Below are 57,671 nucleotides of genomic sequence, written 5' to 3' on the forward strand. Positions count from 1 at the left end.
TCGCCGAACGCGCCGGAGTGGCCACCTCCGCGCTGCGCTACTACGAGCGCGAGGGGCTGATCCACAGCCGCCGCACCCCGGGCAACCAGCGCCGCTACAGCCGTGACACCCTGCGCCGGGTCGCCTTCATCCGCGCCTCCCAGCGCCTGGGCATGCCGCTCGCGGCCATCCGTGACGCGCTCGCGCTGCTGCCGGACAACCGCACACCGACCCGCGAGGACTGGGCGAGGGTCTCGGAGTGCTGGCGGGAGGACCTCAACCAGCGCATCAAACTGATGACGCAGCTGCGGGACCACCTCACCGAGTGCATCGGCTGCGGCTGCCTCTCCCTGGAGCACTGCGCGCTGGCCAATCCGTACGACAAGCTCGGCGAGGAAGGCCCGGGCCCGCGCTCCCTCGCGGGCTGCGCCTCGGACGAGTGCGGCTGAACCGGAAGACGGAGGCGGGAGCAGGGCATGCGCAGTGAGGAGAGCGTCTTCGTCGGGGGGCCGCTGGACGGCCGCGTGCTGCCCGTGCTCACCGGGGCCAACGGCCGTCCGCCGAAGAGCTACGAGGTCCCCGTCCCGCCCGCGGAGGACGACGGCCCCACGGTGGTTCACGTCTACCGGCTGGAACCCGCCGCCTTCACACGCCGGCTCGGCATCCCCCGCGGCTGGCGCTACGTGTACGAGCCGGAGGGACGCCCTCGCGGAAGGCTCCGCTGGCCCTGGAGCCGCGGCTGAGCCCCGGCCCCGCACGGACCGCACACGGCATCCGGCCGTGCCGCACCCCGGGACGCCGGCGGCACGGGGCGCGGGATACCCCTAGCACATCCGTGACGTTTTCTGAGCCTGACGTGAAGTTTGCGAAGAACTGCGACGGTTCTGTTCGCCCCGTCCCCTTGCACACTCTGTGCGCCTAGGCTGCCGAGCGTGATCCAAGGGATGGCTGGCCTCGGTAGCACAGACCCCCGGCAGGTGGGCCCGTACCGCCTTCACGGCGTACTCGGCGACGGCCGTATGGGCACCGTCTACCTCGGTCGGGGGGCACCGCGGCGGGGCGCGCGCAAGCAGCTCGTCGCCGTGCGCGCCCTGCGCCCGTACCTGCTCCGCGACCGGCCGCTGCGCGCACGCCTGCGGCAGGAGATGGAGGCGGCTGCGAGCGGCGTGCGCAGCGAGTACGTCGCCGACGCGGCGGGCTGCGAACTCGACGGCGCCCAGCCCTGGATAGCCAACGCCTTCGTGCCCGGCGTCTCCCTCGAAGCCCTGATCTCGAAGTACGGCCCCATGCCGGAGTCGTCGGTGCGCGCTCTGGGCGGCGCGCTCGCGCGGTCTTTGACGGCCCTTCACGCGGCCCGCATAACGCACCGCGACCTGGGCCCCCACAACGTGCTGCTCGCCCTCGACTCGCCCCGCGTCGTCGACTACGGCCTGGCGCTGGGCAACATGAGCGGGCCGGCCACCGACGAAATGGCCGACGACGTCTTCGACCTGGGTGCGACCCTCGTCTACGCCGCCAGCGCCCATCAGCCCTTCGCCGGGAACATGCTGCCCATGGCACGCGAGGACCCGGACCTGACGGGCGTTCCGGACGGGCTGTGCCCCGCGCTCTTCGCATGCCTGCACAAGACCCCGGAGTCCCGTCCGCCCCCCAGCGTCCTCACGCACGCACTCGACCTCGCCGACACGGCCGAACTTCCCGCCACGGACTGGCTGCCCGAGTCGTTCGTGCACGAGATCGGGCACGCGACCGAAGCGGCCCGCCGCCTGACGGGACGACGTCTCTTCGGCCGTTGACGCAGCTCCGGCCGCGCCCCGTACTGCGCGCCGCCGCACGGGCGACGCCCCGGGCACCCTTCGGGTGAGCGGCCCGGGACGGGAGCGGGGGAACCCCGCCGGTAACAAGCGCCGCCGTGCACGATCGCTCGGGTAGCGAGTCGGATCGGAGGCGAGCAGGTGTCGCATCTACGAGCAGCACATTCCGTCACGGCCGGGGCACTGGTCACGGTGGTGGCGGCAGCGCTCGCCCTCCAGCCCCTTCCGGCGGCGGCCGACCCGGGCGACAGGCCCGTCAGCGAGCTGCTGCGCGAGCTGCGGCAGATGTACGAGAAGACCGAGTCGGCCTCGGACGCGTACAACCGGACCGCCGAGAAGCTGAAGCGGCAGCGCAAGCGCACGGACGACGCGGAGAAGGCGCTCTCTTCGGTGCGTGCGGCACTCGCCGAGTCACGCCGGGAGGCCGGACGCCTCGCCCGTCAGCAGTACCGGCGCGGCGACGTCGGGCTTCCGCCGGTCGTGCAGCTGCTGCTGGCCGAGAACCCGCGGGCCCCCATGGACGGACTGCACCTGCTCACCCGTGCGGCGGGCCGCCAGGCTCTGACCGTGCAGCGGCTCCGAGCGGGCGAGAAGAGGCAGCGTCAGCTCACGGCACGCGCACGCAAGGCGCTGGCGAAGCAGCAGCGGCTCGCGGACCGCAAGGAGAAGCAGCGGGATACCGTGCGCACGCGGCTGCGCCGGGTCGAACGCACCCTGGCCTCCCTCTCCGACGACCGGCTGACGCGGCTGCGCGCCCTGGAGAACTCGCAACAGGCAAACACCCAGCGCACGTTGATGTCCTATAGGGGACTGCAGGGCCCGAAGGTGCAGAGCCGACCCTCACGCACCGGAGCGGAAGCGGTGCGGTTCGCGCTGCGGCAGATCGGCAAGCCCTACCGGTCCGGGGCCGCGGGTCCGGCGGCGTACGACTGCTCGGGGCTCACCTCGAAGGCGTGGGGCCAGGCCGGCCGCTCCATTCCGCGCACCAGCCAGGGCCAGTGGCGGAGGCTGCGGCACGTGCCGCTGAACAAGCTGCGCCCGGGCGACCTCGTCGTCTACTACAAGAGCGCCTCGCACGTCGCCATGTATGCCGGACGCGGCAAGGTCGTGCACGCGCCGCGGCCGGGTTCGCAGATCCGGCTCTCCCCGGTCGGCGCCATCCCGTCCGTGCGGGGCGCGGTGCGGCCCGACGCGGGGAAGCGTCCGCCGTCCGACCATGGCCGCACGCAGACGCCGCTGCGCTGAGGGCACTCGAGCCGGGCGGCACCGGCGTCCACCGACCGCGGGCGGGTTCCCCTTCCCCGCCCGTGACGGGCCGCCGCGCCGGATGGCCGGCGCGGCGGCCGGACCGTGCCAGGGGCGGTGCTCCCGGGCCGCGACGAGCGAACCGGGACCGCGGGCCCGGGCCGGGGCACGCGCGGGCGTCAGCCTCCCGCGACGCTGCCCAGGTAGGCCTCGGCCTTCGCCGGGTCGTAGAGGTACTCCTCGAAGTCCGCCGGGTTGTTGAAGCCGTTGGCGAACCGGTCGGCGACGGGCTGGAGCTGCCCGGCCGCGCCGATCACATTGAGCACGTGCTCGGGCGGCGGGGCCAGCATCGCGTTCGTCCACTTGGTGGTGTGCTGGACGTCGGCCCAGAAGCGGTCGAACGTCTGCTGCATCCACTCCTCGTCGAAGGGCTTGTCGCCGCGCTCCAGGATGGACGCGAGATAGGCGGCAGCGCACTTGGAGGCGGAGTTCGAACCCTGGCCCGTGATCGGGTCGTTGGCGACGACGACGTCCGCGACGCCCAGCACGGCGCCGCCGTCCGGCAGCCGCCCCACCGGCTTGCGCACCGTCGGCGCGTACCGCCCGGAGAGCGTGCCGTTGGCGTCGGTCAGCTCGACCTTCGTGGCCCTCGCGTACTCCCAGGGCGTGAACTGCTCCATGAGCTCCAGGGTCTTGGCGAGCTGCTCGTTCGGGTCCTTGATGCCCTGGAAGACATCGAGGGGCCCGCCGGGGATGCCTTCCCAGAAGAGGATGTCGCAGCGGCCGGACGTCGTCAGGCAGGGCATGACGAACAGTTCGCCGACGCCCGGCACCAGGTTGCAGCGCACCGCCTCGGTGTCCGGGTGCTCGGGACGCGGGCCGAGTCCGTTGACGTAGCTGACGGCGAGGGCGCGCTGTGGTGTGTCGTACGGGGAGCGCTCCGCGTCCCGCTCGAACATCGAGACCAGTTCGCCCTTGCCGGCCGCGACGAGCACCAGGTCGTACTTCTTCGCGAAGAAGTTGAGGTCGGAGACGGCAGCTCCGTGGATGACGAGCTGGCCGCCGCGCTGCGCGAAGGTCTCCATCCAGCCGGACATCTTCACGCGCTGGTCGACGGACTGCGCGTAACCGTCCAGAATTCCGAGCCAGTTGATGGCGCGCTGGGTCTCACCGGGACCGTGCACGGACTCCGGGTCGGCCACGGAGACGCCCAGGCCCTCGACCTTCGGGGCCTGGTTCTCCCAGAAGTTGACCTCGATGTCGCGCTCGTTCTGCAGCGCTGTGTGGAACTGCATCTGCGTCGACATGACGCGTCCGCCGCGTATCTCGTCCGCCGTGCGGTTCGACATAACGGTGACCTCGTAGCCCTGGGCCTGCAGGCCCAGGGCCAGCTGGAGGCCTGCCTGGCCGGCTCCGACAATGAGTATCTTCCGCATGGCGGTCTCTCTTCTCCGTTACGTAGTGCAGTTCCGCGCCGCGCCGGATCAGGCGGGCGTGACGTCCAGTGCGTGACTGACCAGCGCGAGCAGGGACTTCAGTACCGTGGCCCGCTCACGCGCATCCATGATCACAACTGGCACGTGCTTGGGGACGGACAGGGCCTCCCGCACGTCCTCGGCCTCGTACGCGGTGGTGCCCTCGAAGTGGTTCACCGCGACGACGTACGGATACCCGCAGCTCTCGAAATAGTCCAGCGCGGGGAAACAGTCCTCCAGGCGGCGCGTGTCCGCCATCACGACGGCACCGATGGCGCCGCGCACGAGGTCGTCCCACATGAACCAGAAGCGCTGCTGCCCCGGCGTGCCGAACAGGTAGAGCACCAGGTCCGATTCGAGGGTGATGCGCCCGAAGTCCATGGCCACCGTGGTGGTGGTCTTCTCCGGGGTCGAGGTGATGTCGTCCTCGTCCTCGCTGGCCTGCGTCATCAACGCCTCGGTCGTCAGCGGCTCGATCTCGGAGATCGAACCGACGAACGTCGTCTTGCCGACGCCGAAGCCGCCCGCCACCACGATCTTGGTGGATATGGGGGCGTGCGAGAGATCCTCCTGCCAGTCCTTCACTCCGGGTGCGGTACCTTCCGCATTCCTCACTTCTTCCACGACCGGCTCAGAGCCTGCGAAGTCCACCGAGCACCCTTTCCAACAGCGCACGGTCGGGCCGGTCGCTGCCGTGCCCGGTGCCGTGAACGCGCACCCGTCCCTGGTCGGCGAGGTCGCTGAGCAGAACCCGTACCACACCCAGAGGCATCTTCAACAGTGCTGCGATCTCCGCCACCGAACGCATGCGGCGGCAGAGTTCGACGATCGCCCGCATCTCGGGCATGACCCGGTCACGCAGGCCGCCGGAGGTCAACTCCGGCCGCTCCTCCGGGGCTTCGATCGCCGCGACGATCGTCTCGACCAGCAGCACATGGCCGAACCGGGTACGTCCTCCAGTGAGGGTGTACGGGCGGACTCTCTTGGACTTGCCGCTCTCACGTCGAACGGGCAAGGGGGGCGGGGAAGAAGCAGGTGTCACTGGTCCAGCTCCATCGACGAGCGCAGTTCGGTACGGAGTTCGGGGGTGAGGACATGGCCGGCGCGGCCCACGAAGAGCGCCATGTGGTAAGCGATGACGCTCATGTCACAGTCCGGCGTGGCGTGTACGCCGAGCAGGGAACCGTCGCTGATCGACATCACGAAGAGCGAGCCCTCGTCCATGGCGACCACGGTCTGCTTGATCTCCCCGCCGTCCATCAGCTTGGCGGCACCGAGAGTCAGGGAGCCCAGGCCGGAGACGATGGTGGCCAGATCGGCGCTCGTGCCCTTCGGGCTGCGCACGCCTCCCTTGCGGGACGGAACGTCTCTGCCGTCCGGACCGTCCGTACGGCCGCCGGCGCCCTCGGACGCGGAGCCCGCGGCGGCAGCGGCTTCCGTCTTGAGGTCGGAGGACAGCAGCAGCAGCCCGTCGGACGAGACGACGGCGACGGACAGGACGCCCGGCACCTCTTCGACAAGGTTCTCCAACAGCCAGCGCAGATTGCGCGCTTGGGCGCTGCCGGTCGTGCGCGTGGTGGACGCGTTCACCTGCGAGCCTCCTCGGCGGTACCACTATCGGACTGCGTCCCCGGTTGATCAGAGACATTCCCATCAGCGTCGGTCTCCGCGGCCGCGTCACGGCGGCCGTGTTCCGCTCCGCGCTGGAATCCGCCGAGGCGGCGGCGCATCTCCTCGGCGTTCGGGCCCTGCTTGCGCGGCTGCACGGGGTCTCTCTGCGCCTCCACATGATGCGGAGTCCGCTTGGGCAGTCCCTTTTCGGTGATCCTGGGCTGTTCCGGGATTCCGGCTTCGGGGCCGGTTCCGGTCCCGAAGGCGGTACCGGTCCCGGAGGCGGTACCGGTCCCGGAAACCGCCCCGGCCCCGGCCCCGGCAGCGTCGTCCTGCTGTGCGGTCTCCGCCAGGGGCGCGGCCTGCGGCCCGGCATCCGGTGCGGGCTCCGGGTCGTCGGGGCCCGGCTCGTGCCCCGCGCGGGTGCCGGCGTCTCCCGGCGCCAACGCGTGTTCCTCGGACTCCGGCCTCTGCCCGAGCGGTTCCGGGGCCTCCTGCACCGGTACGGCGCCCGACTCCCGGACCGCCCGCTCCGCGGCGGACACCAGCGGGTCGTCGCCGCTTCGACGGCTGGGCAGCGCATTGGAGTTGGCCTCCGCGGCCGAGCCGGGGAACGCCGACGCCGGAGCAGCGGGGACACGTCCCGCCCCCGCTTCGCCTGCGGCGGCCGCGACGGGGACCGGCCGTGCGGGAAGCAGCTGGCTCGGCACCGCCACGACGGCCGCTATGCCGCCGCCGTGCCTGCGCTCACGCAGCTGCACGCGCAGCCCGTGCCGGGCCGCGAGCCTGGCGACGACGTACAGGCCCATGCCGAGGCCGGCCTCGGAGCTGCGGTGCCCGGTCTGCGAGGCGGCCGCCTCCATCTCGGGGGGCTCCTGTCCGTCGGGCACGCTGAGCCTCGCGTTGAGCGCGGCGAGTCTTCTGCCCGTGACCCCTATGCCCTCGTCCTCGACCGAGAGCATCACCTCGCCGCTCTCCAGCAGCCAGCCGGACAGCTGCACCTGGGCGTCCGGCGGGGAGAAGGTGGCAGCGTTGTCGAGGAGTTCGGAGATGAGGTGGCTGACGTCGTCGGCCGCGTACCCGGAGACCTGCACGTGCGGCGGAAGCGTGCCGAGCTCGACGCGCTCGTACCGCTCGATCTCACTGATCGCGGCGCGCAGCACGTCCAGCAGCGGCACGGGACCCGAGTGGTGCGCGGTGACGTGTTCGGCGCCGGCGAGCAGCAGCAGGTTCTCGCTGTAGCGCCGCATCCGGGTGGCCAGGTGGTCGAGCTTGAAGAGCGTGCTCAGCCGGGACGGGTCGCTCTCCCGGTCCTCCAGGTCCTCGATGACGCCGAGTTGGCGCTCGATGAGACCCAGGGTGCGCAGCGCGAGATTGACGAACGTGCCGTGGACGGCGCCCGACATCGCGTCGAGGCGCTCCTTCAGCTCGGCGTACTCACCGCGCACACGGTCCCGTTCGGCGGTGAGCGCGTCCTTGTGGCGCACCAGGTAGTTGTTGTCCGCCTCGGCCTCCGCGGCGCGTTCGTGCACGCCGACGACGGTCTGGTGGAGCGTGTTGAGGGAGCGCACCACCTCGGCGAACTCGTCGTTCCTGCCGTTGAAGACGACCGGCTCCTCGCCCACCGGGTTGCCGGCGAGCCTCCGCGAACCGCGCTTGAGCACGGACAGCGGACGGGCCATGGAGCGCGCCGTCTGCACACTGATCCCGGCCGCGAGGAGCAGGCAGGCCCCCACGAGGGCGATGCGCCACTCCAGCGCGGTGACGTCGTCGTCGCGGAGCCCTTCCAGGTGCTTCAACTGCTCGGCCGCGAAGGACGACTGGACTCCGCGCATGCTGTCGATGCGCGCGGAGAGCGTGGCGTCGATGCGGTCGTGGTTCATCGCGCGGTCGCCGGGCGTCAGGTACGGCTGGTCGGTGAGCCGCTCCAAATACCGCTGTGCGACGGTGACGTCGGCGCCGGTGACGGTGTTCGTGAAGGAGTCACGGGCCCGGCTGCCGGCGCCGTCCCCGAAGTCCTCGAGCGCGGCCTGCTCCCGTACCTCCGCGCGCTGTGCCTCGGCGGTCAGGGAGCGCTGCGGCCCTCCGGCGGCGAGCGCGCCGCGCAGCAGTCCGCGCACCGCCGACGCCTGTTCGACGGCATGGCCGAGGTCGGGCAGGGCGTGGGCCGCGCCGGGGCCGGCGGCGGAGCCTGCCGACCCGTTTGCGCGCGCGGGCAGGGACCGGGCGACGTCGGTGCCGACGTCCTGCAGCGTCCTGATGGTGCCGGTGTAGGCCTTGTGGATGTCGAGAGCGCCGCTGTCGCCCGCCTGCGCTTCCTGGCGGATGCCGGACAGCTTGCCCAGCGCCTTGCGCACGGACGCGGGCGCCGTCTCCCGGATCTCGGAGACCTGCCGGTCGACGCGCCGGCGCTGCTCCTCGGTGACTCCCGCGCCGTCGCGGCTGGTGCGGCCCGCGGCGACGTACTCGACCATGCCGTCGCGTTCGTCCGCGAGGGCGTGGCCGAGGGCGATGGCACGCTTGTCGAGTTCCGCGCGTTCCACCAGCTGCTGGGACTCGGTGAGGTCGTCGTAGGCGGTGAGCACCGCGGGCGTGCCTGCTCCGATCACCGCGAGGGAGCACAGGGCGACGGAGACCAGCAACCGGTTCCGGACCCGCGCGCGGCGGGGGCCGGGCGCCTGCGAGGGGCCGCCCTGTGCCGTCGTCCGGTTTCCGGGCCTGATCCGCAGTCCGCCCGTTCCGTCCGGCTTCCGCAGTAGCTTCGTCCGCACCCGTGCTCGCAATCTCGTCGGGGCCTGCCCCAGGGACGGCCCGGCGCAGTCCAACCTTGTGTTGCAGGAGCGGACTTGAGCCCGTCGTCCCTTTCCCTTGCATCCACCGGACATCATCCGACCTTTCAGCACGGACGACAGGGGAGGTGACAATCTCCTGCGGGGCCACCCGAAGGAGTGAACCGTAACCGGGAGTCGGCGAACAACTCCGCCCGCACACCCCAACCACCCTGATACGGGCACCGGTTGGAATTCCCGCTCAGGTCCTGGCAGGATGCGCGTTCGCATACTTGCGGACGCACCTATTCCGGTCAACTCCCGCCCTGCCGCGAGGTCTGACCTGGACGTCCTTCCGAATCGCAGGGCCTTGACACGCACTGAGCGCATCCTCTTCCGGGACGGCCCGAGTGCAGACTGAACCGCATGCGCATCGACATGACCGGTGAGGCCGGAGATCCCGGTCGCCCCAATGAGGACTACGCCTCGGCGGCTCTCCCCTCCGCAGGAGAGGGCGGCGCACTGGTGGTGCTGGACGGTGTGACGCCCCCGCAGGACGGGACCGGATGCACGCACGGAGTGCCCTGGTTCACGGCCCGGCTCGGCGGTGCGCTGCTCGAACTGGCCACCTCAAGGCGCGAATTGACGCTCCGCCGGTGCCTCTCGGAGGCCATTTCTCGTACCGCTGCCGAGCACTCCTCAACCTGTGACCTTTCTCACAGGCGTACTCCGCAGGCCACCGTCGTCACGGCCAGATGGGACGAGCGGAGCGTCGAGTACCTGGTTCTCTCGGACTCCGTGCTGGTCATGGAGCATCCCCACGGCTCCGTGACTCCCGTGCTCGACTCCCGGCTGCACCAACTGCCCCCGCACATCGGCTCGTTGCGTCGCCGAGTACGTGAACTGCCGGAGGACAGCGCCGAGCGCGGCGCGGCGAGGGCCGAGTACGCGAACGCGGTCGAGGCGCTGCGCAACGCCCCCGGGGGCGAGGGTTTCTACACCGCCGCCGCCGACCCCGCCGTCGCCTCGCTCGCGGTCACCGGCAGCGCACCGCGGGCGGAGGTACGGGCACTGCTCGCGCTCACCGACGGCGCCGCGCGCTGGAGCGAGGTGTTCCGGCTCGGCGACTGGACCGCGCTCCTCGGGCTCGTACGCGAGGAGGGCAGCGAGGCGCTGGTGGCCCGGGTACGGGAGGCGGAGCGGGCCGATCCGCACGGCGCGGCGCACCCGCGCGGGAAGACGCACGACGACGCCTCGGTGGTCTTCGCCGAGCTCGGAACGGGCGCACAGGCGACCCGTCCGACGACCCGCCGGCCGGTCAGGAGTCCACGTCCGACAGGGAGTTGAGCTGGTGCATCAGCCGCGCCAGTTCGGCGATCTCTGCGGGGTCCCAGGTGGCCAGCTTGCGCACCCACTCGTCCCGCCGTGCCTCCCGCACCGCCCGGAAGCGGTCGCGGCCCTGCGGGGTCAGGTGCACCAGTGAGGCCCGTCCGTCGTCGGGATCGGGGGCCCGGGTGATCAGGCCGAGGTTCTCCAGCACCCTCAACTGCCGGCTGATGGTGGCCTTGCCGACTCCGAAGTAGGCGGCGAGGGCGGTGGCCCGCTGCGCGCCTCCTTCGTCGAGCCGGACGAACAACCCGTATGCGGCGGGCTCCAGTTCGGGGTGGACCTCGCGGGCCAGTTCGCCGGAGAAGGCGCGTGCACGGCGCATGAACACCGTCAGTTCCCGTTCCAGATCCAGCAGTTCGGGCGCATGCTGCCGCATGGATTCATCCACCTGTGCGCTCTCTTCCGTCATTCTCGCGGAAAGTTCCCGTCGCGGACCGCCGATCGTCCCAGCTCCGGCGGAGTTTCGCAGGTGTGGACCACCGACGGGAGAGCTGTCCGTCTTCCCCGGCTATGTCTACGCGCGTACCGTAAAAGACATGACATGCCCACACCAGATCGGGCATGGCACAGCCCCCCGCACCGCACCCCGCTCCAACCCCCACATCCGTCCCCCCACGGTTTCGGAGGCAGCGATGCCAGGTCACGGACCACGCAAGGCCCGCCGCAGGCGAGGAATCCTCTACGCGGCCGCGCTGTTCACATCCGCACTCGCCCTGCTCGTCACCGCACCCGGTGCGGCGAGCGCGGCCCCCGGCGACACCGTCCCTCCCAAGCCCGGCGAAGCCTCGATGGGGGTGGGCGTGCGGATGCACGAGGGCGGCGACCCCACCGACGGCACACCCCCCAGGACCCTGGACGCGACCGTCCACGGCGTCGACGTGAGCAGCCATCAGGGCAACGTCAGCTGGTCGACCCTCTGGAACAGCGGCGTCAGGTGGGCCTACGTCAAGGCGACCGAAGGCACGTCGTACCAGAACCCCTACTTCGCGCAGCAGTACAACGGCTCGTACAACATCGGGATGATCCGCGGCGCCTACCACTTCGCGCTGCCCGGCAACTCCAGCGGCTCCGCACAGGCCAACTACTTCGCGGACCACGGCGGCGGCTGGAGCAAGGACGGCAAGACGCTGCCCGGTGTGCTCGACATCGAGTACAACCCGTACGGCTCCACCTGCTACGGGCTGAGCCAGAGCGCCATGGTCAGCTGGATCCGGGACTTCACCGACACCTACAAGGCACGCACCGGCCGCGACGCCGTGATCTACACGACCACGGACTGGTGGACGCAGTGCACCGGCAACAACGGCGGCTTCGGCAGCACCAACCCGCTGTGGATCGCGCGCTACGCCTCCTCGCCCGGCACGCTCCCCAACGGCTGGGGCTACTACACGTTCTGGCAGTACACCTCGACCGGACCGACCGTCGGTGACCACAACCTGTTCAACGGTGCGATGGACCGGCTGCAGGCACTCGCCAACGGATGAGGTGACGCCGCGCCACGCGCGGCGCCGCGGCGAACCGGGCGGGCCGGCCACGCCCGCCGCACGACGCCGCACCGGCGAGCCGGGCGAACCCGGCGGGAAGGTGCCGGCGCGGCGGTCCCAGCCGGGAGGGGGTGCCCGGTGGCGGTGTGACACCGCCACCGGGAGCTCCCGAGCGCACCGCGTCAGGAACCTGGACCCACCTGGACCCACCTGGATCCGCCGCGCGGATCCGCCGCGGACTCCCCGCAGCTCAGCTCCCGCCCGGCTTCGTGGTGCTCCTGCCCGGGGCGGAGCCGGTCGCGCGTCGCCGCGCCGGCGGAGGACGCCGGCGCGGCGGGCGGACGGGGCCGGGCTTGCGGCGGCGGTTCAGGCCGCCACGGGGAACTCCCGCCCGGCAGCGGGGCAACCGGACTCGGCCGGTGTCAGGGCCAGTTCCAGCACCTGGCGGATGTCGGAGAGCGGACGCACGTCCAGTCCCGCCAGCACCTCTTCCGGCACGTCGTCCAGGTCGGGCTCGTTCCGCTTGGGGATCACGACCGTCGTGACGCCGGCGCGGTGCGCCGCGAGCAGCTTCTGCTTGACGCCGCCGATGGGCAGCACCCGGCCGGTCAGCGAGACCTCGCCGGTCATCGCCACGTCCGTGCGCACCTGACGGCCGCTCAGCAGCGACGCCAGCGCGGTGGTCATGGTGATGCCCGCGCTGGGACCGTCCTTGGGAACGGCGCCCGCCGGCACGTGCAGGTGGATTCCGCGATCCTTCAGGTCCGCGACCGGCAGTTCCAGCTCCGCGCCGCGTGAGCGCAGATACGACAGGGCGATGTGCGCGGACTCCTTCATCACGTCACCGAGCTGACCGGTGAGGGTCAGCCCGGAGCCGCCTGTCTCCGGGTCTGCCAGTGACGCCTCCACGAAGAGCACGTCACCGCCCGCGCCGGTGACCGCGAGCCCGGTCGCCACACCCGGCACGGACGTACGCCGCTCCGCCGGGTCCTGCGCGGACTCGGGGGTGTGGTGCGGCCGCCCGATCAGCGCGCGCAGCTCGTCCGCACCGACGGTGAAGGGCAGCTCGCGCTCGCCCAGTTCGTGCTGGGCCGCGACCTTGCGCAGCACCCGGGCGACCGAACGCTCCAGGTTCCGCACGCCCGCCTCCCGCGTGTACTCGCCGGCGAGCCTGCGCAGCGCGCCGTCCTCCAGCAGGACCTCGTCGGCCGCGAGTCCGGTCCGCTCCAGCTGGCGGGGCAGCAGGTGGTCGCGGGCGATGGTGACCTTCTCGTCCTCGGTGTATCCGTCGAGCTGGACGAGCTCCATGCGGTCCAGCAGCGCCTCCGGGATCGCCTCCATGACGTTGGCGGTGGCGAGGAAGACCACGTCGGAGAGGTCGAGTTCGACCTCCAGGTAGTGGTCCCTGAAGGTGTGGTTCTGCGCCGGGTCCAGCACCTCCAGCAGAGCCGACGACGGGTCGCCCCTGAAGTCGGCGCCGAGCTTGTCCACCTCGTCCAGGAGCACGACGGGGTTCATCGAGCCGGCCTCCTTCACGGCACGCACGATGCGGCCCGGCAGCGCGCCGACGTACGTACGCCGGTGACCGCGGATCTCCGCCTCGTCGCGCACACCGCCGAGGGCGACACGGACGAACTTGCGCCCCATCGCCCGCGCGACGGATTCGCCGAGCGAGGTCTTGCCGACGCCGGGCGGCCCGACCAGCGCCAGCACCGCGCCCCCGCGGCGGCCGCCGACGACGCCGAGGCCGCGCTCCTCGCGCCGCTTGCGCACCGCGAGGTACTCGGTGATGCGCTCCTTGACGTCCTGCAGGCCGGCGTGGTCGGCGTCCAGTACGGCCTGGGCGCCGCCGATGTCATAGGCGTCCTCGGTGCGCTCGTTCCAGGGCAGCTCCAGGACGGTGTCGAGCCAGGTGCGGATCCAGCCGCCCTCGGGGGACTGGTCGGAGGCGCGCTCCAGCTTCTCCAGCTCCTTGAGCGCGGCCTTGTGCACGTGCTCGGGCAGGTTCGCGGCCTCGACGCGGGCGCGGTAGTCCTCGCCCTCGTCCTCGGGGTCGCCGTTCAGTTCGGCGAGTTCCTTGCGTACGGCGTCGAGCTGGCGGCGCAGCAGGAACTCGCGCTGCTGCTTGTCGACGCCTTCCTGGACGTCCTTGGCGATCGACTCGGCCACGTCCTGCTCGGCGAGCTGGTCGCGCAGCGTCCGCACCGCGAAGCGGAGCCGTTCCAGCGGATCGAGGGTCTCCAGGAGCGTGATCTTCTGCTCGGTGGACAGGAACGGCGAGTATCCGGCGTTGTCGGCGAGACGGCCGGGGTCGTCGATCTGCTGGAGCCGGTCCACGATCTGCCATGCGCCGCGCTTGCGGAGCCAGTCGGTGGCGAGCGCCTTGTACTCGGTCATCAGCTCGGCCGTGGCGGCACCGGCACCGTCGTTCGCCCCCCTGTCTCCGGTCTCTGCGGGGGCACCGGCGGAATCGGGCTCCTCGATGAGCACGCCCTCCGTCCACAGGGCCTCGCCGGGGCCGCTCGTGCCGGAGCCGACGCGCACCCGCTGCCGGCCGCGGATGAGGGCTCCCGGATCGCCGTCGGCCAGGCGTCCGACCTGTTCGACACGGCCGAGCACACCGATCTCCCCGTAGCGGCCCTCCACCCGGGGCACGAGCAGCACCTCGGGCTTCTCCCCCTTGCCGGCGGCGGCCCGAGCGGCTTCCACCGCCCCCCGCACCTCGCTGTCGGACAGGTCCAGCGGCACCACCATTCCCGGGAGCACCACCTCGTCATCGAGGGGCAGCACGGGCAGGGTGAGCGGTGTGGACGTCGAAGCCATGATCTCTCCCTCGGCAGGCAAGTTGAGCTATGCCCACTCAATGCTCGCCCGGCCCCGGATGTTCCACGGTGGCGGCCGTGTTCGCCACCAGCGATCACCGCCGCGGCACGGCCGCGCCGCCACGCGGCAGGATGGGCGCATGCCCCAGCCGCACAGCCACAGCACCTCTCACAACACCGCCGGCCCCGGCGGTCATACCGGGGCCGGGACCAACGGTGTCGCCGTGTCCGGCCCCGACCCCGGCCCCGGGGCCGGCCCCGGCGACGGGCAGCCCGTCGTCCTCGACCGCCGCGACGGCCCGCACGGCGAGGTCGTGCTGCGGCAGCACGGGCAGCTGCTCCAGATCATCGCCAACGGCACCTTCCTCATGGACACCTCCGACGGACGCTCCGAGCGCCTGCTCGTGCGGGCGGCGCTGGAGGAGCTGCGCCGCGGACCGCACCGCGGACTGCGCCGCGAACCGCCCCGGCTGCTCGTCGGCGGGCTCGGCGTCGGCTTCTCGCTCGCGGAGGCGGCGGACGAGCCGGCGTGGGGCCGCATCACCGTCGTGGAGCGCGAGCAGGCCGTGATCGACTGGCACCGGCAGGACGGCCCTCTCTCGCGGCTGTCGGGAAGAGCGCTGCGCGACCCCCGCACGGAGATCGTGCACGCGGACCTTCTGGATCACCTCGGCCGGGACGCCGTCCGCACGCAGCCGTTCGACGTGCTGTGCCTGGACATCGACAACGGCCCGGACTGGACCGTCACCGACGGCAACGGCACGCTCTACTCCTCCGGGGGGCTCGCGGCGTGCCGTGCGAGCCTGGCGCCCGGCGGCGTACTGGCCGTGTGGTCGGCGCAGGCCTCCCCGACATTCGAGGAAGCATTGCGGAATGCCGGATTCAAACGAGTTCGCACAGATGAGATCCCCGTCGCCCGAGGCGTCCCCGACGTGGTCCACTTCGCAACCAAACCGGCATAGCCGCAGCCGACACGATCCCCTTACGCTGCTGCAAGCACGCACACAAACAAGCCACGGGGCCATTGCAGGGGCGGGGTCGAATGGACCAGAAGAACATCACACCGACACAAAGCAACAACGCGTCCGCGTCGACGACCCCTGGCGCGCAGCGCAGAATTCTGGTCGTCGAGGACGATCCGACCATCGTGGACGCCATCGCGATGCGGCTGCGCGCCGAGGGATTCCAGGTGCAGACGGCCGGCGACGGCCCCGCCGCCGTCGACACGGCCGAGGCCTGGCAGCCCGACCTGATCGTGCTCGACGTGATGCTGCCCGGCTTCGACGGGCTGGAGGTCTGCCGGAGGGTGCAGTCCCAGCGTCCGGTGCCCGTGCTGATGCTCACGGCACGTGACGACGAGACCGACATGCTCGTCGGGCTCGGCGTCGGCGCGGACGACTACATGACGAAGCCGTTCTCGATGCGCGAGGTCGCCGCCCGGGTGCACGTACTGCTGCGCCGCGTCGAGCGCGCCACTCTCGCCGCGCACACACCGCGCAGCGGCATACTCCGCCTCGGCGAGCTGGAGATCGATCACTCGCAGCGCCGGGTCCGGGTCACCGGTGAGGACGTGCACCTCACGCCCACCGAGTTCGACCTGCTGGTCTGCCTGGCGCACTCACCGCGGGCCGTGCTCTCCCGCGAGCAGCTGCTGGCCGAGGTGTGGGACTGGGCGGACGCCTCCGGCACACGCACCGTCGACAGTCACATCAAGGCCCTGCGCCGCAAGATCGGCGCGGAGCGCATCCGTACGGTGCACGGCGTGGGCTACGCGCTCGAGACGCCCTCGTCGGGGTCGAACTCGGCGAACGCGGCCTCCGGCGCGGAGGGCGGCGCCGGTTACCCGGCAGCCGCGGACGGCTCCTGACGGGCGGCGCCGCGACGTGACAGATGTACCTGATACGTCGTCCGCGCGCCGGGCGGTCCGCGTCCCGCGCACCACGGTCCGCGCCACCGGGAGGTTCCTGGGGCGCGGGCTGCGCGCCCTGGGGCGCCTGAACCAGCGCCTGCGCAGGCGCTGGGAGCCGGTGTGGGTGGGCTGGCTGGACCGGCTCTGGGAAGGGCTGCGCCCGCTCGACCCGTACCGCTCGGTGAAGGCGGCGCTGGGCGCGCTGGTGATCGTTTCTGTGGTGATCACCACGCTGCTCGCGCTCTTCGCGGTCAACTCGGCGACCGAGCTGCGTGTGATCACCATCATTTCGATCATCGCCTCGCTGCTGATCACCCAGTTCGTGGCGCAGTCGCTGACCGCCCCGCTGGACGAGATGACGGACGCCGCCCGGGCCATGGCCGACGGCGACTACTCGCGGCGCGTGCGCGGCGACCGGAGGGACGAGTTCGGCGAACTCGCCGAGACCTTCAACCAGATGGCCGCCGACCTGGAGGCCGTCGACCAGCACCGCAAGGAGCTCGTCGCCAACGTCTCGCACGAGCTGCGCACGCCCATCGCGGCGCTGCGGGCCGTGCTGGAGAACGTCGTGGACGGGGTCTCCGACTCCGACCCCGAGACGATGCGCATCGCCCTCCAGCAGACGGACCGGCTGGGCCGGCTCGTGGAGCACCTGCTCGACCTGTCCCGCCTGGACAACGGTGTCGTCCCGCTGCACTCGCGCCGCTTCGAGGTGTGGCCGTATCTGGCGGGGGTGCTCAAGGAAGCCAACATGAGCAAGGGGCAGGGACATTCGCGTACGGACGTCCATCTGCACCTCGACGTCTCCCCGCCCGAACTGACGGCCTATGCGGACGCGGAGCGCCTGCATCAGGTCGTCGCCAACCTCATCGACAACGCCGTCAAGCACAGCCCGCCGCACGGGCGCGTCACGGTCCGCGCACGCCCGGGAGCGACGCCGGAGAGCCTCGAGGTGGAGGTGCTCGACGAGGGCCCCGGCATCCCCGAGTCGGAGCGCGCACACGTCTTCGAGCGCTTCAACCGCACCAAGGCCGCCGAGGCCTCGTCGCAGCGCGGCGCGGGCGACGGCGGCACCGGGCTCGGCCTGGCCATCGCACGCTGGGCCGTCGACCTGCACGGGGGCTGGATCAGGGTCGCCGAGTCGCCTCGCGGCTGCCGCATCCAGGTCACGCTTCCGGGCGTGGAGGAGGCGCAGGGCTGACGTAGCCTCGAAGGCGGGGGCGAGCAGGGAGAGCGGGGCGGACGAGCGCCACCCGCACAGTGGGACGCACAGCCCGGGCGGGCAGTTCCACTGTGCGGCGAACCTCGGTTGTTTCCCATCGCGTCATGCGCCGAAACCGGGCCCGAGATGTGACTTCCGTGACGACAACCGGGGCTGGACTGCAAGTCATGCGGGTGGAGGCGTAGCCTTTGTTCCCGCTGTCCACCATCTAAGGAACGCGGAAGAGGGCGGTTGCCGCCGTGTCGTCACAGTCCCCCGAAAGCTCGAGCGTCTCGACCCAGCAGGACGGTCAGGGAAGCGATCCCGCCGCCGTGTTCGGGCCAAACGAGTGGCTCGTCGACGAGATCTACCAGCAGTACCTCCAGGACCCGAACTCGGTAGACCGAGCCTGGTGGGACTTCTTCGCCGATTACAAGCCGGGCGCCGAGGCCACGGGAGCCGTGGGAGAGCCCGCGGCAGCCCCGACCACTCCGCCGGACGCCGCAGCCGGCACCTCGGGAGTGGCCGCCGGTCCCGCGCACGCCGCTCCGGCGAAGCCCGCCGAGGCCGCCGCGCCCGCCAAGGCCGCACAGCCGAAGCCCGCGGAAGCAAAGCCGGCGGAGGCGAAGCCCGCGCAGAGCAAGGCGCCGGCGAAGCAGGCACCCGCCAAGCAGGCGCCTGCCAAGCCCGCTCAGGGCCGGAAGGCCGAGGGGAGCGCGCCGGCCAAGCCCGCGGAGGGGAAGCCCGCGCAGGGCGGCGGAGGGGCCGAGCAGCCCTCCGCTCCGGAATACGTGCCGATGCGCGGCCCGTCCGCAGCCGTCGCGAAGAACATGAACGCCTCGCTGGAGCTTCCGACCGCCACCTCGGTGCGCGCCGTCCCGGTGAAGCTGCTCTTCGACAACCGCATCGTCATCAACAATCACCTCAAGCGCGCCCGCGGCGGCAAGGTGTCCTTCACGCACCTGATCGGCTACGCCATGGTGCAGGCGCTCAAGGCGATGCCGTCGATGAACTACTCCTACACGGAGAAGGACGGCAAGCCGACGCTGGTCAAGCCCGACCACGTCAACCTGGGCCTCGCGATCGACCTGGTGAAGCCGAACGGCGACCGCCAGCTCGTCGTCGCCGCCATCAAGAAGGCCGAGACGCTCACCTTCTTCGAGTTCTGGCAGGCCTACGAGGACATCGTCCGCCGGGCCCGCAACAACAAGCTGACGATGGAGGACTTCTCCGGCGTCACCTGCTCCCTCACCAACCCCGGCGGCATCGGCACCGTCCACTCCGTGCCGCGGCTGATGCCCGGCCAGGGCCTGATCCTCGGTGTGGGCGCGATGGAGTACCCGGCCGAGTTCCAGGGCACCTCGCAGGACACCCTCAACCGGCTCGGTGTCTCCAAGGTGATGACGCTGACCAGCACCTACGACCACCGGGTCATCCAGGGCGCCGCCTCCGGCGACTTCCTGCGCATCGTCAGCAAGCTGCTGCTCGGTGAGGAGCGCTTCTACGACGAGATCTTCAAGGCGCTGCGCATCCCGTACGAGCCGGTGCGCTGGAACCAGGACATCGACGCCTCTCACGACGACGACGTCACCAAGGCCGCCCGCGTCTTCGACCTGATCCACTCCTACCGGGTGCGCGGCCACATCATGGCCGACACCGACCCGCTGGAGTACAAGCAGCGCAAGCACCCCGACCTGGACATCACCGAGCACGGGCTCACGCTGTGGGACCTGGAGCGGGACTTCGCCGTCGGCGGCTTCGCCAACAAGTCGATGATGAAGCTGCGCGACATCCTGGGCGTGCTGCGCGACTCGTACTGCCGCACCACCGGCATCGAGTACATGCACATCCAGGACCCGAAGGAGCGCAAGTGGATCCAGGACCGGGTCGAGCGTCCGCACTCCAAGCCGGAGCGTGACGAGCAGCTGCGCATCCTGCGCCGGCTGAACGCGGCCGAGGCGTTCGAGACGTTCCTGCAGACCAAGTACGTGGGCCAGAAGCGCTTCTCGCTGGAGGGCGGCGAGTCCGTCATCCCGATGCTGGACGCCGTTCTGGACGCGGCCGCCGAGGCCCGTCTGGACGAGTGCGTGATCGGCATGGCCCACCGCGGCCGGCTGAACGTGCTGGCCAACATCGTCGGCAAGTCCTACGCGCAGATCTTCCGCGAGTTCGAGGGCAACCTCGACCCGAAGTCCATGCACGGCTCCGGTGACGTGAAGTACCACCTGGGCGCCGAGGGCACCTTCACCGGTCTCGACGGTGAGCAGATCACGGTCTCGCTGACCGCGAACCCCTCCCACCTGGAGGCCGTCGACCCGATCGTCGAGGGTGTCGCGCGCGCCAAGCAGGACATCATCGGCAAGGGCGGCACGGACTTCACGGTTCTGCCCGTGCAGCTGCACGGGGACGCCGCCTTCGCGGGCCAGGGTGTCGTGGCGGAGACGCTGAACATGTCGCAGCTGCGCGGCTACCGCACCGGCGGCACGGTCCACATCATCGTCAACAACCAGGTCGGCTTCACCGCCGCTCCCGAGTCGGCGCGCTCGTCGATGTACTCCACCGACGTGGCCCGGATGATCGAGGCGCCGATCTTCCACGTCAACGGCGACGACCCGGAGGCCGTCGTCCGTGTGGCGCGGCTGGCCTTCGAGTACCGGCAGGCGTTCAACAAGGACGTCGTCATCGACCTGATCTGCTACCGGCGCCGCGGTCACAACGAGACCGACAACCCGCAGTTCACGCAGCCGCTGATGTACAACCTGGTCGACAAGAAGCGCTCGGTGCGCAAGCTCTACACCGAGTCCCTCATCGGCCGCGGCGACATCACGCTGGAGGAGGCCGAGCAGGCGCTGCAGGACTTCCAGGGCCAGCTGGAGAAGGTCTTCACCGAGGTGCGGGACGCCGCGAACGCCCCCGCCCCGGCCGAAGTCCCGCAGCCCGAGGCCGAGTTCCCGGTCCACATCGAGACCGGTGTCGGCCAGGAGGTCGTCAAGCGGATCGCCGAGTCCCAGGTCAACATCCCCGATCAGGTCACCGTCCACCCGCGGCTGCTTCCGCAGCTCCAGCGGCGCGCGGCGATGATCGAGGACGACACGATCGACTGGGGCATGGGCGAGACCCTGGCCATCGGCTCGCTGCTGATGGAGGGCACGCCGGTCCGGCTGTCCGGTCAGGACTCCCGCCGCGGCACGTTCGGGCAGCGGCACGCGGTGCTGCTCGACCAGAACACCGGCAACGACTACACGCCGCTGCTGTACCTGGCGGACGACCAGGCCCGCTTCAACGTCTACGACTCGCTGCTGAGCGAGTACGCGGCGATGGGCTTCGAGTACGGCTACTCGCTGGCGCGTCCCGAGGCGCTGGTGATGTGGGAGGCGCAGTTCGGCGACTTCGCCAACGGCGCGCAGACGGTCATCGACGAGTTCATCACTTCCGCCGAGCAGAAGTGGAACCAGACCTCCGGTGTGACGCTGCTGCTGCCGCACGGCTACGAGGGCCAGGGCCCGGACCACTCCTCGGCCCGCATCGAGCGGTTCCTCCAGCTGTGCGCGCAGAACAGCATGACGGTCGCCATGCCGTCTCTGCCGTCGAACTATTTCCACCTGCTGCGCTGGCAGGTCCACAACCCGCACCACAAGCCGCTGGTGGTCTTCACGCCGAAGTCGATGCTCCGGCTGAAGGCGGCGGCGTCGAAGACGGCGGAGTTCACCGAGGGCGGCTTCCGGCCGGTCATCGGCGACAACTCGGTCGACCCCTCCGACGTGCGCAAGGTCGTCTTCTGCTCCGGCAAGGTCTACTACGACCTGGACGCCGAGCGGCAGAAGCGGGGTCTGAAGGACACCGCCATCATCCGGCTCGAGCGGCTCTACCCGCTGCCCGGCAAGGAGATCCAGGGCGAGATGGCGCGCTACAGCGGCGCGGAGAAGTTCGTCTGGGCTCAGGAGGAGCCGGCCAACCAGGGTGCGTGGCCGTTCATCGCGCTCAACCTGGTGGACCACCTGGACCTGATCATCGGCTCCGAGCCGGTCCCCAACGCCGACCGGCTGCGCCGGGTCTCGCGCCCGTCGTCCTCCTCCCCCGCGGTCGGCTCCGGCAAGCGGCACCAGGAGGAGCAGCAGCAGCTGATCCAGGAGGTCTTCGACCTCTGACCGTGCGTCATCCGGCAGTCGCCGGACGGTAGTTCGCAAGGGCCCCGCCCGATCCCCTCCGGGATCCGGCGGGGCCCTTCTCTGTGCACGCACCGCGTCCGCAACGAATCTTGCCCAGGACCCTGGCGCACAACTTGCAATGCAATCTGCGCAGACATCTAGTCATGCAAGTCTTGTTGCATTAGCTTTCCCCTCCAAGGCGTACGGCGCGCATACGCCGCAGGCACCTCCACAGCACCCACAGCCAGGCATCCCGTACGTCAGGAGCACTCATGCGCATCATGTCCCCGACGGGGCATCTCGGCTTCACCCCCATCGAACCGGGAAGTTTCCACGCCGGCGTGCAGGCCCGGCCCGACGCGATAGTCGCCGACTCCGGATCGGCGGACATCGGCCCCTATCCGCTCGGCGCCGACCTCGCCCACAGCCCCGAGGAATGGCAGCGCCACGACCTCCGGCTCTGCCTCACCGCCGCCCGCGAGCTCGACGTGCCGCTCGTCATCGGTTCCGCCTCCGACACCGGGTCGGACCGCGGCGTGGACCTCTATGTGCGCCTCATCTCCGAGATCGCCGCCGAGCGGGACCTGGCTCCCTTCCGGCTGGCTGCGATCAGATCCGGCGTCGACGTCGCCCGCCTCGGCGAAGCGCTCGCCGCGGGCGTGCCGGTCCAGGGCCTCAACGGCCGCCCGGACGCCGACGACGAGACGCTCGCCCGCACGGACCGCGCCGTCGCCGTGATGGGGGTGGAGCCGATCAGGGCAGCGCTGGACGCGGGTGCCGATGTCGTCGTCACCGGACGCGCCTGCGACTCGGCCCTCTTCGCGGCGGTCGCGGAGAGCCGCGGCGGCATACCCCGCGGCCCGGCACTCCTCGCGGGCAAGCTCCTGGAGTGCGCGTCGTTCTGCGCCGAGCCGTTCATGGGCAAGGAGTCCGTGATCGGAGAGGTGGACGCCGACGGCGTGACGCTGGAACCCATGCATCCGCAGCAGCGGTGCACTCCGGCGTCGGTGGCCAGCCACGGCATGTACGAGCGCGTGGACCCCTACGCCGAGTACGTCCCCGGCGGCCATCTCGACATGCACGACCTGCACTTCGAGCAGACCGACGAGCGCCGCACGCGGGTCACCGGGGCGGTCTGGCGTCCGTCGCAGACGTACGCCGTCAAGATCGAGGGCTCGGGCCGTACCGGCGAGCGAGCCCTGTCGATCATGGGAATCCGGGATCCGTACACCCTCTCCAGGCTCGACGACGTCATCGCGTGGAGCCGCATGAAACTGGCCGAGCGGTACGGCACCCCCGAGGAACGCGGCTACGCGGTCCACTTCCACGTCTACGGCCGCGACGGGGTGATGGGCCACCTCGAACCCGCCCCCCTCGTGGAGGGCCACGAGGTCGGCATCGTCGTGGAGGCGGTCGCCGCGACCCCCGAGGCCGCCGAGGAAGTCTGCACCCTCGCCGCCCGCAACCTGTTCTACGCACGGCTTCCCGACGTCAAAGGCACGGCCGGCGGGGCGTCGTTCTTCTCGGACGAGGTACTGCGCGGCCGGCCCGCCTACGAGTGGACGCTCAACCACACCCTCGCCCTCGACCTCCCCGGCACGGAGCCGGTCGAGGCGATGGGGCTCTTCCGCACAGAGATCACGACAGTCGGCAAGCAGCAGGCGGTGGCCCGATGAAGCTCTCCGAACTCGCCTCGACCATCAGGTCGAAGAACGCGGGCGTGGACCACATCACCTTCGATGTGATCTTCCGCGACACCGGCAACTTCCGGCGCACGGTCGACTCCGGCGCCCTGTCGCCGGCGACCGTCGCCGAGCTGTACCGGGTCGCCCCCGAGCGCGTGACCTCCTTCGTCGTGTACGAGCCGGGCCAGGCCATCAAGTTCACGATCCGCCGCAGGTCCCCGGCCGGTTCGGCGGGAGAGCCGGACCCGTTCGGCTCCCAGTGCTACCCGCCGCTCTTCGACGTCGAAGTGCCCTGACAGTGGAGGCGATCGAGGTGCCGCACAGGCCGGCAGCCAGGAGCGGACCCGGACCCGGACCCGCACCAGCACCCGGATCACCGGCGCCCGGAGGGACCGGAACCGAGGCGCCGCTGCTCGAAGTGAGCGGGCTGAGCGTGCAGTTCGGCCGGGTGCGGGCGGTGACCGACGCCGGCTTCTGCGTCAGACCGGGCGAATTCCTCGGCATCGTGGGCGAGTCCGGCTCGGGCAAGAGCGTCACCGCGCGCGCCGTACTGGGCCTGCTGCCCTCGCACGCCCGCGTCAGCGGCAGCATCACCTTCCGCGGTGAGGAGCTGGTCGGCGCCGGAGCCCGGAGGCTGCGCGCGCTGCGCGGCGGTGAGATCGGCCTGGTCTTCCAGGACGCGCTGGCCGCCCTCGACCCCGTGTACACGGTCGGCGACCAGCTCGTCGAAGCGCTGCTCGCGCACCGCCCGATGAGCCGGGCGCGGGCGCGTGAACGGGCGGCCGAATTGCTCAACGAGGTCCGCATTCCGCGACCGCGGGAATGCCTCGACCGCTATCCCCATCAGCTGTCGGGCGGTCAGCGGCAGCGTGTGGTGATAGCCACGGCCCTGATCGCCGACCCGGATCTGATCATCGCGGACGAGCCGACCACCGCCCTGGACGTCACCGTGCAGGGCGAGGTCCTGGATCTGCTCTCGTCCATCTGCGAACAGCGCGCCGCCGCCGTCGTACTGATCACGCACGACCTCGCCGTCGTCGCGGAGACCTGCGACCAAGTGGCCGTGTTCTACGGAGGAATCGTCGCCGAGGCGGGGCCCGCGCTCCCCCTCTTCGACGAACCGCGGCACCCGTACACGCGGGCGCTGCTGAGGGCGCTGCCGCGCCTGGGCGACCCGACTCCGTTCGAGGCGATCCCGGGAACCCCCTTGCAGGTCGTCGGCCGGCTGGACTCCTGCCCGTTCGCGCCCCGGTGCGTGCGGGCCGCCGACGACTGCCTCGACGGCGTACCCGCCGAGCGCGTGCTCGACGAGCGGCGGCACCGCTGCCTTCACTCACTGGAGGCCTCACCATGAACGCGGACACGACCGCGGACACGACCGCGGACACGACCGCGATCCTCGAGGTCCGCGACCTCGTGAAGACCTACGGCGCCGGCCGGGGGCTGCTCGCCCGGGGTTCCGCGACGCGCGCGGTGAACGGCGTCTCGTTCACCGTCCGGCGGGGCAGCACCTTCGGTCTCGTCGGCGAGTCCGGCTCCGGGAAGTCGACCACCGCGCGCGTCGTCTGCAGGCTCGCCTCCGCCGACAGCGGTCGGGTGCTGCTGGAGGGCGAGGACGTTCTGCGTGCGCGGGGCGCCCGGCTGACCGCCTTCCGCAGACGGGTGCAGATGGTCTTCCAGGACCCCTTCGCCTCCCTCAACCCCCGCTGGAAGGTGGGCTCGCTGGTGGCGGAGGGCATGCGCATCCACGGTCTCGTCCCGCCCGCCCGGCGGCGCGAGCGGGCCGTGGAGCTTCTTGAACAGTGCGGGCTGCGGGCCGACGCGGTCGACCGGTACCCGCACGAGTTCTCCGGTGGCCAGCGGCAGCGCATCGGCATCGCCCGCGCGCTCGCCGTGGAGCCCGACCTGATCGTGCTGGACGAACCCGTATCGGCCCTCGACGTCTCCATCCAGGCCCAGATCCTGACCCTGCTGACGAGGCTTCAGCAGCAACTCGGCCTCACGTACCTCTTCATCGCACACGACCTCGCCGTCGTCGAGCAGTTCTGCGATCGCGTCGCCGTGATGCGCTCCGGCGAACTGCTGGAGGAGGGCTCTCCCGCGGAGGTCTACAGCAACCCGCGGCACCCGCACACGCGGCTGCTGCTCGACGCGGTGCCGGTGGCAGACCCGCGTCGCCGCCGTCACCGCGCACCGCTCCGATCGCTGGAGGAAGATCATGCTTCACAGCCGTAAGTCACCGAAGTCCCGCTCCGCCGTCCGGAAGACCGCCCTCCCCGTCGTCGCCGGCGCGCTGCTGGCCACTGCCGCCTGCTCGGGCGGAACAAGCTACGACAAGGACGCGGCCGGGGACGGCGGCGGCAAGAAGAACGGCACCCTGACGGTCGCGACCACGGCGGACATCAGCACGATGGACCCCGCGATGCACCGCGACCGCACCAACCAGGCCGTCATCCGCAACGTGTTCAACGCGCTGGTCGGTCAGGACGGCGACCTCAAGCCGGTGCCCGAGCTGGCCGCGTCCTGGAAGCAGACCGACTCCAGGACCTGGAAGTTCACCCTCCGGAAGGGCGTCACGTTCCACAACGGCGAGAAGTTCGACGCCGATGCCGTCAAGTACAGCCTGGAGCGGGTGCTGGACGAGAAGCAGGGCTCGCCGCGCGCGGACATGCTGTCGGTGATCTCCGGGATCCGGGTCGAAGACCCGCAGCACGTGGAGATCCGCACGAAGGAGCCCGCGCCCACCCTGCTGGCCGGACTCTCGGTGAACGAGATCGTCCCGCCCGGCTACGTCGAGAAGGTGGGCGACAAGAAGTTCGCCGCAAAGCCCGTGGGCACCGGCCCGTTCACCTTCAAGGACTGGCAGCCCAACGAGCGGATCACCCTCGAAGCCAACCGCAAGTACTGGGACGGCGCCCCCGAGGTCGGCCGGGTCGTCTTCCGCCCGGTGCCCGAGGTGTCGGCACGGATAGCCGCCCTCAAGTCCGGTGACGCGGACATCGCGGCGGAGATACCCCCGGACCAGGCGAAGGAACTCACCGGCGACGTGAAGGCGGCCAAGGCGGACGGCACCCGCATCTTCTACCTCGCCATGAACGTCACCGAGAAGCCCTTCGACGACCGTGGCAACCGTGTCGCCGTGAACCGGGCAGTCGACCGCGAAGCTCTCGTCACCTCGCTCTACCAGGGCAACGCCCGTCCCCTCGACCAGCCCGCCTTCCCCGAAATGAAGGGGTACGACGAGGACTTCAAGGGCGTGGGCCACGACGCGGCGGCCGCGAAGAAGGAACTGGCGGACGCGTCCGGAACCCCCGTGCGCATCGACGCCGTGGAAGCGGACAAGACGCTCGCGCAGGCCGTCGCCGGCCAGCTGGAGAAGGCAGGGCTGAAGGCGTCGGTCCGGGTCCTGGAGGAACAGGCCTTCGCAAAGCGCATCGAGAGCGGCGCCAGCCAGGCCCACCTGTCCTCCTGGGGCGTCGCGGAAGGCGACGCGGACGTCATCTTCGCCCGTCACTTCTGGTCTCCCGCCCGTGAGGACGCCGTCTACACCGCGTACGAGGACAAGGAGCTGGACGGTCTGATCAAGCAGGCGCGCGAGGAGGCCGACCAGGAGAAGCGCGAGCAGATCTACGCCGACGCGACGAAGATCGTGATGCGCGACGCGCCCTGGGCGCCGCTGCTCAACCCTCAGGAGATCTACGGGGTTTCCGAGCGGGTGCAGGGCTTCACGCCGTCGTCCATCGGCCGTTTCGAGGTCGCGAAGACGACGCTGGCACCGTGACCGGATCCATGGCCGCGCGGACGTGCGCACCCTCGCCCACGTCCGCGCTCCGGAAGAGAGGTACGCCACCTTGCTGTCGTACATCCTGAGGCGTGCCGGGCAGACCGCCGTCGTGCTGTTCGGTGTGTCCCTGATCGTCTTCTCGCTCATCCACCTCACGCCGGGCGACCCGGTCGACGCCCTGTACGCCGGTGAGAACGTCACCGCCGCGCAGAAGGACCAGTACCGGAAGAGCCTGGGACTGGACCGGCCGCTGCCGGCGCAGTACGCCGAGTTCGCCGGAGGTGCCGTGCAGGGCGACCTGGGCACCTCCGTCCGCCGGGACGTGCCGGTCTGGTCGGAGCTGGCCGCCACGCTGCCCGCGACGGTCGAACTGACCCTCGCCGCGCTGCTGGTGGCGGTGCTCATCGCCGTCCCGGTGGCCGTCGTCTCGGCGCAGCGGCAGGGAAGCTTCTGGGACCGCGGCGGCAGCGCGGCGGCGCTGTTCGGCATCTCGATGCCGAGTTTCTGGCTGGGCATCATGCTCATCCTGCTCTTCGCCGTGACCTGGAACGTGCTGCCCTCCAGCGGCCGCCTCGATCTGGGCACGGGGCTGCGGCAGATGACGGGACTGGTGACTCTGGATGCGCTGCTCCAGGGCAACATGGCGGCGCTGCGGTCCGCACTCGCGCATCTTGTGATGCCGGCCGTGGCGCTGGGGGCGGCGATCGCGGCGACGCTCGTACGGGTCCTGCGCTCGGGGCTGCTGGAGGTCAAGGGCCAGGACTTCGTGGAGGCCCTGCACGCCCGTGGCCTCTCGTCGCACCGGGTGATACGGCACATGCTGCGCAACGCGCTTCCGGCGACCGTCACGGTGATGGGTGTCCGCATCGGCACCCTGCTGGGCGGGGCGATCGTCGTCGAGACGGTGTTCTCCTGGCCGGGGGTCGGGCGGCTGATCATCGAGGCGATCCGCGCGCGCGACTACCCCGTCGTGCAGGGCTCCGTGCTGGTGCTCGCGGTGATGTTCACCCTGGTCAATCTGGTGACCGACCTGATCCACGCGTGGCTGGACCCGCGCGTGAAGCGCGGGAGGGCGGCGGCATGACTGCCACACGAACCACGGTCCACGCCCGGAAGGCCCCGCCCGGGCCGGGGAAGGGGAAGGTGCTCGGCGCGCCGCGGCGGCTCCACGTCCGGCTCGGCCGGTCCTGGGCCGCCACCTCGGCCCTTGCGGTCCTGGTCGCGTTCGTTCTCGTCGGGCTGGCCGCGCCGCTGCTGGCACCGCACGACCCGAACGCACAGGAGCTGGGATCGCGCCTCCTGCCGCCGCTCTCCCCCGAACACCTCCTCGGCACCGATGTGCTGGGCCGCGACGTGCTCTCCCGGCTGCTGCACGGCAGCCAGGTCTCGCTCGTCGTCGGCTTCACGGCAGTCGTCGCCTCCGTGGTGATCGGTGTGACGGTCGGGCTGATCAGCGGCTACCTGGGAGGTGCCGTCGACTCCCTCTTCATGCGGGTCGTCGACGCGTGGCTGGCGTTCCCGTTCCTGCTGCTGGCCATCGCCATCGTGGCCATCCTCGGGCCGGGGCTGCGCAACGTCGTCCTCGCCCTGATCGTCACCGGCTGGGTGGTGTACGCGCGGCTGATCCGCGGCGAGGCGCTGTCCCTGCGTGAGCGTGAATACGTGCTCTCCGCACGGGGGTTGGGGGCGTCCCATGTCTCCGTCATGGTCCGCCACATCCTCCCCAACGTGCTCGCTCCGGTGCTCGTCATCGCGACTCTGGAGCTGGGAGTGGTCATCGTGATGGAGGCGTCGCTCTCCTTCCTCGGGCTCGGTGCCGACGCCTCGCAGGCCAGTTGGGGCAGCATGCTCGCGGACGGCAGGGCGTACATCACCAGCGCCTGGTGGCTCGCGACGCTGCCGGGGCTTGCCATCTTCGCGGTCGTGCTCGCCGTCAACGTCTTCGGCGACGCGCTCCGTGACGTTCTCGATCCGCGGTCCCGCCGCCGGGCCCGCCGAGTGATGGAGGATTTGGCATGACCTCCGCCCGGACCCTTGCCGAGGCCCTCGGCCTCAACTTCGCCAACCTGCCGCCGAAACAGCAGGTCGTCGCCCAATTCCTCGCCCGTGACCCCGCGTTCGTCGCTTTCGCCTCCGCGGCCGAAGTGGCGCGGCACACCGGGGTGGACACCGCGACGGTCGTACGCACGTGCCAGAACCTCGGCTACGACGGCTGGCGCGAGCTCCACCAGGAGGTGAAGCGGAACGTCAACCAGCGGCGTACGTTCGCGGACCGCGTGGCCACCCTGGAGACCCCTGCCGAACAGCTCACCGAACGCGTCTTCGAGGTCGCCGCGAACAACGTCACCGCAACCCTGCAGAACCTCGACCACGAGGCCCTGGAGTCGGCGGCGCGGGCGGTGTCCGGGGCGAACCTGGTGGTGGTCGCCGCGGGAGGGGTCTCCAGCGGGCCGGGACAGTACCTGGCCTCCTCCCTCCAGATCATCGGTCTGCGAGCGGTGCTCACCACCGGCGCCGGCGACGCGGCACCGGGCATCGCGCCGGTCCGGGACGGCGACGTGGTGATCGGCATCAGCATGTGGCGCTACCTCAAGGCCACCGTGCAGACCCTCGAACACGCCCTGCGCACCGACGGGGTCACGGCTGTGGCCATCACCGACAGCCCCGTCGCCCCTGCCGCCGTGCCCGCCGACCACATACTCACCGCGCAGACGGAGACCGCCGGGCCGCGACTGGGCCTCACCGGGATCATGGCGCTGCTCGAAGTGCTCGTCGCCCGCGTGGCGCTGCTCGACCCCGAGCGCAGCCGCAGGGCGAGCCGCGCCGCGGACGAGCTGTACTTCGCGGACAACGTGCTCGCACCCCCGAAGGAGGACGATGAACGGCTCTGAGCACGGCGCACGGGGAGCGTGGCCTCAAAGCCCCGCCGGCAAGGGCCCGTTGGCAGGGCTGCGGATCCTCGACCTCAGCCGCATCCTCGCCGGCCCGTTCGCCACGATGCAGCTTGCCGACCTGGGCGCCGACGTGCTCAAGGTCGAAAGCCCGCAGGGCGACGAGACGCGCCGCTGGGGCCCGCCGTTCACCGACGACGGCACCGCCGCGTACTTCACCGGCGTCAACCGCAACAAGCGCTCCGTCACGCTCGACCTCACCGACCCGGAAGCGCGCGTGACCGCGCAGACCCTCGCCGCCGCGGCGGACGTCGTCGTCGACAACTTCCTGCCGGGCAGGATGGAGCGCTTCGGGCTCGACCACCGGACCGTCTCCGCCGCCAACCCCCGCGTCGTCACCTGCACCATCACCGGGTACGGCAGCGACACGGACTGGGCCGGTGTGCCCGGGTTCGACTTCCTCGCCCAGGCGATGGGCGGGCTGATGGCCGTCACCGGGCCGCAGGGCGGCGACCCGACCAAGACAGGCGTCGCCGTCGCCGACCTCCTCGCAGGGCTGTACGCCACCGCCGGCATGCTCGCGGCGCTGCACCGGCGGGACGAGACGGGGCGCGGCAGCCACGTCGAAGTGTCGTTGCTGGACGCCGTGGTCGGCTCCCTGGCCAACCAGGCGTCCGGCTATCTGGCCACCGGCCGCGAACCGCAGCGGCTCGGCAACGCGCACCCGAGTATCGTCCCGTACGAGACGTTCGCGGCGGCCGACGGCCCCGTCGCGATGGGCGTGGGCACCGACCGGCAGTTCGCGCGGCTCGCCCGCGTGCTCGGTCTCCCCGGGCTCGCCGAGGACCCGCGCTTCGTCACCAACACCGACCGCGTCGCGCACCGCGCCGAGCTGAAGAACATCCTGGAGCGTGCACTCGGACAGCACCCGCGGGACCACTGGCTGGATCTGCTGCGCGCTGCCGGGGTTCCAGCCTCCCCTGTCAACTCCCTCGCCGAGGTCTTCGCCGATCCCCTCGTCCGCGACCGGCTCGTCGACGTCTCGACGGGCTCGCCCCAGATACGCTCGCCGCTCCGCGTGGACGGCCGTCCCGCGCCCGTCCGCACACCGCCGCCGGCGCTCGGCCAGCACAACGACGAGGTGCGGACCGCGATCGCCGGCGGCGCCGGAGGGCCTGCGGAGACCGTGCGCGCCGCGGTCGGCCAGTTCGCTCCCGTGCCCGGCGGGACGGAGGAGAACCTGTCCGCCGTACGGGAGTTGATCGTCTCGGCCGCGGACCGCGGAGCGCGCCTGCTCGTCCTCCCCGAGTACAGCCTGAGCGGATACGACCGTGCGTGGGTGGCCGAAGGAGCCCCCGGCGGAGGCTCGGACATCCACGGCGAGGTCTTCACCGACCTGGCGCGCACCTGTGAACTCCACGGGATCTCCGTGGTGATGGGCGAGCTGGAGCGCTCGGACGGACTGCTCTACAGCACCTCCGTCGTCCTCTCCGGCGGGGCGGTCGCGGCGGTGCACCGCAAGACGACGCTCACCGAGCAGGAGACCGCGCACGGACTGCGGTCGGGGGACGTGGCCGCGAGTCCCGTCTCCCTGCCGGGCCTTCCGCTGCCGGTGGGCCAGATGGTCTGTTTCGAGCACGGATTTCCCGAGATCGCGCTCGACCTCGCTCTCGCCGGTGCGGGAGTGCTGGCGATCTCCTCCCTGATCGGGACCGGGCACGAGTACCTTCGCAACCTGCGCACCCGCGCCCGCGCGCAGGACAACGGCGCATACGTCCTGGCGGCCAACGCAGCGGGCCGCGGCTGGTGCGGGGCCTCGATGATCGTGAACCCCCGCGGCGAGGTCGTCGCGCTCGCCGACCGGGACGCACAGGGAATCGTCTGCGCCGACCTCGATCCGTCCCTGGTCGAGCAGGAGCGCGGCGCGGAGCCCGTACTGCGGCTGCGCCGCCCCGGGCTCCGTCCGGGCCCGGGGGCGGCGGCTCAGCCCAGGCAGGGCTTGTAGTCCCCCGGTAGCGGACCCGGCGGGCGGAGAGCGTGTGCGGTTGCCCGAACACGTTCGGGCAACCGTCCCCGCTCCCTCCGCCTGCCGCCCCGTCGCACGACGGAGGGCCCGTCCGTTGCCGACGGCCCCCGTCGTATCAGCGGGCGCTCAGCCCAGGTTCGGCTCGAAGTCCCACAGCGGGCGCTCCCCTTCGCGGATGCTCACGGTCTGCGGGTGGCGCATGCCCAGGGTGCGGGTGAGCCCGGAGAGCACCGCCTCGTCGAGCTTTCCGGAGTCGGTCTCCTCGCCCAGCGAGCGAAGGTCGGTGGCGAGCCCGGACATCACCGAGAGCGTCAGCAGATGGTCCTCGCCGAGTGTCCGGCGTGCTCGGTCCAGGGTGTCCTTCCCCAACTCGGCGGCCTCGTCGCCGCGGCCCGCGTCCTGCCGCCCGGCGGCCGAGTTGAGGGCGCAGCCCAGCGTCCACGGGTGGTCGGGACCCAGCAGCGTGCGCAGCCCGAAGTACGCCTGCTCGAACAGGTTCAGCGCGCCACGCGTGTCCCCCTCGGCCCGCAGGTTGAGGCCGACGCTGGACTGCATGCCGGTCGGCACCGGGTGCGCCTGGCCCAGCAGTCTGCGGTAGCCCTCCTCGGCCTCGGAGATCAGCTGACCGGCCTGAGTCGTGTCGCCGACCTCCCGCAGGAAGTTGCCGTAGTCCGTGACCAGGTTGAGGGTCAGGTAGAAGGTCCGGCCGTAGACCTGGCGGAGGCGGTCCAGGAGGAAGGCGAGCTGCTCCCTGATCTCCTCCCGGTCCTCACCCGCGCGGTAGCGGCACAACAGCAGCTGGTGCCGGGCGAACAGGGTCTGCGCGTGGTCGGGGCCCAGCACCTGGATGTGCATCTGCATGCCGAGCTCCTGGCGGGCCAGAGCTTCGGAGAACTTGCCCATCAACCGCAGGTCGTAGGCGCAGTTGTTGCCGGAGACGAGCGTGGCCTGGTCGCGTGCGGGCAGCACCCGCTCCCGCCGGCGCATCGTCTCCACGTCGATCTCGTATGCCTCCTCGTAGCGCCCGAGCTGCCGCAGCGCCACGCCCAGGTTGGTGCGCAGGGCGAGCGAGCTGGCGTGGTCGCGGCCCAGGGCCTGCTGGGCCTCTTCGAGGATCTCCCGGGACAGCTCCAGCGACTCGCCGTACCGTCCCAGGCGGCGCAGCACAATGGCGAGGGAGTGCTGGACGCTGAGCACGCCGGCCACGTCCGGGGCGTCCATCTCGTCGAGGCTGGCGAGCTGCTCGCGGATCAGTTCGTGTGCCGCACGGATCTGGCCGCTCTCCCGCAGGCACAGGCTCTGCGAGACGGTGAGCGGCACCCACATCGGGTCGCTCGGCGGGAACGTCGCCTTCCACTGCTCCCGGACCTGCGCGGCCAGGGTCACGCCCGTGGTGTACTCCGCGCTCAGCGCGCAGTACTCCACGCAGTTGAGGACCGTCCTGCGCACCCGGTTGCCGGTGCTGGTCAGCGCCCCGCTCGGCTCGATGTGCAGCAGCAGCTCGGAGTAGACCGGCCAGCTACGGCTGTCGTGCGGCGTGCCCGGATCGGCCTCCGCGAGGCCCCTGCGCACGATCCGCCGGTACTCCTCGAGGTCGTCGGTGGCGGTCAGCTGGCCGGCGATGGTGTGCACCAGGCGATGCATCCGCACCCGGTCCTCGCCCCCGTCGGCCCGTCCGGCGCTCAGGTGCTCGACCGGCTCGATGTTGACGACGGAGAAGTTGGTGAGTACGTCCAGCGCCTGCGTCCACGCGGCCCGGTCGCGGACGATCCAGCGCAGCTCCTCGGGCAGTTCGCTCTCCGGGACGGCACGCACCAGACCCAGCGGGATGCGGCCCGGAGCGAAGACGGTGCACAGGATGAGGAGTTGCACGGCGCGCGGATTGTCCTTGCGCAGCTGGTTGATCAGTATCGACCAGGACGTGAGGGACGCGATCGGGTAGTCGCCTGCCGCTTCGAGGACGGCCGGGAGGTCGATGCCACCGCGCTGCCGGGTCATCCGCAGATACTCGTCGACCGCCATCTCGGACTGGCTCAGCCACGCCGCGGCCTGGCTGAGCGCCAGCGGCACGTCCTCCAGCTCGACGGCGACCTGGTCGGCCTCCTCCGCCGTGATGGAAGGGGCGCGGCGCATCAGATAGCCCGTCGACTCACCCCTGACGAACTGGGGGATGGTGACGATGTCCGTGTGCCTGCTCCAGGAGCGGTTCCGGGACGTGATCAGAACATGGCCGTCGCCCTCCGGGAGCAGCGTCCCGGCATCGGAGAGATCGTCCCAGCCGTCGAAGATGATCAGCCAGCGGTTGTACGGCTCGCCGCGCCGCAGCGCTTCACGCAGTGCGCGGATGCGTCCGCCGGACCCGCCGGCCTCGGCCGGGAGGCCCAGCCGCGGGGCGAGTTCGCTGAACCGCTCGCGCAGGGTGCCGCGGGCGTCGGAGTTGACCCACCACACCACGTCGTAGTCGGAGCTGAAGCGGTGGGCGTACTCCGCGGCGATGGCCGACTTGCCGATGCCCGGCATGCCCACGAGAGCGACGGCCGCGGTTCCGCGCTCGGCGTCCATGAGGCGCTGCTGCAGGGAGTTGAGCAACTCGTCCCGGCCGGTGAAGTCGGCATTGCGCCGTGGGACTTCGCCCCACACGTCCGGAGTGTCCCGGGGATAGCGGTGACCGGCGCCGGCCCGGGCCATCTCCGCCGGGTCGACGTCCACTTCGAGCCGGTTCAGCAGCCTGCGCACCGCCTCGTCGGCGCTCACGCCCCACAGCTCCACAGGGCGGGCCACGGCGGCGGAGGTGGGAAGCGCCGGGCTCGTGACGTTGACCGCCGCGAAGCGCTCGCGGTGCTCCGCGACGAAGCCCCGCATCGCGGCGTCCCACTCGCCCTCCTTGCGCGGGCCGAGCTCGAAGAACCACTCGCTCAATACCAGCAGCACCACGCCATCGGCCAGCAGCAGATCCCCTAACGCCTCTTCCAGGGGCTGTTCACGCGGCGGCCCCCAGCGTTGCAGCACGACCTGGCACCCGAGTCGTTCCAGGGCGCGGTGAATCCATGTGGCCCACTGCCTGTGGTAGCCGGGATAGACGATGACGAAGCTCCGGTCCTGCCGGCCCGTCGGCTCCGCCTCGAGCGCCTGGCCCTGAGCGCTCATGCGCATTTCCCCTTACTGCTCCTGAATCGGCCGCCGTTCAACGGCCAAAAGTGCCATCGCTGAGGGTCACCACGTCGTTACCGAATCTGCCCCGCGGCGCTGAGCCGTCTGTGGTGCGCCACCATGCCGCCTACGAACTCCCGTCCATTGTCGGTGAGTTCCGCTGAATCCGCGAGCTCCGGGAGGACCTCCGCCACCTGCTCGCAGTAGTCCCTGTGGCGTCTCCGGGCGGCCCTGCGGACGGATGCCCGCACTCCCGTGCCGCTGGTGGCGGCGATCCGGTGCCAGAGGTCGGTGAGCGCCAGGTGGGCGTAGGTCCCCTGGAGAAGTCCCCCGATGGGACGCGGGTCAGTGCGCCAGGGCACCTTGTGCACGGCCGGACCGCCGGTGCGGTAGAGCGGGGTCAGGTCGCAGAGCACAGCCAGCTTGGTGTGCTGGATCTCGTGGACGAGCGCCTCGGCCAGCGCCGCGGCGTCCTCGGGCGGCGTGGTCAGAACCGCGCCGGGGGCCGCGCGCAGGGTGGCGCTGTAGAGGTCCTGCGGACCGTGGGGGTTCGGCGGAAGCGGTACGAGGGGCACCAGGCAGCGCGTCAGCGCGGCGACTTCGCGGGCCCGCGGTGGATCTGCGGCGAACAGCAGGTCCATCGCCTCGCGCCACAGCGGAGCCCACCACTCCCCCGCAGTGCCGGTGTGCGCGGCGGGCGGCTGCGACAGCCCCCCGCCCGGTGGGACGAGGCGGACGTCGACGTCGTCCAGCACGGTGTTGCCGCCCGGCAGCGGCGCGAGGGCCCGGTCCGGTTCCGGCCAGGTGTTCCCGTCCGCGGCCAGCCGCAGCTCTCCGCCGGGGCAGTCGTAGCCGCCGATGCCGGGCAGTACCAACTCCCCCTCCGGGGCGGGCAGAACGAGCTCGAAGGCGCAGCGGGAGCGCAGGGCGGCGGCGGCCGCGATCTGGCCGGTCAGCGACAGCTCGTCCCGGAAGGCCCCGGGTCCGGGGGCGTGCAGCACCCGTGCCAGTCTGCTGCCCACGGCCGGGTAGGCCAGCGTGCGCCGGGTGCTGCTCGGAGCATGCTGTTCGGCCCGTTCCAGCAGCGCCCAGTGCGCTGCGAAGTCCCGTAACCCGGCGGCCGGAAGACTCTCCCGCTCGGCGCTCACCCGGTGGTACAGCGACTTGAGCAGCAGCAGCCGGTGGTGGTGGACCACCCGCAGATGGGCGGCGACGTCTCCGGGCTGTGCGCGGGTACGGCCGAGGAACCACAGACGTTCCGATGTCACCGTCACCGGTCAGCCGTCACAGGGCCCTGCCGCACCTGAGGGGGAGGGGCCGGGCGCGTTCTGGCCGAAGAGTTCCCCCCTCTCGCCAGGCCCGCGCAGCACATGGGCCACGGCCGCGGTGAGAGCCGGGGTGTCCAGCCGGCGCAGGGTGCGCAGGTCGACGCCGGAGAGGTCCGGGAGGGGCGGCGCGAGTGCGTACTCCGCCCGCTCCACGGCCGGTTCGGCATCAGGGTGCTTCGGCACAGTGCTCTCCCTCCCCGTGGTCCGCTCAGAAAGCTGCTCAGCGGCTGTTGACTTCTTCCCGACGCCCCGAATACGGAAACCTGTTCGGTCCTGGAATGGCTGTCATTCGGCCCCGCCCGACCCGCCGGCCCCGCCTGCCTCCAGCGCGGCGATGCGGTCGCGGGTACGCCCGGCCTCGTCCCACGGAACGGGCGCCAGCATGCCCGCCAGCCGATGCCACTGCTCGGCGGCCTCCCGGTACTCGGCAAGCGCCTTGCGCGGCTCGTCGCGCCGCTCGTACAACGTGGCCAGTGCGTGCAGGGCGCGAGCGATCTCCACCGAATGACCGCCGTCCGCTCCGGGAGCCCGGCGGGCCTCGGCCAGGGCTTCCCGGTATGCCCGCTCGGCCCGGGCGAACGGGGGTTTCGCGTCCGGGAAGGCCATGCATGCGTCACCCAGCCGCCGCCAGCTCTCGGCACGCTGCACGGCGTCCGGACAGTGGCGTGCGGCCAGTTCCAGCAGGTGGCTGCCCTCGAACAGGTCGGGGAGGAAACGCCCTCGGTCCCAGCGCCGCACCAGGGCCCGGCCGAGCAGCAGTTGAGCGCGGGCGGGCAGCGGTCCGCTCCCCGGCGCGACGGCCAGCGCCTCGCGCAGGATGCCCTCGGCACCGTCGGGGTCGTCGTGCTGCAGGAGACGTGTCTCGCCCCACTCGACGAAGAGTTCGCAGCGCTGCGGGCTGTCGCGCGGTGTCAGCTCGGCGGCTTCGCCGTACGCCTGGTCAGCGGCCTGCCAGTCGCCCGCCTCGCGGTGCACCCGTGCCCGGGTCCCGGCCCATCGCAGCAGCAGGTTACGGCCTCCCGGAGCGGCGGGATCGGCCCGTACGGCGGGCTCCGCGTCGGACAGCAACTGCAGCAGCTGCGCGCTTTCGGCCTCTCCGGTCAGCCGCAGGGCGGCGATCAGGTCCAGCAGGACGGCGGCCCGGCGCTGGACGGAGGCCTCGGTGGCCTCCGAAAGCTCAGCGGCGGCGCGCAGTTGCGCCACGGCGAGCGTGGCGGACTCCGCGGCGGAGTCCTGGTCACGCTCGCCACGGGCGATGTCGAGCAGGGCCCGGCCGAGCCGCACGTGCCGGTCCTCCCGTGCCGCCGGGTCCGACTCCTCGTCCTCGAGTGGCGCGCTCAGGTCGCTCACCACGGCGTGCAGCCAGGCCGGGTCGCCGTCCATGCGCCACAGTTCGTGCCGCACGCCCGCACGGGTCAGCACGGTCGCGGGGCGCGCCGAGGTGTCGCCGGACAGCAGGTGCTCGGCGCGTGTCAGCAGCTGCCGGCGGCGCTCGGGAGCGCGCCGCAGCTCGGGAGTGCCTGCCTGCGCGAAAAGCACTTGCCCGAGCACCCGGCGGGCCCAGTCGCTGTCCTGGGCCAGCAGCACCGCCTCGGTCACCTCGTGGGCCTCCCGCAGGAGCTTGCCGTCGCGCTGCACGCGCCACTGGTCCAGCAGCCTTTCAGCGTCCTTGAGCTGGTCCGGCAGCGGGCGCACGGGCCGGTACCAGCGCACCACCCGGGCCGGGATCTCGGCGAACAGCTCCTCCCCCAGCTCTCCCCCGTCCTCCTCGGGCTCCTCGGGCTCCGGACGGCTCCGTTCCGTCGCCGGGGGGTGCCCGGAGAGCTGGGCGACCGCCAGCGCCGGGAAGTTGCGCGTCCCCTTGCCGAAGCGCCGGCTGACGTACTCCGAGAGGTGTTTGAGCACCAGCTCGGCCGCGCCCTGGTCAAGGGACTGCAGCAGCAGTTCCTGCACGCCCTGCACGAAGTCGTACCGGGGCCCCGGCGAATCCTCGACGTCGGGAAGCCGCTCCAGGAGCCCGCTGAGCAGTACCTCCGCCAGTTCCATGGGGCCCGTGTCGGGGAGCATCGCCTCCTGCACCAGCTGGATGACGGGCAGCACGAGCGGTACCGCGGCCAGGTGGACGGCCAGGTCGAGCGCGCCGGGCGAAGCGGATGACCGGAAGGCGCCGAGCAGTTCGCGGGCGTCGGTCCCGTGCGAGGCCGCGGGCGCCGGCATGGCGTGGTGGCGCGGCCTGACCCAGGCGGCGGCTCCGCGCACCGTCTGCCGTCCCTCGCCGCCCAGCAGCCGCGCCCAGCTGCCCAGGGCCGCGGGCGTGGGCAGCAGCACGGGCACCGGCAGCGCATCGGGCGCGGGCGGCGATCCGTAGCCGTCCGGTTCGAAGCCGACGGGGCCTCCCGTCGCCTTGTCGCGAACGAGCAGCCCCGGCTCGCCCGGCAGGGCCGTACGCGGCCAGAGCCTGGGCGGCAGGGGCTGCACGACAGCCAGCGGCGAACCGCCCGTCCAGCGGTGCAGCAGCCGCTGGGCGCCGCCGTCCTGCCACAGCGGCCCCACGCAGTCGCTGAGGACGAGCGTCAGCCGCCTGCCGGTGGTGTCCCGGTACTGGTCCGCGGGGCGCAGGCGAGTGGTGGAGGAATCGGGTCCGGTGCCGATGAGCGGCGCACCGTCGGAGCTGCGGTGCAGGCACAGTGCCTGCACGTCGCGGAAGGCGCCGAGCTGTTCGCAGGTCTGACGCAGTTTCTCGAAAGTGAGCTGCCAGACCGACGTGGTCGCCGACGCGTCCATCAGCAGCAGCAGTTCGGCGTCCGGCCGGTGTGCGGGCCCGAACACGGGTCGCACAGCACCGCTGCGAGCACTCAGCTCGGCACTCGCCGCCTCGTCCAGCACGCGCGGCACCGACGCCGGCCGGGGCCGGTACCCCAGCAACGGGCGCATGGCCCGCTGGAGTCCGAGCAGGCCCGGCAGTGTGCTGGCGGCGGGCGCCCGCACGGGAAACGCCCTGCCCGGAGCCCCGCCGTGCCGGTCCGGCGCGTACAGCGACACGGTGGAAGGGGACGGGGCGCCCTGCGCGAGGGGTCCGGAGCCTGCTTCACTTCCGGTGGGCTGCCGGTCCGAGGAGTGGCCGAGCCTCGACGGTGCCGCTGCCGCTCCGCCCTCCTGCGACGTACCGTCCGCAACGGACGCCGGAGGCGCCGGGTCACGCGAGCCGGGGTCCGTCCAGCGGGCGAGCCACAGCGCCTCGGCCACCTCCTCGGCCGACGGGTCCCAACCCGCCTGCCGCATCCGCGAGACGAGTTCGGCCAGCTGGGGCCCCGCGCGGTGCGGGGGACCGATCGGGTCCATCCCCCATCACCTCGGGCGGTCCAGCGGGCGCAGCAGCATCTCGGCGAGCCGGCTGCGCGTCGCACGTTCCGCTCCCGCCGCGCGCTGCGTCAGAAACAGGGCGTTGAGAAGCTGGTCGGTGGCGACGACCTGCCCCGCCTCTCGCTCCAGGAAGCGCCTGATGTACTCCTCGCCCTCCACGAGGGCTTCTTCGCCCAGATGGGCCGTGACCATGGCGGCGAGCTGCTTGTCGGTGGGCGGTTTCAGCTCCAGCTGGATGCAGCGGCGCAGCAGCGCGGCGGGGAAGTCGCGCTCGCCGTTGGACGTCAGGACGATGAACGGGAAGGTCGTGCAGCGGATGCGGCCTCCGGTCACGGCCGCCTTGTCGCCGTCGTCGGTGAGCACTTCGCTGACGGGCTCCCGGTCGGCGCTGCGCTCCAGCTCCCGGATCGTGAACTCGCCCTCCTCCAGCACGTTCAGAAGGTCGTTCGGAAGGTCGATGTCGCTCTTGTCGAGCTCGTCGACGAGCAGCACCCGCGGGAGCCCTTCTTCGCCGTCCGGTCGCGGCAGCAGCGCGGTGCCCAGCGGACCCAGCCTGATGTAGGAGCCGATGGGGGGCCGTTCGGCCCGCTCCCCGTCGACGGCCCTGTCCAGCTGTACGTCCTGGAGGCGGCCGATGGCGTCGTAGTGGTAGAGCCCGTCCTGGAGAGTCGTGCGGCTGACGATGGGCCAGCGCAGCACCCGTCCGAGACCCAGCTCGTGGGCGACGGCATGCGCGAGCGTCGACTTGCCGGTGCCGGGGTTGCCCGTGACGAGCAGCGGGCGGCGCAGGTACAGCGCCGCGTTGACCGCCTCGACCTCTTCGGGGCGCGGGTGGAGGTTCTCGACCAGCTGCCGCTGCACACCGAGTCGTCGCGCGGCGTCGCCCTCGTCTCCGTCGTCGCCGCTCCCGGAGCTCCTGGAGAGGGTGAAGTCCCTCCAGGGCGGCGGTTCAGGTAACCGCCGGACGCCGTCGTGCGGGAGACCCGCTCCCCGGTAGATCCGCCAATCGCTCACTGTGAGCTCCTCGCTGTTCCGGTCCGTTTCGGGGGTCGTCGTGAGATCGGTGTACGCGGGACGGGTGCGCGAAGTCACGGGCGCAGCGGGGGTGCTCGGAGCGGCTCGTCGGCAAGTTGGGGTCCTTGCGGCGGATCGTAGAGGAGAACCAGCTCCCCGGTGCGGGAAGTTGCAATCCTCGAGTCGTCGGGCTCCGCGTTCCGGTTGCGCAGATCGCGTACGAGTTCGCGCAGGCTCTTCGGTGCTCCGGCGGCACACGCGGAGCGCAGCAGTCCCGCGGCATGTTCCTGGAACTCACCGCAGTCCGTGTGCTCTTCGTCGCATCGCCGCCACATGACCACCGGGTACCCAGCTCCCAGCGCCACACCCAGAGCCACGGCGCCGTGTCCGCTTCCGGCACGTGCGCAGTGCACGGCCACGGCGTGCGGCTCCGCGCTGCGCAGCCTTCCGTATGCGGCCAGCTCGGTCTCGCGCTCCGTGCGGTGACGTCCCTCCTCCGCACCGTTGGGAGCCCCAAGGCACAGTGGCACCGCCGCCATGTGCCCCTTCTTGATGACGCGCCAGCGCTGGTGCCACTCCGGGATGGGCTCAGCCTTCATCCACCGGTGCCGGTCGCGCAGCGCGACGGCACGCCGGTGCCCCAGCGGCAGGGTGTGCGGGCTGAACGGCTCGTCCGGGCCCGCTTCCTTCGCCCGCCACATCTCCACCGGCTCGTCGAACAGGGCGCGCGGCAGCATGAAGTCCACGGCTGCCAGATGTTCGCCGATGTCCCCCTTGTCGAAGGCGTCGGCGAGCCCGGCGCGGATGTCCCGCTCCAGCTCGGCGCGGGGCACGCCGGTCTCGTTCTGCCGTACGGGAGCGACCTGGCCGTCCTCCTGGACGAGCTTGATCCGCCAGGGGTGCGTCCCGTACAGGTCGGGGTCGATCTCCACCAGCACGTCGGCGTACGAGGACCGGGGGCCGGGGACGGCCGCTGCAGGCTCCAGGATGTCCCGCACGAGTTCCCTGTCGATGCTGTTCGGCAGTGTCACCGCCGCGTTCCTGACCCAGGCTTCCAGTTCCGCGAGCGGGTCGGGGCGGCGGCCCGTGCTCTCCTCCTCGGGCACCGTCCGGGGCCGCGGCACCTTGCCGCGGCCAGGAGCGGACAGGGCTTGGCACACGCGCGCGGCGTACAGCACCACCGCGGCCCGCTCGCGCTCGCGGCTGCTCTCGACGCCGCTGAAGCTGCCGTCGTGCATGTCGTAGAGCAGCCCGACGCCCTCCCGCCAGCTGCGCGGTGCGTGGATGTGCAGCCGGTACGTCTCCCGCCTGACGTCGCGGCGCGCCCCTTCCACCATCTCCAGCACCTGACCTGCGCTGACCGGTGACGGCAACTCGGCGAAGCGGCCGAAGAGTTCGGCACGGTCGTAGGCGGTGAACCCGCTCGCGTAACCGCCGGGATCGCGCTGCTGCTCCCGCACGTACTGCTCGCGCGGCCAGCTCCAGTCGAGGGCGAGATAGCGCTCCAGATGGTGCCGGTCGTGGGCACGCAGCGCCTCCTGCCACACCGCTGCCTCGTGCGGCCCCGCCTCGCAGAACCTGCGCAGCGCGGTGATCGGGGTGGCACGCGCGATCTGGCCGTCACGTGCGCGCCCCTTGCTGACGCCGATCACGCTGCCCCGGTCGCGGTCCACGACGGGGCCGCCGGAACAGCCCGGCGGCAGATACGCGTCCTCCAGCATCATCGGCCCGCCGGTGCCGGCACTGGCCCTCCCCGTCACCTGGACGAAGTCCACCGAGCCACGGCTCAGCACGGACGAGTAGCCGAACAGCTGCACATCGGAAGAGTTCAGCGCCGAACGGTCGCTCAGCCAGAGGCCGTTGGGATGAGGAGCGTGAGCCGGCTCCGGTACCCGCACCAGGGCCAGGTCGGGGTCGTTCCAGGGTGAGGAGGTGTCCTCGGCACCGGAAGGGCGCGGAAGGCCGCACGCCAGCTCGCCGGTGAGCTTCTCACCCGACTCCAGCGTGATGCCGATGACGCGCTCACCCCTCCACACGGCACCCCTCCCCTTGGCCACCACGTGCGCGCTCGTCAGGACCCAGCCCGGTGCGATGAAGAAGCCACTGCCCCACAACTCCTCACGCGGGCCGTCGTCTTCGACGGCATACCCTTCGCCGGGTGCACCAACCCGCACGACGGCCGAGCGCACGGCGCTCTCGACGGCGCTCACGAGACACGCATGGCGCACGGCAGCAGACTGGTTCGTGTTCCCCCGCCCGACCGTGCGTCAGCCCGTGTCCCGGCCCGGCCGCTGCAGACGCCGACCATCGCCACCCCCGTCCCCCGGTTCCTCCTGTGTGAGGCGTACGAGGGCCAAGATTACTGTCCTTGCGGCTGGGATTCTGCCCCTTGTTCCGGGGCCGGTTCCGGACGTTTCCACGTGAGCGTCACCGAGATCGCGCCCTTCAGCTCGCCGTCGGCCAGCACGGCCACGGCCCTGCCCGGTCTGGCCATGACCTCGATGCCGAAGGTGGCGCTGACCTCGTCGGGACGCGCGGACCTCGCGGCCTCCAGCACCGTCGAACCGACCCCGCTGACAAGCTCGTTGAGCCGTTCGATCCTTGCGCCGAGGCGGTCGGGTGCCGCCGTGTCCTCGAACTCGGACTCCACTGCCGCACCGGCATGCCCGGGCAGCCGCCCCGGCTGCAGGACACGGACGGACGCGAGCACCTTCTCGCCGCCCGGCAGTTCGATCTCCTGGATGCCCCGTTCCACAGGTCCCCCTCCACGCTGGTTCCGCCCGTCGCGCGGGCGGACGGTCTGCCGCCGATAATCTTGGGGGCGCACCGTCCCCCGTTTCCAGGGAGCCCTCCTTGTACTTCACCGACCGCGGCATCGAAGAGCTGAGCAGCAGGCGCGGGGAGGAGGAGTTCACCTTCGAGTGGCTGGCGGACCAGCTGCGGACCTTCGTGGACCTCAACCCGGACTTCGAGGTCCCCGTCGAGCGTCTGGCGACGTGGCTCGCGCGGCTCGACGACGAGGACGAGGACGAGGACGAGGACTGAGCACACGCGCACGCCCGAGCACACGTGCACGCCGAGCACACGCGCACGGCTGAGCCCCTGCACCCCTGCCTGCCCGCTCTCGCGCTACCCGTCACCGTTCTCCCGTGCCCGGAGCGCGAGCGCCAGCAGCGCCGCGTCCTCGGGGCGGCGGATGTCGCGTCCGGTCAGCTCGCAGAAGCGGGTGAAGCGCTGCTGGACGGTGTTGCGGTGGCAGTACAGCGCCCTCGCGGTCTCCGCGATGGAGCCGCTTCCGGCCAGGTGCACCCGGACGGTGTGCAGCAGCCGTTCCGTCTCGGCGGGCGGCGCCGCGTCGCCCGTCAGGCCGCCGAGCACGTCGTCCGCCAGGTGCGCGGCGAAGTGGCCGGCCCGGTTGACCAGAACGTCCAGCCACGCGTCGGCCAGGCGCAGCGGCCCCGGCGCCGATTCGGGCAGCGCCCGCACCGCGGCGGTGGCCAACTCGACCGCCCGGGGCACCGATGCGAGTCCGTCCGCCACGGGTGAGACCCCGCACGGCACGCCCTCCAGCCCCGCGAGCACGGTCTCCTCGGTGACGCGCGGCCCCAGTTGGACGACCAGCAGCGCCGCCGAGGAGACCGTCTGCCGCTGAAGCGTGGCACCGGAGGAGCGCAGCGCGGCGGCCGCTCCGTGCAGGTCCTCGCCCGGCCCGGGCCCCGGGGGCGCGGCGGCGCACAGGAACCGGCCGGCGGGCACGAAGCCGAGTGCCAGGCCGGCGTCGCGTACCACGGTGGGGTTGCGGCCTTCGCTCTCCAGCAGCCGGTCGAACCACAGCCGCCGCTCGTCCTCGCGCTGCCGCCCCATCTCCAGCACCGTGCGCTGGTAGGCCGTCATGATGCCGGTGACGTGCGCCTCCACCGCCTCCCAGACGTGGTAGGCGGAGGCGACGAGCAGCACCTTGTCCTCGTCGTCGGCGCGGGCGAGGAGCGCGGCCCACACGACCCGGAAGTCCAGACGGGCCGCGGCGAGAAGCGAGTCGAGGGGTACGCCCTGGCGGGCCCGCCGCTCCCCGGTGCGCTCGGAGATCCCGGCGAGCTGCGCGGGCACGGGCAGCTCGGCGACGGTGCGCAGCAGCAGTTCGAACGCCTGGACCGCGGTCTCGCGGAAGTCGTCGTCGGGGACGGAGTCGGCGTAGTTCTCGCGCAGCGGCCGGACGGCCTCCAGCCAGTCGCCCAGGAGGCTGTCGATGCTCGTGAGGCACTCCACGGCGAGTTCGGCCGCGCGGGGATGCGGGGCGGCGGCCAACGGGTCCGGCTGACTGTGCACATGCACAATTGTGACGCTCAGGTCCGCGATACTTCAACGTTGGTCTTCCGCGCACCGCAAGCAATCCTGGGTCGATCGCTCGCGTCCCCCCGACCACCCGGTCGATCCCGGAGGCCCCGACAGTGCATCTGACTCCTCGCGAGAAGGAACGGCTCCAGCTGTTCACCGTCGCGGAACTCGCGCGCAGGCGCCGCGCCCGCGGCCGCCGCCTCAACGCCCCCGAGGCCGTCGCCCTCATCTGCGACGAGGTCCTGGAGGCGGCGTGGGACGGGCTGACCATGGACGAGGTGATCGCGGCCGGGCGTGCGGTCCTCACCGAGGACGACGTGATGGAGGGGGTCGCCGCGATGGTGCCCACCGTCCAGGTCGAGGCGCTCTTCCCGAGCGGCACGGCCCTGGTCGCCGTCGACGCCCCGATCCGGGCGACCGCGAGCGACGGGAAGACGGCCGCGGGCCGGGCCGGGGCGCCGGGTGCCGTCCGTACGGCGCCGGAGCCCGTACGGATCAACGAGGGGCGGCGGACGCTGCGGCTGACCGTGCGGAACACGGGCGACCGCGCCGTGTACGTCTCCTCGCACTATCCGCTCGACGAGACCAACGAGGCGCTGCAATTCGACCGCGAGGCGGCCACCGGCATGCGGCTGGACATCCCCGCGGGCACCGCGCTCGTCTTCGAACCCGGCGGCGAGCGTGAAGTCGAACTGGTGGAGGCACGTCCATGAGCACCCACGTCGAGCGGCGCACCTACAACGCGCTCTACGGCCCGACGACGGGCGACCGGATACGGCTCGGCGACACGGACCTGTGGGTCGAGGTCGAGACGGACGACGGCACCCCGGGCGACGAACTGCTCGGCGGCTGCGGCAAGACCGTGCGCGACGGGCTGCTCGCCTCGCCGCGCTCGGACCGCGACTCGGCACTCGACATGATCATCACCAACGTGGTGCTGCTCGACGCCCGGCTCGGCGTGCGCAAGACGGACATCGGCGTGAAGGACGGACGCGTCGTGTCGGTGGGCGGCGCGGGCGGACACAACACCACGGGGGCCGCGTCGGACGGTTTCGCCGTGGACTCCCACACCTCGATGGTCCCCGGCGAAGGGCTGCTGGCCACTCCCGGCGTCGTCGACAGCCATGTGCACCTGTCCTCACCCGAGATCGCACCCGCGGCGCTGTCGGCGGGCGTGACGACGGTCGTCGGCATGGGCCTGGGCGGCATGTGGGAGATCGGCTGCAACCCGGCCCGGAACCTGCACACGCTGATGAGCGCCTGGCGTGGCACGCCGCTCAACGTGGCGTTCCTGGCGCGTGGTTCGTCGAGTTCGCGCACGCTGCTGGACGAGATCGTGCTGGCGGGCGCCGGCGGCTTCAAGATCCACGAGGACTTCGGGGCGACTCCGCGCATCGTCGACACCTGCCTCGGCGCGGCCGAGCAGGCCGATCTGCCGGTGGCGCTGCACACCGACTCGATGAACGAGTCCGGTTATCTGCGCGACACCGTCGGGGCGACGCGCGGACGCACCGTGCACGCGTACCACGTGGAGGGCGGAGGCGGTCACCCCGATCTGCTGGAGATCCTCTCCGAGGCCAACATCCTGCCCTCCTCGACGACTCCGACCGTTCCCTACACGGTCAACACCGTCGAGGAGCTCTTCCCGATGACGATGACCGTCCACCGGCAGAACCACCACATCGAGAGCGACGTGGAGATCTCCAAGGGGCGCATACGGGCGCACGCCATCGCCGCCGAGAACTCGCTCCACGACCTCGGCGCGATCAGCATCGTCAACTCCGACTCGATGGGCATGGGCAGGATCGCCGAGACCGTGCGCCGCACGTGGCAGCTCGCCCATCTCCAGGCCGCGCGCTGCGGGGAGAGCGGTCCCGGACACCGCGCGAACGAACGGGCGCTGCGCTATCTGGCGAAGATCACGCTCAACCCTGCGGTGGCGCACGGAATTTCGCACGAGGTCGGCAGCGTGGCGCCCGGACAGCTCGCGGACATCGTGCTCTGGCATCCGGCGTGGTTCGGCACGAAGCCCGAACTCGTCATCAAGAGCGGCTTCGTGGCGTGGGGCAACACCGGATCGGGCTCCGGCTCGACGCGGCTGACCCAGCCCCGCACGTACCGCCCGTACTACGGCGCGCTCGGCGACGCGGCCTCACAGCTCGCACGGGTCTTCGTCGGCGCGGAGACCCTGGAGGACAGGAGTGCGCGCAACTCCCTTCCGGGCGGACTGCGTTACGCCTCCGTGCGGGACAGCCGCGGCCTCTCGCGCGCCGACATGCTGCACAACACCGCGACGCCGCGTGTCGAAGTGCCCCGCTCCGCGGGGCCCGTCCTCGTCGACGGCGAACCCGCCGCGACGGAAGCCGCCGCCGAAGTCCCCCTGGCCCAGCTGCACCATCTGGCCTGAACGCACCGCGGCCCGGGCGCCGGCGGGCCCGACACCACCGGGCCGCCCACGATCCGCACAGTCTGGTCACCGTCCATGAGGAGACCGCATGAGCACCTCACCTCCCCCTCCCCCGTCCCCCTCACCGTCCCCGTCCCCGTCCCCGTCCGCGCATACCCCGCCTGCCGGGAAGACCGCGAGCACCGCCGACATCAAGCGGCTGCTGTCGGCCGCCTTCATCGGCACCGCGCTCGAGTGGTACGACTACTTCCTCTACGGCACGGCCGCGGCCCTCGTCTTCAACAAGCTCTTCTTCCCGAGCCTCGATCCGGTCGTCGGCACGATCGCCTCGTTCATCACCTTCGCGGTCGGCTTCGTCGCCCGCCCGGTCGGCGCCGCCGTGTTCGGGCACATCGGCGACCGGTACGGGCGGCGCACGGCCCTGATCATGACCGTCGTGCTGATGGGCGTCACCACCGGCTGCATCGGGCTGCTGCCCGGCTACGGCACCATCGGGATCTGGGCGCCCGCGCTGCTGGCGACGCTCCGGTTCCTGCAGGGCATCTCCGTGGGCGGCGAGTGGAGCGGCGCGATGCTGCTGACGCTGGAGCACACTCCCCGCGAGAAGCACGGCAGTTACTCCGCCGTCCCCCAACTCGGCTCCCCCGTCGGCACGTTGCTCTCCAGCGGCGCCTTCGCGCTGGTGGGGATGCTGCCCGACGCGGCCTTCTACTCATGGGGCTGGCGGATACCGTTCCTGTTCGCCTTCGTGCTGCTCTTCGTCGCCCTGTACATGAGGCTGCGGATCGAGGAGTCCCCCGTGTTCAAGGCGATGATGGCCGAGAGCGAGAAGAACGGACCGCCGCCCGCGCCGCTGCTGGAGGCCTTCCGCCGCACCTGGGGGCGCATCCTCATCGGGATCGCCGCCGCGTTCCTCGGCATCGGCGGCTTCTTCCTGCTGACGACGTTCATCATCTCCTACGGCACCGAACAGCTCGGTGTGGACAAGTCGGTGATGCTCAACGCGACGCTCGTCGGTGCTCTCGTCGAGATCGGCGTCCTCGTGGCGGGCGGCCGGATCGCCAACCGGGTGGGCCCGTGGAAGGTGTGCGTGGTGGGCGGCATCGTCTCCGTACTCGCCGCCTTCCCCACGTTCTGGCTCGTCGACACGAAGAGCACTCCGCTCGTCGTGCTCGGTGTCGCCCTGGGCATCGGCACCATATCCATCCCGTACGCCCCGATCGGTGCCGTCGTCTCCGGGATGTTCCCCGAGAACTTCCGCTACAGCGCCGTCGCCATGTCGTACAACCTGGCGGGCGTGCTGTCCGGCTTCGTCCCGCTGGCGGCCGCCTCGCTGCTGGGGCTGTCCGGCGGTGCCTCGTGGAGTGCGGCGCTGCTGCTGATCCTCATCGCGGCGTGCACCGCGGTCGGCTCGTATCTCGCCGGTCCGCAACTGGCGCGGCGTCTGGGTCACGACCCCAGCAAGCAGCACGAGACGTCGAAGGCCATCGCGTGACGCGGCGAGAACACCAGGCGCGGGAGCAGCACGAGCAGGAGCAGCACGAGCAGGAGCAGCCGGAAGAGCAACTCCTGCGCACCGGCGGGCAGATACTCGTCGACCAGCTGGCGGCGCACGGCGTCGGAACGGTCTTCGGGGTGCCGGGCGAGAGCTATCTCGAGGTCCTGGACGCACTGCACGACTCCTCCGTGCGGATGGTCGTGTGCCGCCAGGAAGGCGGCGCCGCGTACATGGCCGAGGCCACGGGCAAGCTCACCGGCCGGCCCGGCGTCTGCTTCACCACCCGCGGCCCCGGCGCGGCCAACGCGCTGGTGGCACTGCACACCGCCGACCAGGACGCCACACCCCTGGTCCTCTTCGTCGGCCTGGTGCCGCGCGGCCACACCGGCCGCGCCGGGTTCCAGGAGTTCGACCTGCGCGGCACGTTCGGCGCGCACGCCAAGCTCGTGGAGACGGCGGACGAGGCGGCGCGCCTCCCGGAGATCACGGCCCGTGCCTTCGCCGTCGCGGCGGGCGGCAGACCCGGGCCGGTGGTCGTCGGGCTGCCCGAGGACATGCTCACCGACACGGCGCACGCGGCGGACGCACAACCGCTGCCGGTGCCCGAAGGCGCGGTCTCCCCGGATCAACTCGGCTCGCTGGAAGCGCTGTTGGCGCAGGCCGTCCGTCCGCTGGTGGTGCTCGGGGGCAGCCGCTGGACCGAGGACGCACGCAGGGACGTGCGGGCCTGGGCCGAAGCGTGGTCGCTGCCGGTGGCCGTCGACTTCCGCTGCCAGGACCTGATTCCCGGGGACAGCGACATCTTCGCGGGGAACCTGGGCTACGGACGCCCGACCGCACTCGCCGAACGGCTCGGCTCGGCCGACCTGCTGATCTGTGTCGGCGCAGCCCCCGGCGACGTCACCACCGACGGCTACACGCGGCTGGACCGCCCGGAGGAACCGGAAGCGGGTCTCCCGCGGCGGATCGTCCATGTGCTTCCCGACTGGCCGCCGCCCGGCGCCTGGCACCGCTGCGACCTGCCCGTCCTCGCCTCACCGGCGGCGTTCGGCAGGGCCGTCGCGGGGCTGCGGCCCGCCGGGCCCGTTGCCTGGGCGGAGACGACCCGGGCGGACCGCGCCGCGCATCTGGAGTTCCGTCGCACCCTGCACGACCCCGAACCCCTCGACCTCGGGGCCGTGTTCGCGACGCTCGACGCACGGCTCGACGCGGACGCGGTCGTCACGTTCGGCGCCGGCAACTACGCGCTCTGGGCGCAGCGTTTCCTCACCTACCGGGACGGCATGCGCCAACTCGCCCCCCGCAACGGCTCGATGGGATACGGCCTCCCCGCGGGCGTGGCCGCCGCCGTGACGATGCCCGGACGTCAGGTCGTCACCTTCGCGGGTGACGGCTGCTTCCTGATGAACGGCCAGGAGCTGTCCACCGGCCTCGCCGAGGGAGCGGCACCGCTGGTCCTCGTCGTCGACAACGGCACATACGGGACGATCCGCAAGCACCAGGAACTCGCCCACCCCGGGCGGGTCAGCGGTACCGACCTGGTCAACCCGGACTTCGCCGCGTACGCCCGCGCGTTCGGCGCCCACGGCGAAACGGTCTGCGCCACCGGGGAGTTCGCCCCGGCCCTGGAGCGCGCTCTCGTCAACTGCCGGGCGGGAAGGGCCGCATTGATCGCGCTGCGTCCTTCCGAGGGCCGTCTCGCCCCCGGCATGACGGTCGCCTCCCTGCGCGAAGCAGCCGCCCGGGAGGCCGGCGGACCCCGGTGACCCCGGTGACCCCGTCCCCGAGGCGTCCGGCACCCTGACGGCAGGGCGGGAGGAGCCCGTGCGCACGTGTGCTTGCCTCCCGGCCCACACACGACATATCGTGTTCCTCGGTGAACGCGATATGTCGCTGTCTGCCGTCGCCTCCGGTGACGGGTCGCGGCGTCGTCCGCGCTCGCCCCCGCCGTACGCCTACCCGGGAGGCCGCCGTGCCCGCCGAACGCCCCTCTTGGTCGATCTCCGAGCCGCAGACCCTCCGGATCGACGAGCCCATCGAATCGCTCCAGGTACGCATCGTGGGCGGCAGCGTCAACATCGTCGGCACCGGCGAGCCCGGCGCCCGCGTCGAGATCGGAGAGGTGGAGGGCCCCCCGCTCACGGTGACGCGCAAGGGCGGCTCACTGGTCGTCGCCTACGAGGACGTGCCCTGGCAGGGCTTCCTCAAGTGGCTGGACCGCAAGGGGTGGAACCGCCACGCGGTCGTCTCGGTCTCCGTGCCCGCACAGGCGCGGCTCTCCGTCGGCGTCGTCGGAGCGAACGCCTTCGTCTCCGGCGTCACGGGCCGTACGGACGTGCGCGGAGTCAGCGGCGACACCACCCTCGTCGGGATCGGCGGACCGGTCCGCGCCGAGACCGTCTCCGGAAACGTCGAGGCCCAGGGCCTCACCGGAACCGTCGGCTTCAACTCCGTCTCCGGCGACCTGACGGTCATCGACGGCCGCCCCGCCGTCAGGGCCGACTCGGTCAGCGGCTCCATGATCCTCGACCTGGACACCGCCGGCACCGGCAAGGAGACGGACATCGCGCTGGGCACGGTCTCCGGCGAGGTCGCCCTCCGGCTCTCGGACCCCGTGGACGCCACCGTGGAGGTGAGCACCGCGAGCGGCGGCGTCTCCAGCGCCTTCGACGAACTGCAGGTCGAGGGGCAGTGGGGCGCGAAGAAGGTGAAGGGCAGGCTCGGCACCGGCGACGGCCGGCTGCGGGCCAGCAGCGTCTCGGGCTCCATCGCCCTTCTGCGGCGCGCGGAACCCCTCCACGACGACGAGGACCTCCTCCTCAGCAAGGACGTCTGACATGCCTCCCGTCTTCGCTCACGGCCGGCTGCGCCTCTATCTGCTCAAGCTCCTCGACGAGGCGCCGCGGCACGGCTACGAGGTGATCCGGCTGCTGGAGGAGCGCTTCCAGGGCCTGTACGCGCCGTCGGCCGGCACCGTCTACCCGCGCCTTGCCAAGCTGGAGGGCGAGGGCCTGGTCAGTCACGCCACCGAGGCCGGCGGCCGCAAGGTCTACTCGATCACCGAGGCAGGCCGGGCCGAACTGGCCGACCGCGAGGACGAGTTGGCGGAGCTGGAGGTCGAGATCAGCGAATCCCTGACCTCCCTGGCGGCCGACATCCGCGAGGACGTCAGCGGCTCCGCCCGCGACCTGCGGCGCGAGATGCGCGAACAGGCCCGCCGTACCCGTACGGACGGAACGGGCATGCCCTCGGGCAGCCGGCCGGGCATGACCGAGAAGGAGGCATGGCAGCAGGCCAAGGAGGAGATGAAGCGGGCCAAGGAGGAGTGGAAGGAACAGGCCCGCCGCGCCAAGAGGGAGACCCAGCAGGCCAGACGCCAGGCGAAGGAGGCCCAGGCGCACGCGGCCGCCGTGGAGGAGGTGCAGCGCATCGCCCGGCAGGTGCAGGAGCAGGTCCAGTCACGGGCGAAGTCCGGTGACTGGCCGGGCGCCGTGCGCGACGGCATGTCCGAACTGGCCCGTGAAATGGGCAACTTGGGCCGCATCTCGGAGTACACGACGGCCTGGTTCCCCAACCTGCGGCAGGAGCCGTCCGCCGGCGGCGAGACGACCGGCCCCCAGGCCCCCGAGTGGGCGAAGGAGCAGGACACCCCGAGCGCCGACCCGGGCCGCGAACTGGAACGCCTCCTCGACCACTTCCGGGACGACGTGCGGGACGCGGCACGCGATCACGGCGTGACCGAGGAGCAACTGCGCGAGGCGCGGCGCCAACTGTCGGCGGGGGCTGCCCACATGGTCGCCCTGCTGCGCGGCCCCGAAGGCCACGTGGAACGGGACGCCGACAGCTGAACCGACGGGGCCCGGCCGCCGGCCGGGCCTCATCGTCACGTGGACCTCCTTCGTCACCGGCCGATGATCGCAGGCCGGCCACTCCGGCGGGCCCGCAGCAGAGCGCGTCACCCCGAAGCGGTACGGATGCCGCTTCGGGGTGACCGCGCGCGTTGCCTGTGCTGCAGCATGGTTGTCAGCGGCGGCGCCCGTGACACGGACCCACGGGAGCCGGCGGCGGAACGAGCGCCGCGCGGCAGCGGGCGCCGCCGGCCGGCCGGTCAGACCGTCAGCACGACCTTGCCGAACAGCTCGCCCTCCGCCATCTTCGCGAAACCCTCGCGGGCCCGGTCCAGCGGCAGCGTCGAGTCGATGACGGGCCGTACGCCCTTGGCGGCGCAGAAGTCCATCAGCGAGGCCAGCTCCTCCTTGCTGCCCATCGTCGAGCCGACGACCTTCAGTTCGAGGAAGAAGATCCGGTTGAGCTCCGTGGCGGGCGGGTTGGGTCCGCTCGTGGCGCCCGAGATGACGACTGTTCCGCCCGGCTTGAGGGACTTCAGCGAGTGGGACCAGGTGGCGGCGCCCACGGTCTCCAGCACGGCGTCGACGCGCTGCGGCAGCCGCGCGCCGGTCTCCACGGCGGCCTCCGCGCCGAGTTCGACGGCACGCTTGCGCTTGGCCTCGTCCCGGCTGGTGGCGAAGACCCGCAGCCCGGCGGCGGCGCCCAGCACGATCGCGGCCGTCGCGACGCCGCCGCCCGCGCCCTGCACGAGCACGCTGTCACCGGGCCGGACGCCCGCGTTGGTGAAGAGCATGCGGTACGCGGTCAGCCACGCCGTCGGCAGACAGGCCGCCTCCTCGAAGGAGAGTTCCTTCGGCTTGGGCAGCACGTTCCACCGCGGCACGGCGACGCGTTCGGCGAACGTGCCCTGGTACTTCTCCGTCAGCAGGGTCCGCTTCTCGTCCGGGCCGACGCCGTGGCCGGTCGCACCGATGACCGAGTGCAGGACGACTTCGTTGCCGTCGGCGTCGATGCCCGCGCCGTCGCACCCCAGGGTCATCGGCAGCAGCTCCTCGCCGAGCCCGACCCCCCGCAGGGACCACAGGTCGTGGTGGTTGAGCGACGCCGCCTTGACGTCGACGGTCGTCCAACCGTCCGGAACCACCGGTTCGGGACGGTCACCCAGTTCCAGTCCGTCCAGCGGCTGGTCCTTGTCGATTCGCGCGGCGTATGCAGCAAACATGATCAGGACGCTACTCGCGCGGGGGGCCGGCCAGCCACCCCCCGCCCCGCCGAAGCGACAGATCTCACGGACGCGCCGGACGCGCCCGGCGCCTCACAGCACCTTGGAGAGGAAGGACTTCGTCCGCTCGTGCTGCGGGTCGCCGAGGACGTCCCGGGGGTTGCCCGACTCCACGACCACCCCGTCGTCCATGAAGACCAGTGAGTCGCCGACCTCGCGCGCGAAGCCCATCTCGTGCGTGACGACGACCATCGTCATGCCGTCCTCGGCGAGGTCGCGCATCACGTCCAGCACCTCTCCGACCAGCTCCGGGTCGAGCGCCGAGGTCGGCTCGTCGAAGAGCATCAGCTTGGGCTCCATCGCCAGCGCCCGGGCGATGGCGACGCGCTGCTGCTGTCCGCCGGAGAGCTGCGCGGGGTAGCTGTCGGTCTTGTCGGCGAGGCCCACGCGGTCGAGAAGGGCACGTGCGCGTTCCTGCGCCTTCGCCTTGCTCTCCCCCTTCACCTGGACCGGCGCCTCCATCACGTTCTCCACCGCGGTCATGTGCGGGAAGAGGTTGAAGCGCTGGAAGACCATGCCGATGTCGCGGCGCTGCGCGGCGACTTCGCGGTCCCGCAGCTCGTAGAGCTTGTTGCCGTGCTCGCGGTAGCCGACGAGCGTGCCGTCGACGTACAACCGCCCCGCGTTGATCTTCTCCAGGTGGTTGATGCAGCGCAGGAAGGTGGACTTGCCCGACCCCGAGGGGCCGACGATGCAGAACACCTCGCGCGGCGCGACCTCCAGGTCGATGCCCTTGAGCACTTCGACCGGTCCGAAGGACTTGTGTACGGCCTCGGCCTTCACCATCGCGTTCATGCGGCGCCTCCCGCTCCCGAGCCCGAACCCGCTCCCGTACCACGGCTGAAGGTGAAGACCAGCTGCCGTGCCCGCTGCCACGGGGTCGCGGGCAGCTGCCGCGACGAGCCCCGTGCGTAGTGCCGCTCCAGATAGAACTGCCCGATGCTGAAGACGGTCGTGATGACGAGGAACCAGATGGTGGCGACGAAGAGCATCTCCACCACCGCACCCGAGTTGTTGCCGATGTTCTGCGACTTGCGCAGCACCTCCTCGTACTGCACCACGGCACACAGGGCGGAGGTCTTCAGCAGGTTGATGAACTCGTTGCCGGTCGGCGGCACGATGACCCGCATCGCCTGCGGCAGCACGATCCGGCGCATGTTCTGCCCGTTGGTCATGCCGAGCGCCTGCGAGGCCTCGGTCTGCCCCTCGTCGACGGACTGGATGCCGGCGCGGCAGATCTCCGCCATGTATGCCGCCTCGTTCAGGCCGAGGCCCAGCAGGGCTGCCATGAACGGCGTCATGACGTCCGTCATCTCGTCCTTGTAGATCGGGCCGAGGTTGAGGACGGGGAAGATCAGCGCCAGGTTGAACCACAGCAGCAGTTGCACGTAGACGGGGGTGCCGCGGAAGAACCAGATGTAGCCCCACGCCACCGAGTTGGTGACCGGGTTCTTCGACATCCGCATCACTGCCAGGACGATGCCGAGAACCAGACCCATGATCATGGACAGCACGCTGACCACGAGGGTGTTCTTGACACCCTGCATGATCTGGTCGTTGAAGAAGAAGCTGCCGACCGAGCCCCATGTCAGGTCCGCCTCCGCGAACGCCTTGACGACGAGGAGGAGAAGCACGATGACGACGGCGGCGGAGACGTAGCGGCCGTAGTGCCGCACGGGTATCGCCTTGATCGCCTCGGGTGCCGTGCCGGCGGTCGGTCGGGGGCCCGCGGTCGCTGCGGATGCGTCGCCGGGCCCCTTGTCGGGAGGAGCGGTCATGGATGTACTGCCTGTCGGTCGGTGGACTGGGGGCACTCTCCCCCGGGCGGGGCCGGGTGCTTCACCCAGCGGTGACCGGGTGGGGGCACTTCCCAGCGGTGGCCGGGGGAGTCACCGGGCGCCTTGCCGGAGGAGCGGGCGCGGACTCGCTGACATCGCTGCCGGGAGGCGTCCGCGTGGCGCCGGTTCGCGGGGGCCGTGCCACGGCCGGCCGGTCACACGACGGGTGGACCGGCCGGCCGGCGGCCGCGATGCGGCTCAGGTACCGCTGTTGATCTTCGCTTCGGAGACCCCGCCGTCCTCGACGCCCCACTTCTTGAGCGCCTTCTCGTAGGAGCCGTCCTCGATGATCTTCGTCAGGGCTTCCTTGAGAGCGCCGCTGAGCTTGTCGTTGCCCTTGGAGACGGCCATGCCGTACGGCGCGGACTCCATCTGCTCGCCGACGACCTCGAAGTCGTCGCCGGTCTTCGCCGCGTTGGCCGCGACGGGGAAGTCGGAGATGTCGGCGACGACGCCGCCGGCCTTCAGCCGGACGCGGGCCTCGTCGTCGTTGTCGAACGGCTCGATCGTCAGCGGCCGCTTGCGGTCCTTCTTACACTTGTCGATCTGCTTCTTGAGGATCTCGTGCGAAGTGGTGCCGCGCTGCGTGGCGACCTTCTTGCCGCACAGCTGGTCGACCGACTCGATCTTCTCCGGGTTGCCCTTCTTGACGAGGATCGAGGAGCCGGCGGTGAGGTAGTCGACGAAGTCGACGCCCTTGCCGACCTTCTTGCCCTGGTCGTCCAGGCCCTCCTGCCGGTCCTTGGTGTCCGTCATCGACGACATGATCATGTCGAAGCGGCCGGTCTGCATGGAGGTGATCAGACCGTCGAAGGTGCCGTTGGTGAACTCGAACCGCACACCGAGGTGCTCGCCCATCGCGTTCGCCAGGTCGGGGTCGAGCCCGACGATCTTCTGCCCGTCCTTGTACTCCATCGGCTTGTACGCGGCATCCGTGCCGACCTTGATGACGCCCGCCTTCTGGATCTTCTTCGGCAGCTTGTCGAAGAGCGGGGCCTTGCTGCCCTGCTTGTCGGCGCTGCCGCCGCTCGCGGAGTCCGTCTGGTCGCCGCAGCCGGTCAGCAGCAGGGCGCCGGTGACCGCCACGGCTATCGGCGCGGCTGTGCGAGCACGCCGGAGGCGCGCGGCCACCGGGCGTCGGAAGTTGCGTGCGGTCATGACAGGGTCCTCCTGCGGATGTGGGAGCGTCCGGTCGGGCACACACCTTCGGGTGTTGTGGCCACGAGGATGCTGCCGATGGATGGTGGAAATCCTGCCATCCGTTCGAGCGGTTACCGAGGACTCGCGAGTCAAAATCGGATAACGGAGGCCCGGTTCCGCATACAGGGCACTCACGCGTCGCGTACGCGGTGTCGCATTCCGTTCGAATGCGGACC

The 57,671-nt window shown here is 71.4% G+C and carries 45 protein-coding genes (1 of these 45 running past the window's edge); 26 read left to right on the plus strand and 19 right to left on the minus strand.

Going from position 1 to position 57,671, the window contains the following annotated elements; translation table 11 throughout:
• The 4 genes from soxR to H180DRAFT_RS12260 form a co-directional block, all read left to right on the plus strand.
• Window positions 1-428 carry the 3' portion of a redox-sensitive transcriptional activator SoxR gene (soxR, locus tag H180DRAFT_RS12245; protein ID WP_055486062.1) on the plus strand. Its footprint begins 49 nt before the window's first position, so only the last 428 of its 477 coding nucleotides appear in the window; its start codon lies off the left edge, out of view; its stop codon occupies window positions 426-428.
• A 27-nt stretch (window positions 429-455) separates the two neighbouring features.
• A complete protein-coding gene (locus H180DRAFT_RS12250) occupies window positions 456-722 on the plus strand; it encodes a hypothetical protein (RefSeq protein ID WP_055486063.1) in 267 nt (88 codons plus the stop codon).
• A gap of 201 nt (window positions 723-923) precedes the next feature.
• On the plus strand, window positions 924-1,775 hold the full coding sequence (locus H180DRAFT_RS12255; RefSeq protein ID WP_079100058.1) for a protein kinase domain-containing protein: 852 nt from the start codon (window positions 924-926) through the stop codon (window positions 1,773-1,775).
• A 159-nt stretch (window positions 1,776-1,934) separates the two neighbouring features.
• A complete protein-coding gene (locus H180DRAFT_RS12260; RefSeq protein ID WP_254665996.1) occupies window positions 1,935-3,038 on the plus strand; it encodes a C40 family peptidase in 1,104 nt (367 codons plus the stop codon).
• Between the two features lie 179 nt (window positions 3,039-3,217).
• On the opposite strand, the gene H180DRAFT_RS12265 is transcribed toward H180DRAFT_RS12260, so the two are convergent.
• From H180DRAFT_RS12265 to H180DRAFT_RS12285, 5 genes are read right to left on the minus strand one after another with little or no spacing between them, the layout of a single operon-like run.
• Window positions 3,218-4,474 (minus strand): styrene monooxygenase/indole monooxygenase family protein, encoded by a 1,257-nt coding sequence (locus H180DRAFT_RS12265; protein ID WP_055486066.1) that lies wholly within the window; start codon window positions 4,472-4,474, stop codon window positions 3,218-3,220.
• Between the two features lie 48 nt (window positions 4,475-4,522).
• Window positions 4,523-5,128: a GTP-binding protein gene (locus tag H180DRAFT_RS12270; protein ID WP_254665997.1), complete on the minus strand. Its 606-nt coding sequence runs from the start codon at window positions 5,126-5,128 to the stop codon at window positions 4,523-4,525.
• Between the two features lie 16 nt (window positions 5,129-5,144).
• Complete coding sequence (locus H180DRAFT_RS12275; protein WP_055486067.1) at window positions 5,145-5,555, minus strand: DUF742 domain-containing protein; 411 nt, start codon at window positions 5,553-5,555, stop codon at window positions 5,145-5,147.
• Window positions 5,552-6,103: a roadblock/LC7 domain-containing protein gene (locus H180DRAFT_RS12280; RefSeq protein ID WP_055486068.1), complete on the minus strand. Its 552-nt coding sequence runs from the start codon at window positions 6,101-6,103 to the stop codon at window positions 5,552-5,554. Before H180DRAFT_RS12280 ends, H180DRAFT_RS12275 begins: the two co-directional genes overlap by 4 nt.
• Complete coding sequence (locus H180DRAFT_RS12285; RefSeq protein ID WP_055486069.1) at window positions 6,100-8,895, minus strand: sensor histidine kinase; 2,796 nt, start codon at window positions 8,893-8,895, stop codon at window positions 6,100-6,102. Before H180DRAFT_RS12285 ends, H180DRAFT_RS12280 begins: the two co-directional genes overlap by 4 nt.
• 423 nt (window positions 8,896-9,318) lie before the next feature.
• On the opposite strand from H180DRAFT_RS12285, the gene H180DRAFT_RS12290 reads away from it, so the two are divergent.
• Complete coding sequence (locus tag H180DRAFT_RS12290; protein ID WP_055486070.1) at window positions 9,319-10,239, plus strand: protein phosphatase 2C domain-containing protein; 921 nt, start codon at window positions 9,319-9,321, stop codon at window positions 10,237-10,239.
• Here the strand turns inward: H180DRAFT_RS12290 and H180DRAFT_RS12295 are convergent.
• The gene (locus H180DRAFT_RS12295) at window positions 10,211-10,690 is read right to left on the minus strand and encodes a MarR family winged helix-turn-helix transcriptional regulator (RefSeq protein ID WP_055486071.1); all 480 of its coding nucleotides are present in this window, start codon (window positions 10,688-10,690) and stop codon (window positions 10,211-10,213) included. The genes H180DRAFT_RS12290 and H180DRAFT_RS12295 overlap by 29 nt on opposite strands.
• A 223-nt stretch (window positions 10,691-10,913) precedes the next feature.
• Here H180DRAFT_RS12295 and H180DRAFT_RS12300 point away from each other — a divergent pair, with 223 nt between their 5' ends.
• Window positions 10,914-11,765, plus strand: a complete 852-nt coding sequence (locus H180DRAFT_RS12300) for a lysozyme (RefSeq protein ID WP_055486072.1) — start codon at window positions 10,914-10,916, stop codon at window positions 11,763-11,765.
• Between the two features lie 366 nt (window positions 11,766-12,131).
• Here the strand turns inward: H180DRAFT_RS12300 and lon are convergent, their stop codons facing one another.
• Complete coding sequence (gene lon / locus H180DRAFT_RS12305; RefSeq protein WP_055486073.1) at window positions 12,132-14,588, minus strand: endopeptidase La; 2,457 nt, start codon at window positions 14,586-14,588, stop codon at window positions 12,132-12,134.
• Between the two features lie 139 nt (window positions 14,589-14,727).
• On the opposite strand from lon, the gene H180DRAFT_RS12310 reads away from it, so the two are divergent.
• From H180DRAFT_RS12310 to H180DRAFT_RS30945, 13 genes are all read left to right on the plus strand, one after another.
• Window positions 14,728-15,549: a spermidine synthase family protein gene (locus H180DRAFT_RS12310; RefSeq protein WP_254665998.1), complete on the plus strand. Its 822-nt coding sequence runs from the start codon at window positions 14,728-14,730 to the stop codon at window positions 15,547-15,549.
• An 80-nt stretch (window positions 15,550-15,629) separates the two neighbouring features.
• The gene (locus H180DRAFT_RS12315) at window positions 15,630-16,454 is read left to right on the plus strand and encodes a response regulator transcription factor (protein WP_055486074.1); all 825 of its coding nucleotides are present in this window, start codon (window positions 15,630-15,632) and stop codon (window positions 16,452-16,454) included.
• Window positions 16,455-16,614: 160 nt separating this feature from the next.
• On the plus strand, window positions 16,615-17,697 hold the full coding sequence (locus tag H180DRAFT_RS12320) for a HAMP domain-containing sensor histidine kinase (RefSeq protein WP_254666009.1): 1,083 nt from the start codon (window positions 16,615-16,617) through the stop codon (window positions 17,695-17,697).
• Between the two features lie 260 nt (window positions 17,698-17,957).
• A complete protein-coding gene (locus tag H180DRAFT_RS12325) occupies window positions 17,958-21,845 on the plus strand; it encodes a multifunctional oxoglutarate decarboxylase/oxoglutarate dehydrogenase thiamine pyrophosphate-binding subunit/dihydrolipoyllysine-residue succinyltransferase subunit (protein ID WP_055486075.1) in 3,888 nt (1,295 codons plus the stop codon).
• Between the two features lie 272 nt (window positions 21,846-22,117).
• Window positions 22,118-23,521, plus strand: a complete 1,404-nt coding sequence (locus H180DRAFT_RS12330) for an acyclic terpene utilization AtuA family protein (RefSeq protein WP_055486076.1) — start codon at window positions 22,118-22,120, stop codon at window positions 23,519-23,521.
• Window positions 23,518-23,826, plus strand: a complete 309-nt coding sequence (locus H180DRAFT_RS12335; protein ID WP_055486077.1) for a DUF4387 domain-containing protein — start codon at window positions 23,518-23,520, stop codon at window positions 23,824-23,826. Before H180DRAFT_RS12330 ends, H180DRAFT_RS12335 begins: the two co-directional genes overlap by 4 nt.
• A 122-nt stretch (window positions 23,827-23,948) precedes the next feature.
• Complete coding sequence (locus H180DRAFT_RS12340) at window positions 23,949-24,884, plus strand: ABC transporter ATP-binding protein (RefSeq protein ID WP_074466764.1); 936 nt, start codon at window positions 23,949-23,951, stop codon at window positions 24,882-24,884.
• On the plus strand, window positions 24,881-25,765 hold the full coding sequence (locus H180DRAFT_RS12345) for an ABC transporter ATP-binding protein (RefSeq protein ID WP_055486078.1): 885 nt from the start codon (window positions 24,881-24,883) through the stop codon (window positions 25,763-25,765). The genes H180DRAFT_RS12340 and H180DRAFT_RS12345 overlap by 4 nt, the downstream gene beginning before the upstream one ends.
• On the plus strand, window positions 25,749-27,311 hold the full coding sequence (locus H180DRAFT_RS12350; protein WP_055486079.1) for an ABC transporter substrate-binding protein: 1,563 nt from the start codon (window positions 25,749-25,751) through the stop codon (window positions 27,309-27,311). The genes H180DRAFT_RS12345 and H180DRAFT_RS12350 overlap by 17 nt, the downstream gene beginning before the upstream one ends.
• Window positions 27,312-27,381: 70 nt before the next feature.
• Window positions 27,382-28,398, plus strand: coding sequence for an ABC transporter permease (locus H180DRAFT_RS12355; RefSeq protein WP_055486221.1), 1,017 nt, complete (start codon window positions 27,382-27,384; stop codon window positions 28,396-28,398).
• Entirely contained in the window at window positions 28,395-29,333 is a 939-nt protein-coding gene (locus H180DRAFT_RS12360; RefSeq protein WP_055486080.1) for an ABC transporter permease, read from the plus strand. The genes H180DRAFT_RS12355 and H180DRAFT_RS12360 overlap by 4 nt, the downstream gene beginning before the upstream one ends.
• Window positions 29,330-30,205, plus strand: coding sequence for a MurR/RpiR family transcriptional regulator (locus tag H180DRAFT_RS12365; RefSeq protein WP_055486081.1), 876 nt, complete (start codon window positions 29,330-29,332; stop codon window positions 30,203-30,205). The genes H180DRAFT_RS12360 and H180DRAFT_RS12365 overlap by 4 nt, the downstream gene beginning before the upstream one ends.
• Window positions 30,192-32,210 (plus strand): CoA transferase, encoded by a 2,019-nt coding sequence (locus H180DRAFT_RS30945; protein ID WP_079100061.1) that lies wholly within the window; start codon window positions 30,192-30,194, stop codon window positions 32,208-32,210. Before H180DRAFT_RS12365 ends, H180DRAFT_RS30945 begins: the two co-directional genes overlap by 14 nt.
• 147 nt (window positions 32,211-32,357) lie before the next feature.
• Here H180DRAFT_RS30945 and fxsT read toward each other — a convergent pair whose 3' ends face one another.
• The 7 genes from fxsT to H180DRAFT_RS12405 all read right to left on the minus strand — a co-directional run bounded on the left by fxsT (window position 32,358) and on the right by H180DRAFT_RS12405 (window position 43,841).
• Entirely contained in the window at window positions 32,358-35,378 is a 3,021-nt protein-coding gene (gene fxsT, locus H180DRAFT_RS12375; RefSeq protein ID WP_055486222.1) for an FxSxx-COOH system tetratricopeptide repeat protein, read from the minus strand.
• Between the two features lie 77 nt (window positions 35,379-35,455).
• Entirely contained in the window at window positions 35,456-36,655 is a 1,200-nt protein-coding gene (locus H180DRAFT_RS12380) for an aKG-HExxH-type peptide beta-hydroxylase (protein WP_055486082.1), read from the minus strand.
• A gap of 3 nt (window positions 36,656-36,658) precedes the next feature.
• Window positions 36,659-36,892: a hypothetical protein gene (locus H180DRAFT_RS12385; protein WP_055486083.1), complete on the minus strand. Its 234-nt coding sequence runs from the start codon at window positions 36,890-36,892 to the stop codon at window positions 36,659-36,661.
• 102 nt (window positions 36,893-36,994) lie between these two features.
• Window positions 36,995-40,051: a tetratricopeptide repeat protein gene (locus H180DRAFT_RS12390; RefSeq protein WP_055486084.1), complete on the minus strand. Its 3,057-nt coding sequence runs from the start codon at window positions 40,049-40,051 to the stop codon at window positions 36,995-36,997.
• Window positions 40,052-40,057: 6 nt separating this feature from the next.
• On the minus strand, window positions 40,058-41,086 hold the full coding sequence (locus H180DRAFT_RS12395; protein WP_055486223.1) for an AAA family ATPase: 1,029 nt from the start codon (window positions 41,084-41,086) through the stop codon (window positions 40,058-40,060).
• 74 nt (window positions 41,087-41,160) lie between these two features.
• Window positions 41,161-43,296: a VMAP-C domain-containing protein gene (locus H180DRAFT_RS12400; RefSeq protein WP_055486085.1), complete on the minus strand. Its 2,136-nt coding sequence runs from the start codon at window positions 43,294-43,296 to the stop codon at window positions 41,161-41,163.
• Between the two features lie 149 nt (window positions 43,297-43,445).
• Window positions 43,446-43,841, minus strand: coding sequence for a CU044_2847 family protein (locus H180DRAFT_RS12405; protein ID WP_055486086.1), 396 nt, complete (start codon window positions 43,839-43,841; stop codon window positions 43,446-43,448).
• A 98-nt stretch (window positions 43,842-43,939) separates the two neighbouring features.
• Here H180DRAFT_RS12405 and H180DRAFT_RS12410 point away from each other — a divergent pair, with 98 nt between their 5' ends.
• The gene (locus tag H180DRAFT_RS12410) at window positions 43,940-44,131 is read left to right on the plus strand and encodes a DUF6104 family protein (protein ID WP_055486087.1); all 192 of its coding nucleotides are present in this window, start codon (window positions 43,940-43,942) and stop codon (window positions 44,129-44,131) included.
• A gap of 84 nt (window positions 44,132-44,215) precedes the next feature.
• On the opposite strand, the gene H180DRAFT_RS12415 is transcribed toward H180DRAFT_RS12410, so the two are convergent.
• Window positions 44,216-45,412, minus strand: coding sequence for a PucR family transcriptional regulator (locus tag H180DRAFT_RS12415; protein ID WP_199822486.1), 1,197 nt, complete (start codon window positions 45,410-45,412; stop codon window positions 44,216-44,218).
• 122 nt (window positions 45,413-45,534) lie between these two features.
• Here H180DRAFT_RS12415 and H180DRAFT_RS12420 point away from each other — a divergent pair, with 122 nt between their 5' ends.
• From H180DRAFT_RS12420 to H180DRAFT_RS12445, 6 genes are all read left to right on the plus strand, one after another.
• Window positions 45,535-46,134, plus strand: a complete 600-nt coding sequence (locus tag H180DRAFT_RS12420; protein ID WP_055486088.1) for an urease subunit gamma — start codon at window positions 45,535-45,537, stop codon at window positions 46,132-46,134.
• Window positions 46,131-47,828: an urease subunit alpha gene (locus H180DRAFT_RS12425; protein ID WP_055486089.1), complete on the plus strand. Its 1,698-nt coding sequence runs from the start codon at window positions 46,131-46,133 to the stop codon at window positions 47,826-47,828. The genes H180DRAFT_RS12420 and H180DRAFT_RS12425 overlap by 4 nt, the downstream gene beginning before the upstream one ends.
• Before the next feature lie 88 nt (window positions 47,829-47,916).
• Window positions 47,917-49,323, plus strand: a complete 1,407-nt coding sequence (locus H180DRAFT_RS12430) for an MFS transporter (protein WP_079100062.1) — start codon at window positions 47,917-47,919, stop codon at window positions 49,321-49,323.
• A complete protein-coding gene (locus H180DRAFT_RS12435; RefSeq protein ID WP_199822487.1) occupies window positions 49,320-51,092 on the plus strand; it encodes a thiamine pyrophosphate-binding protein in 1,773 nt (590 codons plus the stop codon). The genes H180DRAFT_RS12430 and H180DRAFT_RS12435 overlap by 4 nt, the downstream gene beginning before the upstream one ends.
• Window positions 51,093-51,298: 206 nt before the next feature.
• Complete coding sequence (locus H180DRAFT_RS12440) at window positions 51,299-52,162, plus strand: DUF4097 family beta strand repeat-containing protein (protein WP_055486090.1); 864 nt, start codon at window positions 51,299-51,301, stop codon at window positions 52,160-52,162.
• A 1-nt stretch (window position 52,163) separates the two neighbouring features.
• Window positions 52,164-53,174, plus strand: coding sequence for a PadR family transcriptional regulator (locus H180DRAFT_RS12445; protein WP_055486091.1), 1,011 nt, complete (start codon window positions 52,164-52,166; stop codon window positions 53,172-53,174).
• Between the two features lie 260 nt (window positions 53,175-53,434).
• On the opposite strand, the gene H180DRAFT_RS12450 is transcribed toward H180DRAFT_RS12445, so the two are convergent.
• The 4 genes from H180DRAFT_RS12450 to H180DRAFT_RS12465 form a co-directional block, all read right to left on the minus strand.
• Window positions 53,435-54,397: a zinc-binding dehydrogenase gene (locus H180DRAFT_RS12450; protein WP_055486092.1), complete on the minus strand. Its 963-nt coding sequence runs from the start codon at window positions 54,395-54,397 to the stop codon at window positions 53,435-53,437.
• 93 nt (window positions 54,398-54,490) lie between these two features.
• Window positions 54,491-55,252, minus strand: a complete 762-nt coding sequence (locus tag H180DRAFT_RS12455) for an amino acid ABC transporter ATP-binding protein (protein ID WP_055486093.1) — start codon at window positions 55,250-55,252, stop codon at window positions 54,491-54,493.
• Window positions 55,249-56,235: an amino acid ABC transporter permease gene (locus H180DRAFT_RS12460; RefSeq protein ID WP_055486094.1), complete on the minus strand. Its 987-nt coding sequence runs from the start codon at window positions 56,233-56,235 to the stop codon at window positions 55,249-55,251. Before H180DRAFT_RS12460 ends, H180DRAFT_RS12455 begins: the two co-directional genes overlap by 4 nt.
• A 258-nt stretch (window positions 56,236-56,493) precedes the next feature.
• Window positions 56,494-57,453 (minus strand): ABC transporter substrate-binding protein, encoded by a 960-nt coding sequence (locus tag H180DRAFT_RS12465; protein ID WP_079100063.1) that lies wholly within the window; start codon window positions 57,451-57,453, stop codon window positions 56,494-56,496.
• Between the last annotated feature and the right edge of the window lie 218 nt (window positions 57,454-57,671).

Origin of the sequence: Streptomyces sp. WMMB 322 (assembly GCF_900090145.1) — a bacterium.
Taxonomy (GTDB): domain Bacteria; phylum Actinomycetota; class Actinomycetes; order Streptomycetales; family Streptomycetaceae; genus Streptomyces.

What these genes read in the sequence shown, in the direction of transcription:
- H180DRAFT_RS12330 (WP_055486076.1), top strand. Translation starts at nt 22,118, where the DNA reads ATGCGCATCATGTCCCCGACGGGGCATCTCGGCTTCACCCCCATCGAA.
- H180DRAFT_RS12345 (WP_055486078.1), top strand. Translation starts at nt 24,881, where the DNA reads ATGAACGCGGACACGACCGCGGACACGACCGCGGACACGACCGCGATC.
- H180DRAFT_RS12315 (WP_055486074.1), top strand. Translation starts at nt 15,630, where the DNA reads ATGGACCAGAAGAACATCACACCGACACAAAGCAACAACGCGTCCGCG.
- H180DRAFT_RS12335 (WP_055486077.1), top strand. Translation starts at nt 23,518, where the DNA reads ATGAAGCTCTCCGAACTCGCCTCGACCATCAGGTCGAAGAACGCGGGC.
- H180DRAFT_RS12310 (WP_254665998.1), top strand. Translation starts at nt 14,728, where the DNA reads ATGCCCCAGCCGCACAGCCACAGCACCTCTCACAACACCGCCGGCCCC.
- H180DRAFT_RS30945 (WP_079100061.1), top strand. Translation starts at nt 30,192, where the DNA reads ATGAACGGCTCTGAGCACGGCGCACGGGGAGCGTGGCCTCAAAGCCCC.
- H180DRAFT_RS12445 (WP_055486091.1), top strand. Translation starts at nt 52,164, where the DNA reads ATGCCTCCCGTCTTCGCTCACGGCCGGCTGCGCCTCTATCTGCTCAAG.
- H180DRAFT_RS12250 (WP_055486063.1), top strand. Translation starts at nt 456, where the DNA reads ATGCGCAGTGAGGAGAGCGTCTTCGTCGGGGGGCCGCTGGACGGCCGC.
- H180DRAFT_RS12265 (WP_055486066.1), bottom strand. Translation starts at nt 4,474, where the DNA reads ATGCGGAAGATACTCATTGTCGGAGCCGGCCAGGCAGGCCTCCAGCTG.
- H180DRAFT_RS12360 (WP_055486080.1), top strand. Translation starts at nt 28,395, where the DNA reads ATGACTGCCACACGAACCACGGTCCACGCCCGGAAGGCCCCGCCCGGG.
- H180DRAFT_RS12295 (WP_055486071.1), bottom strand. Translation starts at nt 10,690, where the DNA reads ATGACGGAAGAGAGCGCACAGGTGGATGAATCCATGCGGCAGCATGCG.
- H180DRAFT_RS12365 (WP_055486081.1), top strand. Translation starts at nt 29,330, where the DNA reads ATGACCTCCGCCCGGACCCTTGCCGAGGCCCTCGGCCTCAACTTCGCC.
- H180DRAFT_RS12460 (WP_055486094.1), bottom strand. Translation starts at nt 56,235, where the DNA reads ATGACCGCTCCTCCCGACAAGGGGCCCGGCGACGCATCCGCAGCGACC.
- H180DRAFT_RS12430 (WP_079100062.1), top strand. Translation starts at nt 47,917, where the DNA reads ATGAGCACCTCACCTCCCCCTCCCCCGTCCCCCTCACCGTCCCCGTCC.
- H180DRAFT_RS12425 (WP_055486089.1), top strand. Translation starts at nt 46,131, where the DNA reads ATGAGCACCCACGTCGAGCGGCGCACCTACAACGCGCTCTACGGCCCG.
- H180DRAFT_RS12455 (WP_055486093.1), bottom strand. Translation starts at nt 55,252, where the DNA reads ATGAACGCGATGGTGAAGGCCGAGGCCGTACACAAGTCCTTCGGACCG.
- H180DRAFT_RS12350 (WP_055486079.1), top strand. Translation starts at nt 25,749, where the DNA reads ATGCTTCACAGCCGTAAGTCACCGAAGTCCCGCTCCGCCGTCCGGAAG.
- H180DRAFT_RS12450 (WP_055486092.1), bottom strand. Translation starts at nt 54,397, where the DNA reads ATGTTTGCTGCATACGCCGCGCGAATCGACAAGGACCAGCCGCTGGAC.
- H180DRAFT_RS12255 (WP_079100058.1), top strand. Translation starts at nt 924, where the DNA reads ATGGCTGGCCTCGGTAGCACAGACCCCCGGCAGGTGGGCCCGTACCGC.
- fxsT (WP_055486222.1), bottom strand. Translation starts at nt 35,378, where the DNA reads ATGAGCGCTCAGGGCCAGGCGCTCGAGGCGGAGCCGACGGGCCGGCAG.
- lon (WP_055486073.1), bottom strand. Translation starts at nt 14,588, where the DNA reads ATGGCTTCGACGTCCACACCGCTCACCCTGCCCGTGCTGCCCCTCGAT.
- H180DRAFT_RS12390 (WP_055486084.1), bottom strand. Translation starts at nt 40,051, where the DNA reads ATGGACCCGATCGGTCCCCCGCACCGCGCGGGGCCCCAGCTGGCCGAA.
- H180DRAFT_RS12465 (WP_079100063.1), bottom strand. Translation starts at nt 57,453, where the DNA reads ATGACCGCACGCAACTTCCGACGCCCGGTGGCCGCGCGCCTCCGGCGT.
- H180DRAFT_RS12290 (WP_055486070.1), top strand. Translation starts at nt 9,319, where the DNA reads ATGCGCATCGACATGACCGGTGAGGCCGGAGATCCCGGTCGCCCCAAT.
- H180DRAFT_RS12300 (WP_055486072.1), top strand. Translation starts at nt 10,914, where the DNA reads ATGCCAGGTCACGGACCACGCAAGGCCCGCCGCAGGCGAGGAATCCTC.